Source organism: Corynebacterium sp. HMSC069E04 (assembly GCF_001813175.1).
GTDB classification, from domain to species: Bacteria; Actinomycetota; Actinomycetes; order Mycobacteriales; family Mycobacteriaceae; genus Corynebacterium; species Corynebacterium aurimucosum.
Genome location: NZ_KV811704.1, coordinates 1 through 57,671, shown reverse-complemented (window position 1 = coordinate 57,671; position 57,671 = coordinate 1). Strand labels below are relative to the sequence as shown.

Here is a 57,671-nt window from a genome sequence, read left to right as displayed (position 1 = left end):
CCCAGTGGAAGATGTCCAAGACGTTGCGCATGGTGGTAAAACCAATCGCCAGGAACGAGGTCAACATAGCCGCCAGGGCAAAGATATTGGCCATGTAGTAGGCCACCGGGCCAAGGGCCTCGCCCCACGCGATGGTTACTACTTCGGTGACCTCCATGCCGAGCAGACCAAGGGCAGCAAAAGGAACCAACGCCAGGGTAAAGCCCGTGATGACCATGCCCATAACGATTGCCCGCGCGGTCTGCTGCGGTTTAGCCGGGTCCATGCCTTGCACCAGCTCCGGAACCACGTACTGCGCCAAGAAAGAAAACACCGCCAGGTTCAGAATCGGGACGATGAAGAACGGGTGAAGAACCAAAAGGTTCTCAATCTTGATTCCCGGGCCTAGGATCGTCCATCCGCACAGGACAGCGATGATGATGGCCATGCCTGCGGTGATGGCTCCTTCAGTCTTACCCGTGGTGTGCAGCCCGCGGTACATCACCCAGGAACCGAACCCAAAGAAGATCAGCGTGCCGAGGAGCGGCGACAACCCGAAAATATTGTTGATCAGGTCGCCCGAACCAGCGGCATAAGCAATGAGCGCGCCGATGCCGTTGACGATGATGGCCACGAAAACCAACCACCGGCCCCATTGCCCCAGGTAATGTTCCGCCAATCCGGAAACCTGTAGCGGCGCCTTGGTGCGCATGGCAGACTCCGCCACGTACAGCATGGAAATGGTCGTGAGCGTACCGGCCACGAGCAAGGCGATAACGAGTGCGAGGAATCCTCCGTTGCGAGCGGCATAAGGAATGGAAAGAACTCCAGCACCGATGTTGGTGCCGAAAATAAGGGCGATGCCCTGCACGAAGGACAGCGCGGGTTTGAATTCCGCCGTGGACTCATCCCTCTGCGGCACGGAAATGTTGTTGGACAAAGACTTCTCCGATAACTAAGGACTAATAAAACAGGAGCTCACCCGGAAAGATCCAGGTGAGCAACAAGGAACTACTTGTATTCGTTGAACTGCTTCACGACGACCTGCAGCGCTTCACGCCACAGATCTTCCGGAATAGCCAGGGAAGGTAGGAAGCGGATGACGTTGTGGTCCAGGCCGCAAGTCAGCAGCAGGACGCCCTCGGCCTTGGCGGCATCGGCGATCTTGTGCACCAGCTCGGAGTCCGGCTCGCCCTCAGCGGTAACGAATTCGAGGGCAAGCATGGCGCCGCGGCCGCGGAACTCGGCCACGCGCTCATCGCCCAGAATGGGCTCCAGCTCCTCACGGGCAACCTTCTCTAGGTTCTGGGCGCGCGCACCGAAGTCCTTCTCCTCAAATTCCTTGAAGGTTGCCAGAGCAGCAGCACAGGCCACCGGGTTACCAGTGTAGGTGCCGCCCAGACCACCCGGCTGCGGCGCATCCATAATTTCTGCACGGCCAGTTACCGCAGACAGCGGCATACCGGAGGCAATACCCTTCGCAATGGTCACCATGTCCGGAACAATGCCTTCATGGTCAGAGGCGAACCAGGTACCGGTGCGCATCATGCCTGCCTGAATCTCGTCGACGATGAAGACCACGTCGTTCTCGTTGCACCACTTCTGGATTGCTGCGAGGTATCCCTCGGCCGGGACGACGAAGCCGCCCTCGCCCTGAATCGGCTCAGCAACAACGCAGGCCAGGTTAGCCGCGCCGACTTCCTGCTCGATCATGGTGATGGTCTTCTGGGCGGCCTCGGCACCACTCAGGCCATCGCGCAGCGGGTAGGACATCGGTGCGCGGTAGATTTCCGGTGCGAAGGGGCCGAAGCCGTTCTTGTAGGGAGACTGCTTGGCGGTCATCGCCATGGTCAGGTTGGTGCGGCCGTGGAAGGCGCGGTCCATGACCACGACACCGCGCTTGCCGGTGTAGTTGCGGGCAATCTTCACGGCATTCTCGACGGCCTCAGCGCCGGAGTTAAACAGCGCGGTCTTCTTCGGGTGGTCGCCCGGGGTGACCTCGTTGAGCTTTTCTGCCACGGCCACGTAGGACTCATACGGGGACACGGTAAAGGAGGTGTGGGTGAAGTGCGCGACGGCCTCCTGAACCGCGGCCACGACGGCCGGGTTCGAAGCACCAGCGGAGGTTACGGCGATGCCGGAGGCGAGATCGATGAAACGGTTGCCGTCGGCGTCGGCAAGAATGCCGCCATCGGCATCCACTACGTAGCCCGGAAGTGACGGCGCCATGCCCGCGGGGAGGGCGTTCTTGCGGCGCTCATCCAGGGCGGCGCTCTTCGGGCCCGGGACCTGCTGGCCCAGGTGGCGGGACTGCTCAATGTGGTACTGAAGTTCCTGCATGGTCTTCCTTTTGTGTTCGGATGAATAGGATGCCCCTTAGTGTGGCCCCCAACACGCCCCGAACACTATGGACACTATGTATAAATTTTGCTCCTACTACTGTGTAGTCTGTCCACCATGCGTGAGATTTCCTTCCATTGGTTGCTCAACCAGCGCTCTCTGAGCTTGCGGAGCGTCCTTAGCGCCAAAGCCTCCTTCAACACCATCCACGCCTCCGAGCTCGCGGACCCCAGCGAGTTCACCTCCCCCGGCGCGCTCATGCTCACCCTGGGGCTTGCTTTTCAGGAAGAACCGGAGGGATTTGAGCGCTATGGCGCGGCTCTGGCCACGGCCGGCGTGCAGGGCATTGGCTTCGGTACCGGGCTAGCCTTCGCTGAGGTCCCCACAGAACTTATCCGCGCCTGCTCCCAGCACAATCTCACCCTCTTTGAAGTCCCACGCGCCACCCGCTTCGTTTCCATCACCACGGCCGTGGCTCAAGAACAGGCCCGCTTGGACAACAACGCGCACTTTGCACTCCACCGCCAGCAGGAGCGCCTCAACCAGGCGGCGGCCACGAGCATCGGCGCACTCATCGCACAGGCAGGCAAGGAACTCGGCGCCGCAGTAGCGGTAGCCAGTTCCTCCGGGACGGTGGTCAGCCGCAGCGATCGCGGCCGGATCAGTGCGGCCGGCGCCGCGGTGGAGGCCGCGGAGCAGACGGGGCGGGGAACGGGGACGTCAACAAGCGCAGGCGCCACCATCACCAGCATCTTCGGATCGGCGGGACGACGCTGGGCCATCGCGGTAACGCGTGCAGAGAAGTTCGACTCCTACTCCCGCGCGCTCATCCGACACCTCGCGGGCCTGGCCAGCCTGCTCTTAGATCATCCTGACACCACTGCGCACACGATCCTCGGAGCGTTGGCGCTTGATACCCAACTGGCCGGCGTTGACTCCCCCGCCCTGCAGGCGGCTTTTCATATGGTCGATAGCCATGATCTCATCGATGTCCTGTTTCTCACGGCAGCTTCCCCCTCCCGCCTCGCGCGGGCTTTGAGCGAGATCGGAAAAGCCGAGCCTCTCAACCTCATCCGCCCGGAACACGATTCGGCGCTTATCGCGCTTCCCCCGGGCACCGCACACCCAGGTTTAAGCGGGAAACACACTCGCTACCTCCGCACATCCATCCTGCAGCGCATCCAATGGCAGGCGTTGACACCGGCGCTCTTGACCTCTCTCCAGAGCCACGCGCGCAGCCTGCCGCTCGGCGCTGTGGCCACCTTCGATTCGGCTGCCCCTACCTGGCTGTCAGAGCCCGGAGTACCCGAGGCCCTCACTGCCCGGCGCGCGGCGACGGTCAGCCGCCTAGCCGAACACGATGTTCAGCACAATACGGAGTTGCTCGCCACTTTGCGCGCCTTCCTCGTGGGCAACGCCAACCTAGCCACTGCCGCCGCGGAGCTTGGGGTTCACCGGCACACCGTGCGCGCTCGGTTGGATAAAGTGGAGCAACTTTGTGGCGTGGACTTGGCTAACCCCGTCACCCGCGCAGAACTCCTCTTACTCAGTATTGATTCTTAACTGACCGTTGAGGACTCAGTTCGGAACGCTGACCCCGAGGATGAGCAGCTCCGCCGCCACGAGAGGATCCTTGAGGTCGACTTCGAGGAGAGCCTCCAAGTCCGCGATGCGCTTGCGAACGGTATGCCGATGCGATTGCAGTTCCTCAGCGGTGCGGCTCACGTGGCCACCCGCGCGCAGGTAGACCTCCAGGGTTTCCGCCAATTCGGTGCCGTGCTCCGCGTCGTACGCGCGCACCTTGCCCCAGGTTTCTTCGGCGCGATTGTGCACCGCGCCCTTAACCCTGGGATCCCTGGTCCAGCTCAGCGTCCGCGATTCTGGTCCCGCCAACATTCCTGGCTGCAGCCCAAAGGCGAAGGATTCCAATTCACGGACAACTCCCACTCCCAGCTCGCCCCATGGCATGGGTTGCCCCACGACGATGCGCTTGCTTCCCCGAATATCACGCAACAAGTCCTGCAAGTTCTTCATCGAACGGCTCCCCCTAAAGAGCAGGAGGCTGGAGGAGTTATCCAGCGCGTACTCGAAAAGCAAGCGCCCGTGTTCCTGCAGTCGGGCGTCCAACGCCTGAATGAAGCGCTGGTGGGCGCGCTCCCCCTCAGATTTCACCAGCACAGGACGCACCCGACCCTGCGCATCACCCACCATGTGGAAGATGCGGCGCATGGGATCTTCCGGCTGGTCCATGCCCAACTGAATGGCCATGGCCATGGAGTTGAGTTCGTTTTGGGTGCGCCGCAGCTCCTGCGGGCGCTTCACGGTGAGTTCCGCGAGACCTGCAGCCTGTTTGAGCAGCGCGCGCTCGTTCACACCGAAACTCTCACGCGCCACCGCCAGCAGCCCGAAGGAGCGCGCACCGTGATCGGCCAAGCGCTGGGCCAAGACGTTCCACCCGCCGACGCGGCGCGCGGCGTAGAAGTTCTGCGCGCGGGTATCGGTAATTACCGGGCCCCACTCCACTGGGGGCAGGCCGGGGTGACTCGACTGCGCGAAGACCCGTCCGTCCTTATCCACGAGGCAACAGTGCGCCCCCAACAGGTGTCCGGCCTTATCCACGAGGGCATCGAGACCGGCGATGGCGGCGTCGTTAAGCGCACCCTGCTGCGCAATGAAGAGTTCCAGGCCTTCCTCACGCTGACGCTGAAGCTCGTCGTGGAGACGCGCGAGTACCGAAACGAAGGGAACACGCCGCGCCACCGTGAAGAGCGAAATATCGCATTCCCGGGCGGCCTCCACCATGGCGGGCGGAACCTCGGCAAAGGCAATCCCAACGCCGAAACCCACCCCCGTTACCCCGCCTTCGGCCACCCTGTGGATGTACTCCGCCAGCTCTTCCGACTTCCCTTCAAAGGCCATGCCGGTAAGCAGGATAACCACCCCAGAACCCACAAACTCACGGGGATCGCGCAGCTCACACGGGTGCATTACGGAAAAAGGGCGCCCACAATCGTGCAGAATTTCTATCCCCAAATCAGGCTGATTAGCCAACCATCTCAGGGAAACGCTCCCCTCTTCCAGCCCGACCGCTACCCCCGTATCCATTGTGGACAAATTCTCACCATTCTTTCACCAGATTGTCTATGGCCCTTCTGAAGTTTAGCCATAAGAATGACCCACGTCATAAAAAATTCCGAGTATTAAGGAGCAGACAGCATGCAGGATCTCAAGCACCGCCTCCCCCAGGAGCGGAATGTCTCCACCGCAATCCCTGGCCCCCGCAGCCAGGAGCTGAATGCCGCCCGTGAAGCAGACGTCGCTGCTGGCGTCATCCCGGGCTACCCCTCCTACATCACCGACGGTGACGGTGGCGTGCTTGTCGACGTCGACGGCAACACCATCGTCGACTTCGCATCCGGCATCGCCGTGACCTCCGTCGGCGCCTCCAACCAGCGCGTTGCCAAGGCCGTGGCCGAGGCCGCCAGCCACCTCACCCACACCTGCTTCCTCAATGCTCCGTACCAGGGCTTCGTTGATGTCTGCAAGAAGCTCAATGAGCTGACCCCGGGCACCCACGAGAAGAAGACCTGCCTCTTCTCCACCGGTGCTGAGGCGGTGGAGAACGCCATCAAGATCGCTCGCCGCTACACCGGCAAGAACCGCGTTGTGGTCTTCGACGGCGCCTTCCACGGCCGCACCAACCTCACCATGACCATGACCGCCAAGAACAAGCCCTACAAGCAAGGCTTTGGCACCCTGGCCGCTGATATCTACCGCGCGCCGATGTCCTACCCGCTGCGCGACGGCCTCGACGGCAAGCAGGCTGCAGCGCGCACCCTGCGCTACATCGAGCAGTACGTCGGCACCGAAGAACTGGCTGCCGTCATCATCGAGCCGGTGCAGGGCGAGGGTGGCTTCGTCGAGCCTGCCAAGGGCTTCCTCCCGGCACTGCAGGAATGGTGCACCGACAACGGCGTTGTCTTCATCGCCGATGAAATTCAGGCCGGTATCTGCCGCACTGGATCCTGGTTCGCCTGCGACGATGAGGGCATCATCCCGGACCTCATCACCACCGCCAAGGGCGTGGGCGGCGGCATGCCGCTGTCCGCTGTGACCGGCCGCGCCGAGATCATGGATGCCCCGGACCCGGGCTCCCTGGGTGGCACCTACGCCGGTAACCCGGTGGCCTGTGCTGCTTCCCTGGCAGCTTTCGAGGAGATGGAGGAGCTGGATCTGGCTTCCCGCGCCCGCGAGATCGAGGCCATCACCCGCGAGGAGCTGGAGCCGCTGCTCGAGCTCACCACCGTCGCCGAGGTCCGCGGCCGCGGCGCCATGATCGCCATCGAGCTGGTAGACGACAACAACCAGCCGAACGCTGACCTCACCGCCAAGGTAGCCAAGACCTGCCGCGAGCAGGGCGTGCTCATCCTCACCTGCGGCCTCGACGGCAACGTCATCCGCCTCCTGCCCCCGCTGGTCATCAATGAGTCCACCCTGCGCGACGGCCTCCAGGTCCTGGCCGAAGCCATCCGCGCAAACTAATCCACACCACCACCGTCTAAAAGGAGACACACCACTATGAAGATCTACGATTGCATCATCCTCGGCACCGGCTACGGCGGACTGGGCATGGGCGCCCAGCTGGTCCGCGACGAGCAGAAAGACTTCCTCATCCTCGAGGCTGCCGATGAGGTCGGCGGCGTGTGGCGCGACAACACCTACCCGGGTGCTGCCTGCGATACCCAGGCTCTGATCTACTGCTACTCCTACTTCCTCAACCTTGGCGTCTCCCGCATGTTCGCCGGTCAGGACGAAATGCAGGGCTACCTCAAGGCTCTTGCTGAGGAGTTCAACCTCTACGACCACATCAAGTTCAACCACCGCATCACCAACGCCGAGTGGAAGGAAGACCTCAAGGCCTGGGAGATCGAGGCCAACGGTGAGACCTACTACGGCCGCGTCTTCGTCGGTGCGTGGGGCCAGCTCTCCAAGCCGAAGGTTCCGAACTTCCCGAACCGCGAGGCATTCCAGGGCGTGCAGTTCCACTCCGCCGAGTGGAACCACGACGTTGACCTGGCCGGCAAGAAGGTCGCCGTCATCGGCAACGCTGCTTCTGCAGTTCAGCTGGTTCCGGAGGTAGCAAAGGTGGCGGAGAAGCTCTCCGTGTTCCAGCGCTCCGCTAACTACATCCTGCCGCGCAACCAGGTCATCTTCACCGATGAGGAACTTAAGGAGTTCCAGGAGAACCCGGATTCCTACCGCGCTATCCGCCAGGAGATCCACGAGGTCCGCGAGGAGGGCTTCGACCGCACCCGTAAGGGCACCGATTCCGCTGCTGAGGGTGTCGAGCAGGCCATGGAGCACCTGCGCTCCCAGGTCAACGACCCGGAGCTGGTGGAGAAGCTCACCCCGACCTTCGCCTTCGGCTGCAAGCGTATTCTGCGCTCCGATGACTTCTACCCCACCTTCAACCGTGACAACGTAGAGCTCATCACCGCTGGCATCGAGAAGTTCACCGAGACCGGCATCCGCACCGATGACGGAGCAGAGCACGACTTTGACGTGGTCATCTACGCCACCGGCTTCCACTCCCAGGAGTTCCAGGGTGATTTGCCGATTGCTGGCCGCGATGGCGTCGACCTGCGCGAGCGCTGGGGTAACTCCCCGGAGGCTTACCTGGGCATGACCGTGGACGGCTTCCCGAACTTCTTCATGCTCTATGGCCCGAACACCAACCTCAACCACCACTCCGTGGTGGCCATGCTCGAGGCACAGGACCGCTACATCTCCCAGGCCGTTGCTTACCTGCGCGAGAACCCAGAGGCAGCCCTCGACGTGAAGAAGAACGTCATCGACGAGTTCAACACCAAGATCCAGAAGGAGCTCGAGGCATCTGCGTTCTCCGCTGACTGCTCCTCTTGGTACAAGAACGAAGAAGGCCGCGTCATCAACAACTGGTCCGGCAACGTCGCTGAGTACTACGAGCTGACCGACAAGCTCGAGCTCAACGACTACGAGCTGGTCTAGGAGGTAGTTCACAATGCACACTCTGCACGACGATTTTTCCGGGCGTCCCGTCGCTGAGGATGCGTGGAAAGCGCTGAAACCTTTCCGCGATGGTGGGGCGAAGTCCTTCCATAACTTCCCCATCCCGCAGGTGCGTGAGAACTACGTAGCCTCGGCCCACGCCAACCCGCTCCACGAGGAGAAGGAACCCGCGACCACGGATTTCCAGGTTGACCAGTTCCAAGTTCGCCTCTACGACCCCCGCCCGGAGGCGGAGCGCGGCCAGGAGACCCCAGCGGTGCTCTACATGCACGGCGGCGGCTGGCTCATGGGCAACCTGGAGACCCACCACTCCTCGGTACGCCGTATCGCGGTGCTGACCGGTCTCCCGGTCGTTGCGGTGGACTATCGCCTTGCCCCGGAGCACACCTACCCGGCGGCTATCGACGATTGCCGCGCTGCCTACCGCTGGTTGTCCAACCCTGAGGCCGAGCACGGCCTGACCGTGACCTCCATCGCGGTAGCGGGTGACTCGGCCGGCGGCCAGCTCGCCGCCACCCTGGCGAACGAGTTTGTGAGCGAAGAAGACGTCGCCAAGCTCAGCTCCCAAATCCTGCTCTACCCCATCACGGATTGCTCCCGCGAGCGAACCGAGAACGGTGCCTCCTACAAGCGCTTGGAGGAGGGCTTCCCGCTGGCATCGGACACCATGCGCTGGTTCATCGATACCTTCGTCACGGAGGAGGCACAGCGCACGGCAACGGATCTCTCCCCGCTGTTGCTAGAAGAGCTACCGGAGGGCCTGCCCCCGTCACTCGTGATCACGGTGGATAACGATCCGCTCGCGGACGAGGGCATCGAGTACGCCGGCAAGCTGGCGAAGGCGGGCGTCGACGTCACGCACAAGCACCTTCTGGGCTACCACCACGGGCTGTTCACCTCCGCCGGTGTCATTGACCGCGGCGAGGAAGAGCTCGCAGTCGTCGCCGAGTTCATCAAGGCGGCAGCGAACTAGAAGCTTCCGCTCCATCACGCACGGGGCAGGCACCTTCAAAGGCAGCCTGCCCCGTTTGCATAAGTAGCTATTTCTGTCCACCTAAAGTTAGGTTCACCATGCTTAAACGCTCATTCGGCATCGCGATGGCCTTCATCGGCGTACTCGCGGGTGCCTCCTTCGCTTCCGGCCGCGAGGCCCTTCAATACTTCGTTGCCTTCGGCAACATGGGCATCGTCGGTGCCATCGTTGCTGCACTGGCCATGACCATCTCCGGTATCACTATTCTCCAACTAGGTTCTTATCACCGTGCCAAGGAGCACACCTCCGTCTTCAACGCGGTGTCCACCCCCATTGTGTCGAAGGTCCTCGACTTCGCCACGCTGACCTGTCTCTTTTGCATCGGCTTCGCCATGTTCGCCGGTGCCGGCGCCAACCTTAACCAGCAGTGGGGCTGGCCAGTATGGATCGGCGCGGTCCTCATGCTCGTGCTCACCCTGCTAACTGGCCTGCTTGACGTGGACAAGGTAACCATCGCCATCGGCGCTATCACCCCGTTCATCATCGTCCTGCTCACCATCGGCACGGTCTATACCGTGCTCACGTCCAACCCCGATTGGTCGCACCTCAACGAGCAGGCACAGCAGCTGCCGACGACGCTGCCGAACTGGTGGGTCTCCTCTATCAATAACCTGGGTCTTAACGTCATCGTCGTGGTCTCCATGATGATCGTTATTGGCGGTAACTTCCTCGATGCTAAGGAAGTGGGCTACGGCGGCATCCTCGGCGGCCTGTGCTTCCTGTTCCTGCTGGCGGTCCTCGTCGGTGGCCTCTACGTCTCCGTGGGCCCGATCACCGAGGCTGAGATGCCAACGCTGGCCATGATTGAGCAGATTCACCCGTGGCTTGGTGTCGCCATGTCCGTTGCTATTTACGGCATGATTTATAACACCTCCATCGGCATGTTCTATGCCTTTGCCAAGCGCCTCACCCGCGGCAAGCCGCAGCACTTCTACAAGGTCTATGTCATCTCCGTGCTCATCGGCTTTGTCCTCTCCTTCATTGGCTTCTCCAACCTCATCGGCTGGGTTTACCCGATTCTGGGCTACATGGGCATCGCCATCATGTTCATCATCGGCTTCGCCTGGCTGAAGAACCGCGGGGAGCTGCAGTCCGAAGCGGACCTGCGCCGCCGCGCACGCGAGCTCCTCAAGAAGCGCTTTGAGAATGACAACCACCTCTCCGATGAGGAGATGCGTGAACTCGTGGCCATTGCTCGCAACTCCTCCATCCCGGAGTCTGACTTCATCAAGGAAATCATGACGGAGGTTGATTCCGCGGATCTCCCGGAGGACATGCAGATCGGCGATGGCAAGCTCCACGCGCTCATTACCGGCAAGCCCATCCCACGCAGCAAGAAGAAGGTGTAGTTCTCTCCACTCCCCCTCTCTGCCCTCACACCTTCTCCGTGCCCCCGCATCCAGCCGCCTAGCGCTGCATACGGGGGCGCAGCGCTTTCCACAGCGCCCACAGGACCAGGTCTGCATCGGAGAAGCGAATACGTTCCGCCAGTGCCTCCAACCGGTGCCGGACCGTATTGGCATGTACACCCACGACCTTGGCCGCGCGGGCGACAGAAAACCCTTCGGCCTCATAAGCGTGGAAGATTTCTTCCCCATCTTTAATGGAGCCGATGGCGCGGTCGAGCTGCCCCACTGCATCTTCGAGGCCGCGCTGCCCCAGGTAGGCCGCTGCCTTCTCAATGGCACTGCACTGAGAAAACTCCATGCTTTGCAGGTGCAAGGAATGTTTCCGCTCCACCACCACAGCGGCAAGCAATGCCTGCAGCCACGCCTGCGGGCCTTCCTCGACGGTATCGAAGCCGTCGGAAAGCCCCACTGAGCCGAAGAGCACATCCGCAATCTTGGTCTCCGTACCCGATTGCGTCGTCAGCACGCAGGTACGGCCAGCCACATATCCCAGCACCAGTGGCACGCCCGCATCTTGGGCCACGGCGAAAGCTTTGTCGCGCACATCACTGCGATAGGAATCCTTGACGGAATCGGAAACGATGAGGCGCATTTTCGCGTGTTCCGAAAAGCCCCGCCTGCGCAACGTGGTGGCCACTTCTTCCCTATTCGAATTCTCATCGCACAACGCCACCATCAACGCGCTCGATTCGGCAACGTGGTTGCGCAGGATGTTTCTCTGCGCCATGAGGGAAGCGGTGAGCAGTTCCTCCAGCGCTGCGAAAGCGGGGTCATCGAAGTCTGCATCCTGACTGGTCTGCCGCCCCCGGATCAGCCAGTAGCCATGGTCGAAGGAGGGGCTCTCACCAGCAATGTCAAGCCACCGGGCAAAGACCTTCCAACGCCCCACGTGCATGCTCGTGGTGCTGTGGTTGACCACCACCGACAGGGAACGAGCGATACTACGCGCGGGCAGTTCGCCGGCGGCGGCAATAACCCGACCATCAACGGTCAACAACAGCAAGGAATCTCCACTAAACCTGGCAAATCGCGCGAGGATCTCGGACTCCGGCGCCGGGTTAACCAACCCGGGGCTTAATTGCCCGATGGTGCTGAGCTTGCGCCAGGACGCCAGGTTGGGTTGGCGCCGCAAAAGCTCATCCACCGCGCGCCGGATATCTTGGCGCGTGATCCCATCGGTGCCGTACAGGAGGGCGCCGGTTCCCTCTACCGAGTCCAGGACTTCCTGCTCATCGAACTCGGAGTCGAGGAAGATGACCCCGGCGGCGTCGACCAGCCGGCGCTGGATGGTGCGTGGGCTTCCCGCCGGCTGGGGAAGGACTAGCCAGCCCGCCACGTCCCCATCGCCCTCGGCGCACAGCCCCACAAAATTCTCATCCTCAAGCGGCTTGCTCAGGCGCCGCAGCCGCGGCTCCATCACGACGAGATCGGCGATCCGCAACACCGGACTTTCTTGTGACGCCACTTAATCCTCCAAAAAATAGTGTCCTATCTTACTTTTAATCAGGTAATTCTAGCGCCCTGCAACCTGGCTTTTTGGAGTTTCCTCCACCGTTTTCCATCTTGATTCACTGTTTCTCCATTGCTCCCCTCCTCGTGCCATATCAAGATTCCTCTCAACCGAATTCACCATCTTTTGAAAGAGAGGTCCACACCATGACGGAGACCAAGCCTTTTCGCGTATCCGTTGACGTCGGCGGAACGTTCACCGACGTCGCGATTGTTAACACCGAGACCCACGAGTTGTCGGTAGCCAAGGTTCCCTCCACCCCGGATGACCCGATGAAGGCGGTGATGAACGGCCTCAAGTCGGCCGATGTCCAGCTCAACCAGGTCGAGGTGTTCTCCCACGGCACCACAGTGGCCACGAATGCGTTGATCCAGCGCCGCTTCCCGCCGGCAGCGCTCATCACCACGAAGGGCTTCCGCGATGTGTTGGAGATCCGTGACGGCACCAAGGATGAGCTCTGGGATGCCTACCACGACGTTCCGGAGCCCTATATCCGCCGCCGCGACCGCTACGAGGTCGAAGAGCGCATCGACTTCGACGGCGCAGAGGTCACCCCGCTCGATGAGGCAGAGGCACGCCGCATCGCCGGCATCCTGCGCCGCAAGAAGATTGAGACTGTGGCGATTTGCTTCATCAACTCCCATGCCAACGCCTCCCACGAGGAACGCATGGCCGAGATCCTGCGCGAGGAGCTTCCCGACGCCGCTATCTCCACCTCCTCCGAAATCCTCCCGGAGATCTTCGAGCACGACCGCTTTTCCACGACCGTCGCCAATGCGGTCCTAGCCCCGCTCGTCTCCGGCTACGTCAACCGCCTATCCCGCCAGCTGGAGGAAGGCGGCTACGACGGTGACCTGCTGCTCCTCCACTCCGGCGGCGGTTCCATGACCCCGGAGATGGTCTCCCGCTACCCGGTCCGCCTGGCCGCCTCCGGTATCGCCGCCGGCGCCATCGCGGTGCAGGACATCGCTACGCGCTGCGGCTACTCCAACGCCATCGGCCTGGAGATGGGTGGTACCTCCACCGACATCGCCTTGGTCTACGAAGGTGATATTCGCATTACCAAGCAGTGGCAGGTCGAGTACGGCTTCCCCATCTGCTTCCCGTCCATTGAGGTGGGCACCATCGGTGCCGGTGGCGGTTCGGAGGCCTGGATCGATGAGGCAGGATCCCTGCGCAATGGTCCGCAGTCGGCCGGTGCGGATCCGGGGCCGGTCTGTTACGAGCGCGGCGGCACCGAAGCCACGAATACCGATGCCAATGTCACCCTCGGCCGCCTCGGCACCGAACTCATCGGCGGCGCGCTGAAGCTCAACCCGGATGCCGCGCGTGAAGCCGTCAACAAGACGGTCGCAGATCCGCTCGGCCTCGATACCGAGACTGCCGCGGAAAACATCGTGCAGGTGGCCAACGCCAACATGGCTGACGCCGTTCGTCTACTGTCCATCCGCCGCGGCTACGACCCGCGTGACTTCGTCCTCGTCGTCGGCGGCGGCGCCGGCGCACTGCACGGTGCCGAGGTGGCCCGTGACCTCTCCATCCCCACCGTCGTGGTCCCGCCGCACCCGGGCGTTACCTCCGCACAGGGCTGCCTGCTCGTGGATATCCGCCACGACATCACCAAGATGTACCAAGCACCCGTGGGCGAGGTAGACACCGCGGACCTGCGCAAGGAATTCCAAGCGCTCATCTCCGAGGCCCGCGAGCGCCTCCACAAGGAGCACGTGCCTGAGGAGCGCATGAAGTTCAAGCTGACTGCGTCCATGCGCTACCGCGGCCAGTGGCGCTCCCTGACGGTGGAAATCCCCGAGTCCGATAACCCGCTCGATGATGCCGTCGCCATGTTCCACGATGAGCACGAGCGCGAGTACTCCTTCGCCGACCGCGAAGGCGCTGTGGAGTTCTACCAGATTGGCCTCATCGCTATCGGTGAGCTGGAGAACCCGCCTTTCAAGCACTATGACGTCGAAGAGCACGAGGCAGAGCTCCCGGAGACCACCCGCCCTGTGTACTTCTCCGCGCACGGCGGCTGGGCCGATGTCCCGATTTACCACCGCCCGGATCTGAAGGCCGGCGCAAAGCTCAACGGCCCCGCCATCATCGATCAATTCGACGCCACCACCGTCATTCCGCCTGGTGACCGCGCAGAAATTGATGAGTGGTCCAACATCCGCATCCACATCGGCAAGGCGACCAACGCCTAAGACGCTCGCCTAAGACTCTCCTTTGAAAGGAATCGACATGACTACTACTCAGACACAGCCACAGAAGCCGTCGCCGTCTTCTTCCAGCCGCCGTACGCTCGACCCGGTTACCTTCGAGGTGCTCAAGAACGCCTTTGCCACCTCGGTCAACCTCATGTCCGAGCAGATTCTTCGCACCTGCTATTCCTTCGTTATTTATTCGCGCGACTTCTCCTCCGCGCTCTGCGACGCCGAAGGCAACACCGTCATGCAGGGTGACCAGGACATCGCCGTCCACGTCGGCACGCTGCACTTCCAGTGCCAGGCCGTGCTCGAGGAATTCGGCGATGACATCCACGAAGGCGATGTCTTCGCCATCAACGACCCCTACCAGGGCGGCACGCACATGAATGACGTGTCCTTCCTACGCCCCATCTTCTACGAGGGCACGCTTCTGGCCTTCGCGCAGAACAAGGGCCACTGGGCTGATGCTGGTGGCTCCGTGCCTGGCTCCTTCGATGTGTCCGCCACTAACTACTACACCGAGGGCCTGCGCATCACCCCGGTGCGCGTGTGGTCCAAGGGCGTGTTCCTCAAGGACGTGGCCAAGCTCCTAGCGGGCAACACCCGTAGCCCAGAGATCGTCATGGGTGACCTCAAGGCCCAGGCTGAGGCGACCGCAGTCTGTGAGCGCGAAATCCACCGTCTCGTGGACAAGTACTCGGTCGACATCGTGCGGACCGCACTGCGTGAGGTCCAGGACTACGTGGAAGACATCGTCAGCGCCCGCGTCGCCGACTTGGAGGACGGCGAGTGGTCCACCACCGACTACATCGACCTCGACCCGGCCAAGGAAGAAGGCTTGGTTCCCATCAAGGTGACAATGCGCATCAAGGGCGGGCGCCTCTCTTACTCACTGGATGGTTCCGCACCGGCGGTCGCCAGCTTCCTCAACGCCGGCTATGGCTCCGCGTTCTCTGGAATCGTCGCCGGTACGAAGACTTTCTTCCCCGACGTTCCACTGAACTCCGGTCTTTACCGCGCCATGGACATCGACCTCGGCCCAGAGGGAACCGTGGTCAACGCCGGAATGCCGCACGCGGTGACCGGCTTCTGTTCCGGCCCTTTCGAGAAGATCATGAACGCCGTCTTCGAGCTGTGGTCCCAGCTCATGCAGGAGCGCGCCATGGCTTGCGCCTTCAACCTGGAATACCTGCTCATCGGCGGTTGGGATACGCGTGATGCGAAGAAACCGCAGGATAAGGGCGAGTTCTTCATGTGGTACGACTGGATGGCCGGCGGCTGGGGCGGTCGCGTCGACCGCGATGGTTCTTCTGCTACCGCACCGGTCTTCGGTCCGGGCCTGGCGGTCCAGCCGGTGGAAGGCCAGGAGCGCCTCTCCCCTGTGATCACCAGCCACCACGCGCTGGTCACCGACTCGGCTGGCCCCGGCAAGTTCCGCGGCGGCGTCGGCGTATCCAAGGGCGGCGTGCTCACGGACGCGAACCAGACGGTGATGAGCTACTGCTGTGACCGCTCCCGTTCGGTCACCTGGGGCATTGAGGGTGGTCTGCCCTCTATCCCGCAGGGCGTGTGGCTCAACCGCGGCACCCCGGATGAGAAGTACCTCGGCGCGCTCTTCTCCAACGTGCCAGTCGGCCCGGGCGATACCTTCGAACGCCCCTCTGCCGGTGGTGGCGGATTCGGCGATGCCCTGGAGCGCGACCCGCAGGCCGTGTTGGAGGACGTCATCGACGGTTACGTGTCCGTGGGCCGTGCTGCCAAAGACTACGGCGTTGTCATCCACGCCATCGACCCCGAGATCGATGAGTACGAGCTCGATGAGGAGGAAACCACGAAGCTACGTGAGGAACTTCGCTCCTCCCGCCTAGACAAGCTGGCGGAGGACCCGGAATCCGTGGCAGAGCGTTACAACGCGGGCGAGCTGGACCAGCTCGACCTGGTCCGCCACTACGGCGTCATCCTGGACTGGGCCACCGGTGAGCTCCTGCCCACCACCACCCAGCAGTACCGTGAGCAGATGACCAAGCGTTCCTCTTCCCACTGGAAGTAGGTAGCGCTCTGACTAGCCCCCTCGCTGTTAGCCAACAGTGGTTAACGGCGAGGGGAATTTCGTTTTGAAGTCTTTGGAAAATTCTAGGCTATTGGTTTCCTGTCCAGGTGACATCGTTAAAGACGGTCGGCATACCAGACTCAATGCGCAGTGCTGCGAGTGCTAACTGTACGTCTAGCAACCGCACCCCCTCGTTCCAGCCTTCACCTAATATTTCATCAATTCTCTTCATCCTGTTGCGAACAGTATTGACGTGAACATCAAGTTCTTCGGCTACGATGGATGCTGAAAAGTGGTGCGAGAAAAGGGCTTGCATAGTAGGCACTAGCGCCTTTGAATTTTCCCTATCATAGCGAAGCAAATTACCTATTGATTCGTCAACCAATGCTTTTCGCTGAGCATCAGTCATTCGCGCCAATAGACGCACAGACTGCGGAAGTGCAGCGTCGGTATACCACCCTGTTTCACTAGATAAACCCAGGGAAGCGATATCATCAAGAAACTGTATACAAGAGCGATATACTTCTGCCGCTCTACGAAAACCAGTAAATTTGTCTGACAGATACCCGTGAACTTTCAAGCGTCGCAAATCAGCAAGCTTTGAAAAGGTTTCAAAAAAGGATAAAAGCATGCTCGCCTCCCCTAAAACGCCAACCTGATCAGTAGACACACCAATCAAGAGCTTCCCCTTAGAGACCTCAGAACACCGTTGTGCAATCAGTCGAAGACCTGCTTCATCGCCAGAAAAGAGAAGTAAGCGATTTAAGCCATCCTCTACGATTTCCGCTTCGGTAAGCAAGCCTTGTTGGCGTGCCGTTAGCTGCGTTCTTCCAGAACTCACCAATGAAAAAAAGAGATTTGAGGACTCGACTACTCGCTGCGAATCAGCCTCCAACCCACTGACGTCTCTAATGCTCAAGGCGCGTGCTACCAAGTCAATAATCCGGGCTTCAGGGCTAGGCATGATCAAGTCGGCAACAACCACTCCCCAGGGCTTCCCACCACGAATTACGGGAGAGACATAGACCTCACGCTCACCCAACGATAAGGACTCCCCTCGTCCCGGCGAGGAAGTCCTCCGGACATAACTTTCGATAGGAGCGTAACCATCTACCGGAAGCCAGCCTCCAGCGCTATCGAGCATGAGGTCTTCCAAACTTGAAATGTGGATTTGAATCCCCATGTTTTCTGCAAGAAAAGCGGCTACGCGTGACTCAGTAAGCAAATCACTGACCATTGAAATGACCGTTTCTACAGTTTCTAGCGCTTTTGCAGAGTTCGTCAGCTCTACACGGCATTCTTCCGCAACCATCTTGAGGCTATCCACCTCCTTGTGGTGGCGATTCGACTCTTCCCCACGGACCCCTACCGCTAACACTTGGACTGCTAGCTGCTCAAGAATATAGATGTCGCCCGTGTGATAAATACGCTCATGCCTATCCGCAACGAAAAGAACTTGAAACCCTGACTCAGCTTCGACGGGAATCCCCAATAAGGACCGTATCCCTTCTCGCTTTATTGCAGTATCCAACACAGGATCATGTTCAAAGCCATCGTCTCTCAAGTAGTTTGCCACCTGCAATGGCGCAGCGACCTGATAAATCTCGAAAAAGAACCCCTTCTCGTTGGGCTCAACTTCTTGCAGTTCCGTGGTCCAGATTCCGCTGGAAAGAATAATGCTTGCACTGCCGGAAGTCTCATCAAGCTCCATAATGAACGCCGCATCTGCCCCCAACATCTGACGGGCCAAAGACAGAATTCTACCGAAAGCCACATCTACGTTCTCGTCACCATTGATGTCTAAGGACAGATCAGCAATTTCCGAAACCAGTGAACGGAGTTTGCGCGATGACTCGGCACGGTTACTAATCTCCAGCAGGACCTCTTTGAGTTCTGGAAACCTAGCTGAAACAACAGCATCTTGAAGCTCCTCCCGAAAGCTAACCGGTGTCAACTGCAACGCCTTACGGCATAGCTGTACCACGTCCCCAATCCCCAACTCCGACATTGATTGTCCTTTCCCACAATAACGAGGCCAACACTGTGTAATTAACCACTTTACGGGTGTGAGTTAGGCTGCGATACTCTTCCTCAAGTGATTCGAATCACCCGCATTTTCGCGCTACCTCACACCAAGGAAGGAGTAATCATGTCGAGCCCCAGCGATGCAGTTATTGTCGCCGGCGCACGTCTCCCTATCGGAAGAAAGGGAGGAACCCTGGCCGAATTTGATGGTGTACAGCTTGGTGCACGTGCCATCAAAGCCTTAATCGACAATCCAAGCATTAACGCACTTTTGAATGACGAGGCTATAACCGACGTCATCATGGGAAATACGCTTTCCCATTATGGGAATCCTGCTCGCGTCGCGGCGCTTAGCGCAGGACTGCCTGTAAATACTCCGGGACTTACGATCGACCGGCAATGCGGATCAGGAATCAATGCTGTAACGCTTGCTGGAAAGCTCGTGGCCTCTGACGGCGGAGTTTACATTGCAGGAGGAATGGAAAGTATGACTAACGAACCATTCCAATTATCACGCGCAAAGCGGGCGTACGATGCCACACCCCCGAGTTTCCTTCGCCGAGAGCTCTCTACAGCTGAAATAGGCGATCCCACAATGGGAGTAACAGCTGAGAACCTTGCAGAAAAATACTCCATCTCGCGGGAAGAACAGGATGAATTTGCTTTAAGAAGTCAAGAAAAATATGCAAAAGCAAAATCGCAAGGGAAATACTCGCATTTCCTAATTCCGACTGAGACCTCTAGCCATGGACCGGTGGAACACGATGAACACCCTCGGCCTAAGACCAGCGCAGAAAAATTAGCAGCATTACGCCCTGCTTTTATTTCCTCAGGCACTGTTACTGCCGGGAATGCCTCGGGAATTAACGACGGCGCTGCAGCAGTTTGCATCGTTTCAGCAGATAAGGCAATGCACCACGACCTCGCCCCCTTGGCACGCATCGGAGAAAGTTCTGTCGTTGGCGTTGACCCGAACTATATGGGAATTGGACCGGTACCTGCCATTCAGGCAATACTCAAGCAAACTGGACGGAATATCTCTGACTACGACTTCATCGAAATCAATGAGGCATTCGCGAGTCAAGTGCTTGCCTGCGCAAAAGAGCTTGCCCTCGATGTGGACAACATAAATCCACTGGGCGGCGCAATTGCCCATGGACATCCTATTGCCGCCACAGGCACCGTCCTAATCCAGAAGACAATCACCGAGCTTTCCGAGCGAGGCGGAGGCCGAGCAATCGTCTCAGCCTGCATAGGCGGCGGTCAAGGAATCGCTACTGAAATCATCGTGGAGGAGAAATAGCAATGAATCCAGCTGAATCTAGTGTCGCCATCTGCGGAGCTGGAACTATGGGTGCACAGATTGCCTTTCACTGCGCACTCAAGGGATACACAGTAACGCTTTACGACATCAATACTGACCAACTCGACCGTGCCGATTCCCTTCTACACGAGCTGATGGACAAGAAGCTAGCTAAGGGAAAAATCACACAAGACGAAGTTGACCAGGCTTTCGCTCGGCTAAAGTACGAAACCAGTCTCGAAGAAACTTGCTCCAACGCCAGCCTCATCATTGAAGCAATCATCGAAGACCTGCAAGCAAAGAAGAAGCTCTTCTCAGAGATTTCATCGTACGCCCCCAAAGAAGCGATTCTTGCCACTAACTCATCCAGCATCGTCTCTTCGAAGTTAGCTAGCGAAGTCCACCATCCTTCTCGTCTGTGCAACATTCATTTCTTCAACCCGGCCCTGGTTTTGCCTCTTGTGGAGGTGGTCAAAGGCGACCACACCTCAGAGGATACTGTCGACCGAGCCATCGAATTTGTCGAGAGCATCGACAAAACGCCGGTCCGTTTGGAGAAGGAGATTTTCGGTTTCATCACGAACCGAATCCTTGCGGCGATTTTCGATGAAGCAATCTCCCTATACGAAAACGGGATTGCGGACTTTAAACAGATCGACACCGCTGTCAAGGCAGGGCTTAACCACCCGCTAGGCCCCTTCGAATTGCTTGACCTAACCGGAATCGATGTCAATTACGGCATCAAGGTATTAGAAGCTGAGGACTCCGGTGACCCTTCTAAGGGCCCTTCTCAAACCCTTACGCGTCTCTATCAGGAAGGACGCCTTGGACGTAAGTCTGGCCAAGGGTTCTACGTGTACGAGAAGGAGAAGTGAGTGAGTATGTCTAATAACGAAAACTCAACGAACCCAGCTAACGTAGTCGAGTCCTCACATGAATCCGGGATCGGGATCATCACTATTAACCGGCCCCGGCAGTTCAACGCATTAAACACTGAAGTTCTTAATGCGATTAACTCGGTACTGGATAAGTGGGAATCTTGCGTCGCAGTGCAAGCCGTCATCTTCACCGGCGCTGGCGATAAAGCATTCGCTGCTGGAGCAGATATCAAGGAACTTTCTCAGCTGTCGCCCTGGCAGGTTGTCAATGAGTATCCGATGGCAGAGCTCTACAAGCGAATTGAGAGCTACCCCAAGCCCACTGTTGCAGCGGTTAACGGATTGGCGCTAGGAGGCGGTTTCGAACTAGCTCTATCGTGTGACATTCGTATTGCGGATCCGCAATCTCGCTTCGCATTTCCAGAGCTAGGACTAGGAATCATTCCGGGTGCAGGTGGTACCCAACGGCTTCGTGAGGTCGCCGGTAAAGCTATCGCTTTAGACCTCATTCTGACACGCAAAGAACTCGATGCTGAAGCTGCGCTGCAATGGGGAGTCATCACCCGCATCAGTGATGATCCGGTCGCCACAGCGATGGAGATCTGCCACGTACTTAATGAAAACGGACCGCTAGCTCAACGTGTTGCGCGGGAATCCATCAAAGCAGGTGTGCTAGGCGGGCACCAACAGGAGCAGCTTTCACAAGGAATGGCCTTCAGCCATTCTGACCGTGCTGAAGGGCTGTCGGCATTCCTCGATAAGCGAGCCCCCAATTTCAACAGTTCTGTCTCTATCTCAACCGAAAAGGAAGAATCTCATGCCCCAACAAAATAGTCCGAACACCGACGACCTTGGCTTCTTTAAGCCATCGAAATTCCACCTTGGTTCGACAGTGTTCATCATCGCGCTTTCTGTCTTCGCCTTCCTGCCGATGAGCTTTAACACCATGATCAGCGGCACGACCCTAGTCAACTACGTTCTCGTAGCCATTATGGTCTTGAGCCTTATCATTCTGCTCGTCGATCTTGTCGTCAACAAGAATGACGATGGAGATGTTCACAATGCCTAAAGAGAATATTCTGCCCTTGGCCATACTGATCGTTTACATGGCCCTGACTGTCGGCATTGGTATTTATGCGCACCGTCAGAATGAAGACTCTTCTGCCAAGTCATTCCTGACCGGAGGCGGCGGTGTCGGCCTTTGGATCAATGGTTTCGCAATCTTCGCTGCTTTCGCGACCGGCGGAACTATGCTCGGAAACATCGGCCTATCCTATTCAGCTGGCTGGGGATACATCACTGCCTACAACGGTGGCGTCGCGCTGGGTTATCTCATTACGACGTTCTTCCTCGCAAAAGTCCTTCGTAATATGAATGTGGCTACTGTTCCTGAACTCATCAAGGCTCGATACAACCACCGCGCGATGAACCTAGTCGTACCAATCGTTCTCATCGGTACGCTAACTGCATACATCGTCGCACAGATGAAGATCGGCGGCTTGATCGGAGAACAAATTTTCGGCATCCCGTATAACTGGTCCGTTGTCCTTATCGGCGCTGTCTACGTGTTCTACACATTTGCCGGAGGTATGAAGGCTGTTACGCTGACTGATTTCCTTCAGGGGGTCATGATGATCGGCGTAGTTGTTGCAACTGGGTTCATCGCAGTTAACTCAAACGGCGGATTTTCAGTCTATGAGGTAGCCCAAGGCCTTCGCCCGGAATGGACAGGCGCTGAAACCTATCCTCCGATTGCATATATCGGTGCCTTCTTGATTTGGGCAACTTGTAATGCGGTTCTCCCTCACACGGTGATGCGTATCTTCGCTGCAAAGAACGAGCAAACAGGGCGTGCATCGTTGGCACTAGGACTGGGGCTGTACGTCATTACGTCTATTGCTACGTGTGTATTCGTCATCGCAGGAACCATTATCCTCACTGGTGGACAGGACATTGAGCAAAGCGATGGAGCTTTCCTCCTCTTCTTGGACCAGGCGGTACCTAATTGGCTTCGAGGTCTAGCATTCGCAGGAATTTTTGCTGCTGTTATGTCTTCTGTCTCGGCAATGCTCCTTGCATTGGCCGCAGCTCTTTCCTACGACCTGATCGGTCAGCTTAAGCCGAGCACGTCCGATGCGACAAAGCGTAAGATTACCAAGCTCGGAATTCTAGGATTTGGCGTACTCACGCTAGTTCTTTCTCTAAATCCGCCGCAATTCCTTACCCTTCTGTACTCAGCAGCAATGGGCCTCCTCGCTTCCTCCCTTTTCTTCCCGACGCTACTCGGAATTTGGTGGCGCAGAATTAGCGGTAGTGCCGCTTTCGTCGGTGCCAGCTTCGGTGGTATCGCATACCTTGTACTTCTCTTTGGATTCGATCTTCCACCGCTATCCGAGATTGCCTTCGCTCTGCCTTTGTCCGCTGTTGCTTGCATCATTAGCGCCTACATCTTCAAGCCTGCGACTCCAGAGCAAATTCGACGCATCACAATCGCTCACAGCCGTGAGGTAACTGACGCTGAAGCGGAGGAGTTTAATCGCATCGCCATGGCGGAGCTGAATGGAACACAGCCCTACGCTGATGCCAACGAGAGCTCCTTCGAAACGTCGAATTCTGGATCAGTCTCCAAAGAGGGAAACAATGTATAAGACGACTATCACGCCGCGCTTCAACGAAACTGACGCGGTTGGGCACATAAACAATACGAAGTTTCCTGCCTGGTTCGAAGCTGCGCGCAGAGATTTCTTCGCCGAGTTTGACCCTGATCTTGTGACAGATCCCTGGACGCTTCTCGTTGTTCGCTACGAATTGAACTTCTTAAAAGAAGTGAATTGGGTACCGGAAGTCGCAATCCACACGTCGATTTCGCGTCTTGGCAGAACTTCAGTGACCCTTCATGAGGAGCTCTACCAAGAAGGTGAACTGTGCGTTGAATCTGAGGTGACCTATGTAAACGTTGACCCGCGCACCAGAAGACCAGAGGAAGTACCCGAGCCGGTTCGAGTAAAACTGTCCGCGCACCTTAGCGCGCAGCCAAACGAATCTAATCAACAAGGAGCCAGTGATGCTTAAGTCTTTCACCGATAGCGTGGTGGTTGAAACTGAGGGTTCTATTGCTTCAATAACGCTCAACCGACCCGAATCCCTCAACGCTCTAACGTTCGAAATGCTGCGTGGCCTTGAAATTACGCTCGCGGAACTGGGCGATAATCCCGATGTTCGAGCGATTATTCTGCGCGGAGAAGGCAAAGCTTTCTGCGCAGGTGATGACCTCATCGATATGGGCACAGACAACTGTCCCGTGCCGGAGGACAAGATTCGAGAATTCTTGGACGGTTACCCAAAAGTCTGCACTGCGATTCGTGAATGCCCGAAACCTGTTGTTGCGGTATTGCACAAATTTGCTATGGGAGCCGGGCTAGAGCTTGCGCTTGCCTCTGACTTCATCGTCGCGTCTTCGAACACCAAGATCGGCCTTCCCTTCGTACTCCGTGGCTTCTCATCGGGAACAACCTTGCTCCCACGCCTAACAAACCGTCTTTTCGCAAACAGACTGTTACTAACGGGGGAATTTGTTCCTGTGTCCGAACTTTCAAACTTCGGACTCGTATCGACAATCTGTGAGCCCGAAGACTTGGATGCTGAAGCAGAGTCTCTTGCTAAGCAGCTAGCGTCACTGCCCACAAAGTCCATTTCGCTCATGAAGAAAACCATGGGCGCAACTCAGCATCTCGATGAAAGTGCAGCGTGGCTCATGCAGGCCCACTCCACGGTCTCGTCAACGCTTACCGAAGACCACATCGAGGCCCGTACTGCGTTCCGCGAAAAAAGGGACCCCTATTTCACCGGCCGCTAAACAAGAAAGGACTATCATGACCAAGCCATTGACCACATACGTTCCGGATGAAGGTCTGACCTTCTTCAAGCCGCAAACTTTGGCTCAGTATTTCTCGGAGCACGCCGAAAATACCCCAGAGAAAACCGCAATCTATTTTTACGGGTCTGAATTCACTTATGGATGGCTTGAGCAAAAAGCATTGGCGCTAGCAACGACCTTGGCCCACGAGGGGATCAGGACTGGAGACGTAGTCGCGCTTTACATGCAAAACTGTCCGCAATTTGTGATTTCTTATCTTGCTGTTCAGAAGCTAGGCGCGGTCGTCAGCCCTTGCAACCCCATGCTCAAAGCAAAAGAACTGTCATATCAGCTCAACGACCTGGAAGCAGTTGCACTCATCGCTAGCGAAGAATTGCTCGTCGAATATGAAAAGGCAGACGAAACCTCAGTTCATACTTTGATCGTCACTTCTTTCGACGATGCTCTAGATCGCGAAGAGCACTCACAGGAGTTCAACTTCCGTATGCCGGACCGGCGTACGACTGCGCTCGACCATATTTCTTGGGAGAAGGCAACGGCACAGAGCGATCCTGTGGACGAAGTTGAGTCTCTCCTTAAGCCAGAAATCAACCTTGATGAAGACTGCGCTCTAATCATCTACACCTCCGGTACTAGCGGGTTGCCCAAAGGCGCAATGCTGTCTTACACAAACTGCACTTTTAAAGCTAACTGCGTCGCAGCTAACTTTGGATATACACCGTCTGACAAGGTTTCCGCCTCGATGCCGATTTTCCATGTGGCTGGAAAAATTGTTGGAATGTCTGCTGTCTTCGTTGCGGGTGCTTCGATGATTCTTCAAGCGCGCTTCGATGGTGAGGACTTCGTAACTATGGCATCTCGGTACGGGATGACGGTCTCATACACAACGCCGCCGATGAATACTGAAATCCTAGCTACGGATCGTGCTTCTCAAATGGACAGGCTTCGTGTCTGCATGGGTACGAGCTTTGGCTCACAAATCACGGAATCACTGTCCGACCAGTGGAAAGAACAAACCGGTCAGGACTTCTTTGAGTTTGCCTACGGAATGAGCGAGACTCATACTGCGGATACGATGACTCCTCCTGACCAGATCGTTTGGGGAAGCACTGGGCGGCCTACTTTCCAGACCGACATCAAGATTACTGATCCGGAAGACCGCAACCGTGAGCTTAGCCCTGGCGAACTAGGAGAAATCAGTGTAGAAAGCCCAGCAGTCTTTCTCGGCTATAAGGGCAAGCCAGAAGCCACTGCAGCTGCGAAAATCGGTGGACGGTACTTCTCAGGCGACATGGGATATTTGGACGAGAATGGCTACCTCTTCTTCGAAGGTCGCTTCAAAGAGATGATCAAATCCAATGGTTATTCGGTCTTCCCAGAAGAAGTGGAGAAGTATCTCCAAGACCACCCTGCAGTCCAGCAGGCCGTGGCCGTTGGTTACCAGGACGACCGACGAGGAGAATCCGTCAGAGCTTTCATCGTGCTGCGTCCCGAATACAAGGGAGTGACCTCTGAAGAGGAGATCATTTCTTGGGCTAAGGAGAATATGGCTGCCTACAAGTATCCAAGGTCAGTGCGATTCATCGACGAGGTCCCCAAAACTGCGACTGGCAAGATGTTGCGGGCTAAGCTGCGCGAATAGATAAGCATAGTGGTGCCAATCCCGGCTACACTGCATGTAATCATGAGCGAGTTTGGCGAGATTCTAAACCACCTAAGCACTGGCACCCGTGTCCCCGACGAGCTGCGCGAGCAATTGGCGGCCGAGGAGCTTGGCGCGCTTCGGGCCATCGAAGAGACCATGCGCGCCAACCACACATGGCGGGTGATGTCGACCAAACTGCTCGACGTCTCCCACATGCTCAACTCCGGCCGCGAATCGACTGATATCTTCCAGGCCATCGTGCGCCACGCGCGCTCCACCATCGGCACCGACGTGGGCTATCTCAGCCTCAACGATGAGGACACCGGCTTTACCAAGGTGCTGGCCACCAGCGGTGTCGTCACGGAGGAATTCCGCACCATCAACATGCCGATGGGCTCCGGAGTCCTCGGCATCGTGGCCGCCACCAACCGCCCAGCGTGGACCTATGACCATTCCGCAGATCCCAACGTTACGCACGTAGATTACGTGGACCGCGCGGTAGAAGCCGAAGGAATCCGCGGAATCCTCGGCGCCCCGATCCGCATCGCCGGGCGCACCATCGGCGCGCTGCTCGTGGGCGACCGCCACCCCCGCCACTACACGCACGAAGAAATCGCGGCCCTCGAGGTGCTTGGCTCTATTACCTCCGTGGCGCTGGAGAATGCGCAAGTCATCGAGAGCCAAGGCGAGTCCGTGGCCGAATTGACCCGCTCCCAGATTGCGCTCAGCCGCCATGTCGAAGAACTGCAGTGGCTCAATGAGGTCAACACGCAGCTGCTCCACGTGCTGATGAATAACGCGAGTTTTGAGGAACTCGAACGCGTGTTGGCTGATAGCCTCGATGCACCGGTGTCCCTATGGACCACGGAAGGTGCCCCGAACACTCCCCCAACCAGTACCTTCCCCGTGGAGTTCAACGGGCGGGCCTTAGGCACGATTGGCGTGGACAAAGAGCTCAGCGATGCCGAACTGCGCGTCATCAGCCACGCCTCCGCTGCCTTTACTGCGATTGCTCTTTTTGCCGAAGCGCTTGTCGACGCCACCGCGCGCAAAGTCGATGACCTCGTCTACGCCGTCGCTCTGGGTAATGCTGGGCGCGAGGAGATCGCTCGTCTGCGCCACCTAACGGGAATCAGCCTGAATTCTTCGGTACAGCTCTATTTCGTCGGCTTACACTCGGCAAAGAGTTTGCCAACTCGCCCGCAACTAGAGCACTTTCTGCCGGGAAATGCCGCTATCACACACCACGACCAGCACGTATGTGTGCTGTACCAGCCGGATCGAGCAATTGATAAGGCACTGGCCCCGCTGCTGTCTGAGTTTTCTGACCTGACGGTTTCTGCCATCGGCTTCGACGGGCTGGATTCGGCACGCAGCGCCCACGATTCCGCTATGGCCTACTTGGAGTCAGCTTTAGCACTCGGCGTACAAGGCCGCTTAGTCACCGAAGATACCTTGGGCACCGTCGGCCTCATCTTGGGCGCGGACCCGCAGGCGTTGAGCGCGCTGTCCACGCGCACGATCGGCCCGTTGGTGCGTTATGACGCGGAGCATTCCACGGAGCTGACCGATACCGCGCACCACTACTTGCTCTCCGGCCACAGCATCCCGCAAACAGCTCGCGCCATGTTTATCCACCCCAATACGGTGCGCCAGCGACTCGACCGGATCGCTGAGCTCATGGGTGATGAGTGGGCCGTGGGTCAGCGCGGGCTCGATGTTTTCGTAGCGCTGCGTGCTCACGCGCTCAGCGGGTAGAAAATTCTCCATCCGCACATATATTGGGTGTAGTTTTTCCCATACCGTTCTCACCCTCCCCCACGTGACGTGGCGTACATTGCGATGCATTAACCCCATCCGATGTCTGGAGGTATCAATGTCTGACACGATTACCATTCGCGGCGCCGTTCTGGAGCGCTCCGGCGATGAGCGCCCCTACGCCGACTCTCAGCCCATCACCGTGAGCGAGCTCGAGCTCTCCGCTCCCGGCGAGGGCGAGATTCTGGTCAAGATCACCGCCGCCGGCCTCTGCCACTCCGACCTCTCCGTGGTCAACAACAACCGCCCCCGTCCGCTGCCGATGCTGCTAGGCCACGAGTCCGCCGGCATCGTCGAGGAAATCGGCCCGGGTGTTACCAACGTCAAGGTTGGCGACCACGTGGTCATGACCTTCCTCCCGCGCTGCGGCGAGTGTGCCGGCTGCAAGACCGACGGCAAGATGCCGTGTGAGGTTGGCTCCAAGACCAACAACGAGGGCACCCTCATCCGCGGCACCCGCCACCTCACCCGCAACGGTGAGACGGTTCAGCACCACCTCGGTGTCTCCGGCTTCGCCACCCACGCCGTGGTCTCCGAGCTCTCCGTCGTACCGGTGGGCTCCGATGTCCCGGCGGACATCGCCGCTATCCTCGGCTGCGCCATCCTCACCGGTGGCGGCGCCGTCCTCAACGAGATTGATCCGAAGCCGGAGGACAGCATCGCTGTCGTTGGCCTCGGTGGAGTAGGCATGGCCGCGATCATTACCGCCGCTGCACTCGGCGTGAAGGAGATCGTGGGCATCGACATGCAAAAGGACAAGTGCGAGAAGGCCCTCGAAATCGGCGCCACCTCCGCCATGACCCCGCAGGAAGCCGAAGAGTCTGGCAAGAAGTTCACCGCCGTCGTGGAGGCTGCCGGCCACCCGAAGGCACTGGAGACCGCTTACAAGGTCACCGCACCGGGCGGCCTGACCGTCACCGTTGGCCTGCCGGCACCGGGCTCCACCATCACCATCGACCCGCTCGTAATGACCGGTGAAGCACGCCGCGTGCACGGCTGCTACCTGGGTTCCTCCGTTCCGTCGAAGGATATCCCGAAGTACGAACAGCTATGGCGTGAGGGCAAGCTCAACGCAGAGGCCCTCATCTCTGATCACATCAAGCTCGAGGACATCAACACCGCCATGGACCGCCTCTCCGACGGTGCAGCCCTGCGCCAGATCATCGAGTTCGACTAAACAGAGCTCGGCTAAACCTCAACAAATCTCTCACCTTTCCTCACCAAGCCCCGCGCGCTTCACGCCCGCTGGGCTTGGTCCCTTTTCTTTGAAAGGAGGCCGTCATGGCCGAAACCACCGAAGCCACCGAACCTGAAGACCAGGGCATCGGTCAAGCTTCGCCCCACTGGAAGATGGGGCCTTTCGATGTCCGCCTCCCCTTCGTGCACTACCGCATGGAATGGCCGGACTTCGCCCAAGGCCTGTTTATGTGCGTGGTCGACCTGGGCGCTATCCCCCTGATGACCGAGGCCCTCGGCATGCCCTACGAAGCGGCGCTGGCCGTCGTCATGCTCAATGGCCTTCTCTACCTCACCCACCACATCCTGGGCGACCCAGTTGTCCCCGGCTGGATTACCCCGGCCATTCCACTGTTGACGGTCTACATCCAGACCTTCCCGGAGGGTGAGCAGCGCATCTGGGCGCTGATCAGCTTCCAGCTCATGCTGGGCATATTCTCCTTAACGCTAGGCATAACGGGATGGGCATCGAAGGTCGTCCGCCTCATCCCCTCTGGCTTGCGCTCCGGCATCGTCCTTGGCGCTGGTATCGCTGCCATCATCTCGGTGTTCCAGGAAGGCGGACGTTTCCACTCCTTCCCCATTACCATCACCATCGCGGTGGCCGTGGCCTTCTTCCTCATGTACTCCCGTGGCTTCCAAGCCCTGCGACAGAAAGCCGCCGGCTGGCGCTTCCTGGCTTCGCTAGGCATCCTGCCTGCTATCTTCGTCGCGGTCTTTGTCGCGCCGCTGGCGGGCGAGGCCCCCTGGCCGGACGTGGAGTGGGGTTTCTCCAAGCCGGACTTCATCACTCTGTGGTCTGAGTACACCGTCTTCGGCGTTGGTTTGCCGCCGGCGCACATGTTCCTTACCGCCATCCCCACGGTGCTGGCTGCCTACATCGTCGTCTTCGGTGACGTCCTGCAGGCCAACGCAGTGCTCAAAGAAGCCGACCACGTCCGCACGGACGAAGCCGTGGTCTACAGCCCGTCGCGCGCACACCTGCTTTTTGGTGGCCGCAACATGCTGATGTCCATTATCGGACCGGACGTCGCCATGTGTGGCCCGCTGTGGGCGGCAATGCACGTGGTCATCGTCGAGCGCTACAAGCAGGGCAAGCGCGCCATGCGCACCATCTTCGGCGGCGCGGGCTCCTTCCGTTGGGGCACCAACGTAGGTCTTCTGCTGCTGCCGATCACCTCCTTCGTTGAGCCCATCCTGCCGGTGGGCTTGGCTCTGACTCTCATCATCCAGGGCTTCGTGTCCGTGCGCGTCGGCATCATGGAATCCAAGAACCAAAAGGATCTTGGCATCGCAGGTGTCACCGCCGGCGTTCTCGCTACACAGGGAGCCGCCTGGGGCTTCGCTGCCGGCATCATCATGGTGCTCGTCGTCTACGGCAAGGACATGTTCAAGGACGAGCGCGACGGCACCATCCGCAACTTCGATGAAATTGATCCGGAGGAAGGCTTCGCCGACGCGCAGGCCGACTTCACTGAACTGGCCGAGCTCAATGATCTGGATGCTGACGGCCGCCCAATCGATCCGAACGCCCCGAAGCCGAAGGACACCAGAAGCTAACTAAACGCCTGCTCCCCCGTCAGCACGCGCCCCAGAATCAACGTGTGGATCTCATCGGTGCCCTCGTAGGTGCGCACTGATTCCAGGTTGGCGGCGTGGCGCAGCGGCGAGTAGTCCGCGGTGATACCGTTGCCGCCCAGGATGGTGCGGGCTTGGCGGCAAATGTCGATGGCGGTGCGACAATTAGCCAGCTTGCCCACCGAAATCTGGTAGGGCTCCAGCGTGCCTGCATCCTTGGCGCGGCCCAGGTTCAGTGCCAGCAACTGCCCCTTGTTCAGCTCCACCGCCATGTCCACCAGCTTCTGCTGGGTGAGCTGGAAGGACGCCAGCGAGCGGTCGAATTGCTTGCGCTCCTTGGCATAGGCCAGAGCCGCCTCCAAAGAATCACGAGCAGCGCCCAAAGCGCCAAAGCTGATGCCGAAGCGAGCCTCGTTCAAGCACATAAACGGACCCTTGAGCCCTGGATGCTTGGGCAGCAGTGCATCAGCAGGCAGAGTAACGCTGCCCAATTCAATATCGCACTGAATGGAAGCGCGCATGGACAGCTTGCGGGTAATTGGGGTGGCGTTAAAGCCTGGCGTAGACGTCGGCACGATGAACCCGCGCACGCCCGCTTCCACCCCGGCAGCCGCCGCGTCCTCCTCAGAAACCTTCGCCCAGATGATGGCTACCCCAGCAACGCTCGCCAAACCGATCCAACGCTTCGCACCATCAATGACCCATTCACCAGAGCGGTAGCGCGCCACCGTCGCCATGCTTGCCGGGTCCGAACCGGCAGTCGGCTCCGTCAACCCGAAGCAACCGATGACTTCACCGGCGGCCATCTTGGGAAGCCACTGTTGCTTTTGATCCTCCGAGCCGTGCTTATAAATCGCCGACATTGCCAGCGATCCTTGCACCGATACCACCGTGCGGATACCGGAGTCCCCTGCTTCCAGCTCCTGCATGGCTAGTCCGTATTCAACCGCGGAGCGCCCGGCGCAGCCATAGCCTTCCAGATGCATTCCGAACAGACCGGCCTCCGCGAGCACCGGGAGGATCGACTCCGGCAGCATCGCTTCCTCGTACCACTGCCCCGCATGCGGCCGAATGTGTTCATCCACCAGTGCGGCAACGCGGTCGCGGGTAGCTTTTTCTTTTTCGCTCAGCAGAGCATCGATTCCCAGAAGATCTGTCATGGCATTCTCCTCACGATTCGAGCGACGAACCACAATTCGTATGTATAGTAATGTGCATCACTCTACCCGCTTGCCCCAGGAGGAACAATGCGCGCGCCCGCCAACGCCATCCCCATAACCCTCGCCTTGCGGTGGTCCGACCAAGACGCCAACGCCCACGTCAACAACGCCACAGTGGTCACCCTCCTGGAGGAAGCGCGCGTCCGCGCAGCCGCCACTCTCACCGGCCCCGTCGCCACCGATTCCTATGCTCACGTGGTGCGTTCTCTCGAAGTCCAGTATGACGCCGAGCTCACCTACACCGATTCCATCGAGGCTCGCGTGTGGATTTCTCGCATCGGAAACACCTCCTATCAAGTCGCCCACGAACTCATTCAGGATGGCACCCCGTGCGTGTTTGCCACGGCGACGCTGGTGCTTATCGACGTCTCCGCCCGCCGCTCCATCGCCCTATCCGATGACCTTATCGAGCGACTACGTTCCCATTTTTCCGAATAGCCATTCACTGACGTTTAGTTCAGGAACTCAGTCATCACTCCCCCACGCTTTCCCACCACGAAGGAGCACAACGCTCATGATTTCCACCCGTGTTACCGAGATGCTTGGTATCAAGCATCCCATCATCCAAGGCGGCATGCAGTGGGTCGGCCGTGCCGAACTCGCCGCAGCCGTATCTAACGCCGGCGGGCTCGGTGTCATCACCGCGCTCACTCAGCCCACCCCGGAGGATCTGCGCCACGAAATTCGCCGCACCCGCGAGCTCACCGACAAGCCCTTCGGCGTCAACCTCACCATGCTCCCTGCAATTACCCCACCGCCCTATGCGGAATACCGCGACGTCATCATTGAGGAAGGCGTGAAGATCGCAGAAACCGCCGGTAACAACCCCAAGGACCACATGCCGGCTTTCAAGGATGCTGGCATCACTGTCATCCACAAATGCACCTCCGTGCGGCACGCGCTCAGCGCCCAGAAAATCGGCGTGGACATCGTCAGCATCGACGGCTTCGAATGTGCCGGCCACCCTGGCGAGGATGATATCCCGGGCCTCGTCCTCATCCCCGCCGCCGCCGACCAACTGGACATTCCCATCGTGGCCTCGGGTGGCTTCGCGGACGGCCGCGGGCTAGCCGCCGCACTGGCATTAGGCGCCGAAGGCATCAACATGGGAACCCGCTTCATGGCCTCCACCGAGGCTCCAGTACACGAGAACGTCAAGCAAGCCATCGTGGAGCGCAGCGAGCTGGATACCCAGCTCATCCTCCGAGAATTGCGCAATTCCACCCGCGTGGCCAGAAACGCCATAAGCGACGAGGTGGCTGAGCGCCTTGCCCAAGGCGCTGAGTTCGAGGATATCCGCCACCTCGTCGCCGGTAAGCGCGGCCGTGCCGTCTACGAAACGGGTGACCTGGATGCCGGCGTGTGGACCTGCGGTACCTCGCAGGGACTCATCCACGACGTGGCCCCCTGCTCCGAGATCGTCTCCCGCATCTCCGCCGATGCCGCACGCATCATTTCCTCCCTCACCGAGCTTGTTAAGGATTAAACCATGACCGACGCCATCCTCACCCACCGCGAAGGCTCCGCACTTATTGCCCAGATCAACAACTCCGCGCGGCGCAATGCCATTGCCAAGGAGCATTGTCTCGCACTCTCTGCAGCGCTTGCCACCGCCTCCTCTGCCCCCTCCGTACGCGCCCTCATCATCACTGGCGATGAGACCGCCTTCTGTGCCGGCGCGGACCTCGTGGCCGCAGCGCAGGCAGCTGCCGACGCGCAGGCTGCGGGCGAAGCGCCGAACCCCGCCGAGTCAACCATGCTGCCCCAGCTCAATGCGCTCGTCACCGAAATCCAGGCCGCGGAGATTCCCGTCATCGCTGCGGTCGAAGGTGCTGCCGCTGGCGCAGGTGCCTCGCTAGCCTTCGCCTGTGATCTCATCGTCGCTGGTGAAGAATCCTATTTCACGCTGCCTTTCGGCAAGATTGGCCTCACCCCCGACGGCGGCGTGAGCCTCACCGCGCTCGCCTCCGTCGGGCGCCACCGCGCACTTGCACTGGCACTTCTCCAGGACAAGCTCGGCGTCGCCGAAGCGGAGGCAGCTGGGATCGTCGCCCAACGCACGCACCAGGGCCACGCCCTCGAGGCCGCGCTGCAGCTAGCGCAGCGCCTGCACATCGCGCCGCGCGATGCCCTCGCAAAAGCCAAAGAGGCCATCAACCGCACGGCCCTGGGCCAGCTAGACGAACAACTTGCCTGGGAAGAGCCCACGCAGTATGCGCAGATGGACTCTGCTGGACACAAGGAAGGCGTCATGGCCTTTCTAGAAAAGCGCCCCGCGCACTTTGACTAGAAGATTTTTGACTAGCAGAAAACTGCCAGGAAGAGTTCATGGCGGTGCCAGCGTTGGCCTCCATACTCCATGTTGTGCGTTTGAGAGAGCGCATGCGAGAGAGAGAACCCCTCACCCTCCAGAGGGCGGCCAATGGCTGATAGTTGGAGGGACTTGATAGAGACGCCGTTGGGCCCCTCCCCGAGGAATCGGAGGACGGGGCCCAACGGTGTTTTCACCTAGTCTGGTTCACATGAACTCCTGCTCAAGCGGCTCCAGCGCCCTGGACCTTCACTCCAGTGCCACCGCCCACGCCATGGAACTCCCCGGCGCCACGCTGACGCATCCTTTTGGACCAGACTGGGACGTGTTTAAGGTGCGCGGCAAGGTCTTCCTCCTTCTCACTGCGGTCACTGGCCGCCAGCAGGCCATCCTCAAGGCCGATCCCCTGGATGCAGAAGCGTTGCGTAGCGAGCACTCCTTCATCACGCCCGGTTATCACATGAATAAGCGGCATTGGGTGTCGGTGCACCCAGATCCCCAGCTGACCCCGGAACTTCTGGCCGAACTCGTGACGGACTCCTACCGCCTCGTAGTAGAAAAGCTCCCCCATTCGCAACGCCCCATCGATCCCTCCACCTTTGGATAGAGTTGCCGCTATAAACATTTGCGGCCACCAACCCCGAGCTCTTAGGCTTGATCACGTGACGGATTTTGACCTCATCGATGAGACCATCGCGGAATACCGCCGCTTCGAACGCGCCCGCGCGCGCTTCGATACCGAAGCACGCCGCGAGTACGGCATCACCGGTTCGCACCTTTCGCTCCTCCGGCTGATCGATAAAAAGAGCCCCATTCCCATCTTGCAACTGCGCAAGGAGCTGGGTTGGCAGCCCGCCACCATCGGGCAGGCGGTCAAGCGCTTGGTGCGTGACGATCTCATTGCCATCGACGATGATCCAGAGGACCTGCGCCGCCGCCTGTGCAGCATCACAGAGGAAGGCCGGCGCTTCCTGCTCCACGTCCCCCTCACCGGCCCGGCACGCCTGCGCACCTATGAGTTCAGCGAGGAAGAGTTAACCACCATGAAGCGTGGGTTCGAGACCGCGCTGAAGGCTTTCGGGTATGTGCCGTGGAGTGATGAGGACTAGCGCGGATGACTAGTGCAGGGCCGCGCTAGGGGCCTAATCCTCCCCGCAACCGTTTTCCACGAGGCGCTGCGCCACGTGCGCCAGCACGTCCAGCCCAGCCACGCAGTCTTCCTCCGTGGTGAATTCCTTTTCGTTGTGTGAGATGCCGTCGACGGAGGGGATGAAGAGCATGACCGTCGGCACCACCTCCTTGAGGTTGGTCGAGTCATGGCCGGCCACCGTGTAGATCTCTTGGTGCGAGTAGCCCAGTTCTTCGACGACCTCCCGGGCCAGCGCCACGCCGGCCGCCGGGTAGGGGTTGAGAGCCCACTCGTGCGTTGGCGACAGCTCTACTGAGGTGCGCGATTCCTCCTCTGCTTCGGCAATAATCTCTTGCAGGCGTGCTTGGGCTTTGTCCAGCACCTCCGTGGAGGGGGAGCGCACATCCACGTTGAAGCGCACCTCGCGGGCGATGGTCACGGGCGAGTTCGGCTCCAGTGTTAGCTGCGAGACCGAAGCCTGCAGCTGGCCTTCGGCGAATTCGTGGGTGAGGCGCTCTACTGAGGCGATGATGAGGGAGGCGCCGAAGAGCGCATCCTTCCTATCGGCCATCAGAGTGGAACCGGTATGGCCCTGCTCACCGGAGACCACCGCCTGGAATTTCTTCGCGCCCCAGGTAGCGGTAACCAGTCCAATCGTGTTGCCGGCAGCTTCAAGTTCCTTGCCTTGCTCGACGTGAATTTCCGCATAGGCTGCGAGCTTCGGGGCTTCGCCGCGCGGGGCCCAGCCCGCCTCTTCTTGGGCCTGCGCGACGGTGACGCCGCTAAGGTCGGTGGCGGAGTGGGCGCGGTCAAGCGCCAGCGTCCCCACGAACACGGAACTGCCCATCATGGACGGCGCAAAACGCGAGCCCTCCTCGTTGAACCAGTTGATGACCGCCAGGTTATAGCGCGCCTTGGCACCCGACTTCGCCACGCGCCCGGCGGCATGGGCTGCGGCCAGCACGCCATAAGCACCGTCGAAACGGCCTGCCAAGGGCTGCGAATCCAGGTGTGAGCCCAGGCCCACGTACTCGGCGCCGGGGGCGAGCTCAAAGAGCCCGTATTGGTTCCCGATCTCGTCATAGATGACGCGCGCGCCGAGGGACTCTAGAACCTCGTGGAACCAGGCGCGGTTGAGGTTATCGCCAGCACTGGCCGCCTGTCGTTCCACGCCACCGCCTGGCGTGGCACCGTTGGCGGACATGGCTTGGAAATCGGCCAGGAATTGTTCGTTGGTGGTTGCTCGCATGTCTACTCCTTAAAAGCTTCCGTAGCGCAGCTCGCCGCCCACGATGGTGGCGGCCACGTCGATGGGGGATAAATCTTCAGTCTGCAGCGGGTCCTGGGAAAGCAGCACGAAATCCGCCAGCTGCCCAGGCATTACCTGCCCTTTGCGCCCGGCCCAGCCCGTCGCCGCGGCCGAACCTGCGGTATAGGCGTAGAGGGCCTCGGCGGGGGTCAGACGGTCCTTAGGCCCGTAGTCCCGGCCTGAGGCGGTGCGCCGCTCCACGAAGGCCTGCATGACTTCCAGGGGCACGCCTGGTGCCACGGGCTGATCGGAGCTGCCGGGGAGGATGAGGGAGGCGTCGAGAAGCCGCTTGCCCGGGTAGCTCCACGCGGTGCGCTCCGGGCCGAGGGCATCCGCCATCGCATCGCCGAAAGTCGGGATGAACAACGGCTGCGGTACCACCACGATGGGCTTGCCGCGCAGGCGCTCAATCTGATCGGGGCGCACCACGCCGCCGTGCTCGATGCGGTGCGGCATGGCGGGCACGGCATGCTTGTCGACGGCCTCCTCCAGCGTCTCAATCGCAAAATCCACCGCTGCATCCCCAATGGCGTGAATGGCCAGTGACCAGCCCGAATTCGCCGCTCGCAACGCGCGGGTGCGCATCTGTTCTGGGTCACCCTGGAAGTAGCCGTGGTGGGAGCAACAAGCATAGTTTTCACTCAGCGCAGCAGTGGTTCCCAGCAGGGAGCCATCGCTGAAAATCTTCACTGGTCCGATCTGCAGCCACTCATCGCCGAAGCCGGTGCGCAGGCCACCATCCAGTCCCCAGCCGGTCCCGTCGGAGGCGTGTCCGGAAATCTCGTGGAGCACATCCATGGTCACCATCACCTGCATGCGGGTGTGCAGGGTGGCGTTCTGATAGGCCGCAATCTCGCGCGGGCTGTGCCCAATCCAGCCGCCAGCCACACCGGCATCCGTGACAGAGGTCAGTCCACGTTCGAGGTAGCGGCGCGTGGCCAGTTCTAGGGCGCGGGCAATCTCCTCGCCGGATTCCGGCAGTGTCACCTCTTGGATAGCGCGCATAGCGTTTTCGTCGAGCAGCCCAGTGCAGTGGCCATCGGCATCGCAAACGAACTCGCCGCCTTCCACCTCCGGCGGGTTGGCGGGGTCAACGCCTGCCGCGTGCAGGGCCGCGGTGTTCACCGTGTAGGCATGACCCGAGTTGTGTTTGATGAGCAGCGGAGCCCCGCCGGTCACGCGGTCAAGCTGCTCTATCTCCACCGGCGCATCCAGCCCGGAGGGGCGAAACCCTGCGGCCACTACCCAACCGTCGGGGTTGGGCTCGGCCTCGTGCAATGCAGAGTAGACATCCTCTGGCGCTGTGGCCCGGGAGAGGTCGACTTCCAGCAGCGTTTGGCCAGACCACACGGTGTGGGAATGCACGTCATTAAAACCAGGGCTCAGCGTGCGCCCGCCGGCATCGCACACCTGGTCAGCTGGCAGGTCACGGGCGGCCTGCCCCACTGCCAGGATGCGCCCGTTGGCAAAGGCCACCGCATCCGTGACTGGCCGCGCAGGGTCTTGGGTCAGGATGTGGGCGTTGTCGATGCGCGTGATCATGCGTCCTCCTGTGTTCTCCTGTTTCTCCAACGAACTGCACGCGGTACGTGCTGTGTCTGCCCCCACAGGTTAAACGTAGAAGTGATACACCTCCCCGCAGTGAGGGCAATTCACCAGTGACCACCGTGTAGCGTTGTGCACATGCACGAACAACGCTGGCACGATATCGTTGCGGAGGTCCAGGGCACCATCCCCCGGCTGGTGGAGGATTTCCTCACCGCCTTTAGCCGCTCAGGGCGCTATGGCGACTCACTAGTGAGCGAGGACGAGCTACGCCTTACAGCCTTTGAGGTCCTCGCTCGCATCTCCGATGTGCTGGTCGGCGCGATGGATGAGGAGGAGCTGCGCGCCCACGCGCAGAGCCTGGGTCGGCGGCGCGCACACCAGGGTGTGGAATTAGCAACGCTGATCGACGCCATCCAGCTCGACTTCACGGTCCTCTGGGAGCATTTACGCCGGGCCGCCGGCGCGGACCAGGAAGTGCTCATCGACCACGTGACCCAGCTGCATTCCGTTGTGACGATGTACAACCTGGTGGTACGCGACGCCTACCGCCTAGAAGAAGCGCGCGGGCAGCACGACGTGCACCGCGCCCACGCCCGACATTTGGAAAGGCTCTTTGCGGCCGAATCACTGGGCACGCTCGGCATTGCGGAAATCACCCGCGCGCTCAACCTGGATGCCGATTGCCACTTCGATGTCGTGGTGGCCCACCCCACTGCGGCGGTGGAGTTGCGCGCACTTCTCGACGAACCCATCTCCTCCGGCAAGGCCTTCGGCCACGGTGTGCGCGGGATGTTTGTGGCCTTTTGGCCCAGTGAACAGTGCCCCATCAGCCATTCCACAGGACGCAGGACCAAAGAGTTGGCAGATATTTCCGGGGTGCTCTTTCGCAACGTCACCGGACTAGCCGGAGCGCGCGCGGCTGCACATCAGGCACCACACATCTTCGACGCCACCGGGCCGCTGAACCAACTCACCGTAGCGCCCGATGCACTCTGGGCCGTCGCCGGGGATGCCCTCGCAGACTTCACCGCCAGCGGCATGACGGAGCTCACCCAGACAATCGCCGAGTTACGGCTTCACCACGCGCCGCTCTACCTGACCATCACCACCTACCTGGACTGCGGGTCCATCAAGGATTCCGCGGAAGCGCTGCACTGCCACCGCAATACCGTGCTCAACCGCCTACGACACGTCAACGAGCTCACCGGTCTTGACATCACTCGCCCAAAGGATGCCGCGCGAGCTTTGCTAGCACTCCATCGCACTGCCCGATAGCACTTGTGCACAGACACAACCACAGCACTCGGCCAGTGGGGCAATGCATAGAAAACTCTCCGCCCCATTCACCCCAAGGTGACGCGCACCTAATGTTCCATAGAAAGGTAATGCATTTCACATAAGGAGCACCTCGATATGACTACCCATGCAGCGCCGGCCGCCTCGGCCCAATCCGGCGCCGAGGAAATCAAGGTCGACTCAAAGGACGTCTTCCGCATCGCCAGTTCCGCATTCGTCGGCACAGCCCTCGAATGGTATGACTTCTTCCTCTTCGGCACCGCCGCCGCGCTCGTCTTCAACGAACTCTTCTTCTCTGGAATGTCGGGCACCGGCGCCACCCTCGCCTCCTTCGCCACTTTCGGCGTAGGCTTCCTCGCCCGCCCACTCGGCGCGGTTATTTTCGGGCAAATTGGCGATAAGATGGGGCGCCGACCAGCCCTTATCATCTCCATCGTCGTTATCGGAGTAGCCACCGGAGTCATTGGCCTCCTGCCCACCTTTGACAGCATTGGCATCTGGGCACCTATCACTCTGGTCATCCTGCGTCTGCTCCAGGGAGTCGCCGTCGGCGGCGAATGGGGTGGTGCAACAACCATGGCTATCGAACACGCGCCGGCAGAAAAGCGCGGCCGTTACGCAGCCTTCGTGCAAATCGGCTCCCCCGCCGGTACGTTGCTCTCCTCCGGCGCCTTCGCGCTTGTACTCATGCTCGGTGATGACGCGGTGAGCTCATGGGGCTGGCGCATCCCCTTCCTCATCGCCTTCCCCTTCCTGGCAGTAGCACTGTGGATTCGCTCGAAGGCTGAGGAATCCCCGGTCTACAAAGCACTCGAAGAGGAGGCCGAGGCAGACGAAGCCGCGCACCAAGGCTCCCTGAAGGAGCTTTTCACACAACACTTCCCACAACTATGCCTCGCCTCTGCGGCAGCTTTCCTAGGAATCGGCGGCTTCTTCGTCATGAGCACCTACGTCCTCTCCTATGCCACAACCACGCTGGACTTCGAGCGCCAGACCGTCGTGAACGCCACCCTCCTCGGCGCTGTGTGCCAGATCTTTATCAACATCATCTTCGGCCGCCTCGGCGAAAAGATTGGCCCCGGTCGCGTTATCGGATACGGCGCGCTTGCCACCGCCATCATGGCGTGGCCGCTGTGGGCGATGATCGATACCGGCAATGCTGTACTACTCACGCTTGCTGTTTGCATTGGACTGTCCCTAGTTACAATCACCTATTCCGTGTCGGGCGTCCTACTCTCAGAGATCTTCCCGGCTAACGTCCGTTATTCCGGGGTGGCCATTTCTGCCAATATCGCGTCGGCAGTATCGGGACTGCTGCCTTTCCTCGCTACCGCGCTGAACGCCTCCAATGACACGCCTAGCTCTACACCGGGAATTATCATCCTGGCCGCCACCGCGCTCATTACAGCCTTCGGTGGCTTCGCCGGCGAAAGGCACCGCCGCGAGGACGACGTCACCATCGTCGACTAATACACAACCGCTCATAAGAAAAATAAGTTTGGACTCGGCGCCGCAAAGCAAGCTATGGCCTAGCCGGACTCATCCTGATTCCTGCCGTGGCATCCTATGCCATGGCCATATGGAAGATCGTCACTGGCGCCGTGCCCGAGCCGCTCACGCTTTCCGGCACGGCCGTAGCCGCCATGCTCATCAATCTGCTCTGCGCGGTGTTATTGCTGCAACTGCGTCACGGCAGCGCGCTCACGCGCGGTGCTTGGTTGGCCGCGCGCAACGATGTTGCCGCCAACATTCTCATTCTTGGCGCCGGCCTTCTCATGCTGGCATGGGCAAGCCCGTGGCCGGATATCGTAGTCGGCCTCATCATCGGCACCATTAATCTGCGCGCCGCGGCAGAGGTCTTCGAGCAAGCCCGTTCGGAAGACCCGGAGATCGAAGAAGAATGACGCAGCCCCTTTAAGAAATCCCTTAATTCAGAAGCCTACGGCTGCGCCCACATCCCTGCCCCCTCAGGGCCAAACCACCCGCCGCCCATCCCTAACGCACCCCTTAAGCACCCCTCGATGGGGTCATTCTTTAGTTTGTGAACGAACGGTCAAAGAGACGTTTTCCCAGAATACGGTCTACTGTGACAAAACCAAGGTTGGCGCAAATTTCTTAGTGAAATGTTCACTTCAGACCCACCCGATCGAAATGTACTTCCATGGGCAAAAATATTAACAATTCTAAGGGTGCGCGATCCTGAAAAGCGTCTTATCGTTGCAACACGTCACGCACTGGGCACAACAGCGCTCCTACAGCGCCACCGCAGTGCGTCACCACATTGCCCCAAAAATTTTCATCCAGGAGAACAACAATGACCAAGCGTCGTCGCACCGCCGGCCTCATCGCCGGCCTCGCGATTGCAGGCACTGCCCTCATCGCGCCGGCTGCCTCCGCAGCTACCCAGACCGAGTCCTACCCAGAGACCCCGGCTGTGAACGCCAAGCTGCCCATCGTTCACACGTCCCACGGCTCCGACCACATGAAGGCCAACGTGCTCAACCCGCGCCCGGTCTGCAACCCGTGGGAGGACCACCGCACCGTGGTCTACAAGGTGACCGATAACTTCATGCCAGCAGGCACCATCTCCACCACCAACCAGACCAAGAAGGACATCCCGCTGCAGCAGGACCTGTCCAAGTCCCAGTCCATCACCCTGTCCGTCAACGGTGACCGCACTGAGACCACCTCCATGAACGCAGGCGGCAAGGGCTCCGGCAAGAACTCCGAGGGCTCCTTCGGCGTCTCCCACGAGATTGCTACCAAGCTCGGTGCTTCCGCGTCCTACTCCCTGTCCTGGGAGGCTGGCCAGTCCATCGGCCCGTACGATGTTCCGCCGAACCACACCGGTGAAGCTACCTACGGCTTCCGCGTTCTGAACATGACCGGTACCCAGCAGTACTGCAAGCCGAACGGCACCTGGTCCACCCCGACCTTCTGGTCCGCAATGCAGCCGATGAAGAACGAGGTTCGCGTCAAGCTCTACGACGACATCGCTGATTCCTACGCTCCAAACAAGGACGCTCAGAACACCACCGACGTCAACGACCCGAAGGTTGTTGAGGAAGAGAAGTCCCCGGAGGCTGACGCCGAGGTCATCAAGGACAACGAGGTCGCTCCGGAGGAGAAGGCCGTGTCCGAGGCTGAGGGTAAGAAGGAAGAGGAAGCCGACAAGAAGGTCCAGGAGGACCTTGATAACGGCAAGACCGATGAGGCCAAGCAGAAGCTGGACCTGAAGCCGGTTCTGACCACCTCCGGCGCTAAGCACGCAGGCTTTGCCGGCACCGTTGCTCTCCGCCTGGAGAACGTCGGCACCGAGCGCTACTACGGCGACTTCCCAGCTGTCCAGTACCGCGTTGACGTCAAGACCGCTGAGGGCCCGAAGGGCGTTGACCGCCTCATCACCCCGCGCTCCTCCAACGGTGCGCACATCCGCGACTTGGGCTTCGATGAGAAGACCTCCACCCGCTCCTTCGAGGTCACCCTGGCCAACCCGATTAACGCTGGCGAGAGCGCTCGCGTTGCCAACCTGGACTTCGGCGACGGCAACACCAAGGAAGGCCGCCTGAAGAACTACATCGAGGTGACCCAGATTTCCCGCCTGAAGGGTGATAACTCCACCGACAACGACCAGAACGTTGACTCCCGCGAGATCACCGTGAAGGACACCGGCAAGAAGGCTGAGGGCCTGTTCTAAGGAACACCCCACGCCCGCTTCACAGAGAGTGCAGCCCGCCGGCGCTTAGTCCGGCAGTGAGAGAGTGAGAGGAAACCCCCGACCGTGCGGTCGGGGTTTCTTTGTGCCCAGCGGCTCTTTCACGAGGCTCTCATATCGCAGACGGCATTTCGCGGTACACAATTAGTTGGCTATTGTGAACCAATGCATTTCTCTCGCACCGCACTAGCGGGCCTTCTTTCAGTGGGGCTGATCCTTTCCTCCACTCACGCTCACCCGGCGCACGCACAGGCGCCGGATGCGATGAGCAGCGATATCGCGAACATCGATCAACACTCCAGTGCCCTCGATCCCATAGCCCTGGGCCCACTAGCTCCAGTACTCTTTGCCGATAATATCTTCGCTGCTTGGGGGAAGTTACTTCAGCAAGTGAGAATCCCGACGGTCGCACCAGAAGCTACGCGCCCACCCGCGACCACCGCACCGGCACAACTGCGCGAGCTGCGGCATATCCAAGACAACGTGTGGGAGCTTAAGGCCTATTCACCGGCCATGGACCGCGTTATCACTAACGACATCATTCTTCCTCTGGGAGGATTAGAGAATACTCAGCCTCGCCCGACCTATTACCTGCTGGGCGGCGCCGGCGGAGGCGAGGACGCACTGTGGTGGGACGGTGGCGGAGCTTCCAAGTTCTTCCGCGACAAGCACGTGAATGTCGTATCACCCCGCGGCGCTTATGGCTCGATGATGTCCGACTGGGCGCAGCCCCATGACACCCACGGAAAATACAAGTGGGCCACCTATCTCACCAAGGAACTACCGCAGCTTATCGACGCCGAGTTTCACGGCAACGGCCGCGACGGCATCGCGGGCGTGAGCAACTCGGGCGGCCCAGCTCTAGAGCTGGCGACCTTTGATCCGCGGTTCAAGGTTGCTGGTTCCTTCTCCGGCTGCCCTTCGACCACAGGTATCCTCGCGCAGTCCTTCGCATGGGTAAGCGCGGCTTTCTACGGTACGGACCCAGCTCGTTCTTTCGGCGCGCCATGGGATCCGGCATGGGCGCAGCACTCGCCGGTTCTCAACCTCGATCACCAAAAGGGGCGGAAGACCTTTGTCATCGTCTCCCGCGGCGGCCCGGCAGACTTTGATGTCGATATTGAGGACTCACCGCTCCCAGCCTTGGGACTCAACGAACGCTTGGATTACTGGTGCAGTTCCTTTTACGCCAAGCGTGCCACCGCCGCTGGCGTTGATCTTGACTACTACGAGCTTCCGGCCGGGCGCCACACGTGGGGGGCTCTTCCGCCGGGAGCTAGCCATCAGTTGGGCCACGGTGGGCCCGGCACTCGGCGTGGACTAGCACCGTCAATCACGCGCACAACTACAGCGCGTGAGCTCTAGATCACCACGCACCGCGCACGTAAAATCAACATTCATGAATGTCATGGACACTTGGGAGCCCACGCTGGGCACCGGACCTCTGTTAGGAATTGCGGTGGCGGCCATCGCCGTCATCCTCATCCTCGTCATCCACTTCAAGGTGCACGCCTTCGTCACCCTTGTCACGGTTTCCGCGCTCACCGCTTTGGCCGCCGGAATCCCGCTGGATGGCGTGGTTCCCACCATGACGAGCGGCTTCGGTTCGACTCTCGGTTCCGTAGCCTTGTTGGTGGGCTTGGGCGCCATGATCGGGCGCTTGGCAGAGACCTCCGGCGGAGCCAAAACGCTTGCCGACGCCCTCGTGAAACTCTTCGGCGAAAACAAAGCGCCCCTAGCGCTGGGCGTGGCTTCCCTCATCATGGGCTTTCCCATCTTCTTCGACGCAGGCCTCATGGTGATGCTGCCGGTCATCTTTGCCGTCGCCAGGCGCCTGGACGGCCCAGTCCTGGCCTATGGCATTCCCGCCGCCGGTGCTTTCTCCGTCATGCACGTCTTCGTGCCACCGCACCCAGGCCCCGTCGCAGCAGGTGAGTTCTTCAGCGCGAACATCGGTCTGATCCTTATCTTCGGCCTCCTCATCGCGTTGCCTACGTGGTATCTCTCCGGCTACCGCTTCGGGCTCCACTTGGGCAAGAAATACCCCTACCGCCTTGAGAAGGCCATAACCGGCGCGCTGGTCAGCGATGCTGAATTGCCGGATCGCCCGGCCTCCCCGGCTTCAGTAATCAGCATCCTGCTCATCCCCATGGTCCTCATCTTTGGCAATACCGGGTTGACTACCTTGGGCACAGCTGGCGTTGTCGATCCTTCCGCCGCCTGGGTGCGCTTCTTCATCTTCTTAGGCCAGACCCCGATCGCGCTGATCATCACCACGCTTGCGGCGATGGCCGTGCTGGGCCTGCGCCGCGGGGAAGGCAAAAGCGCCATTGAGAAGACCATGGAGTCTGCGCTCGGCCCAATTTGCTCCGTCATCCTCATCACCGGTGCCGGAGGCATGTTCGGCGGGGTGCTGCGTACCAGCGGCATTGGTGATGCCCTCGCGGATTCTATGTCCGGCCTCGGCATCCCCGTTATCTTGGCCTGCTACCTCATCGCGGTCGCCCTGCGCCTGGCGCAAGGCTCAGCCACCGTTGCCCTCACCACGGCCGCCGCGCTCATGACGCCTGCAGTGGAGGCCGGTGGCTTCAACGAAATCCAACTGGTCCTCATTACGCTGGCCACCGCGGCTGGCTCGGTCTTTGGCAGCCACGTCAATGACTCGGGCTTCTGGCTCGTGGGCCGCCTCATGGGCATGGATGTGTCGACCACACTGCGGACGTGGACAGTAAACCAGGCACTCATTTCCTCTATTGGCTTCGGCATTGTCCTTATCTTCTACGGTGCTGCCGCGCTGTTCTAGGCCTGCAGATACTCGGCCGCCGCGGCGACCAGCTCCTCCTTCTTCGCTCCCCTCGCAACGTGCAACATTTACGTGCCTTCATTGACATGCTGGAGGCGTCTGGCAAAAGGCATCAGTCATAAGGCGTTTTCACGGCTGAAAACGCCATTTACTTATCGCAGATGGCGTTTTTAGACCCAAAGATGCCTTTTGCCAGATGCCTTCTGCAGGACGCCCTTCAGACTTAGGCCATTTTAGTGCGGAACAATCCCACCCCACCGCCGAACAACACCAAGTAGCAGTGCAAGAGTGGCGTTGCTCATCCACCCATGACTTAAGTCAGGAAGCACCAGCTAAGCCCGCAAGTACTCGGCCGCCGCGGCGGCAAGCTTCTCCGGGGTGGCGCTGACGTCCAGCACCACTCCTGCTTCTTCTGGGCGCAGTTCCTCCAAGGTCTCGAACTGCGAATCAAGCAGGGATACAGGCATGAAGTGTCCGGAGCGTTGGCTCATGCGCTCTTTGAGCAGCTCATAGGAGCCGTGCAAGTGCACGAAGACCGTATCCGGCGCTGCGGTGCGAATGAGTTCGCGGTAGGAATGCTTGAGCGCGGAGCAGCCGACGATGGCTCCATTTTCTTGGTCTGCGAGGAAGCGCCCGATGGATTCGAGCCAGGGTTTCCGGTCATCGTCGTCAAGCGCCTGTCCCGAGGCCATCTTCTCGATGTTCGCTGCCGGGTGCATGTCATCCCCGTCCTGGAAGGGAAGGCCGGTGTGCTGCGCCAGCAACTCCCCGACCGTGGACTTACCGCAGCTTGAGACTCCCATGATCACAACGTGCTTGTGCATCATCCTCCTTCACACGCCACCCGATTTTATGCGCTACGCACTACGTGACGTAGCGCGGTTCAATACGGCGCGGCTTAGCCCAGCGGCGCGTAGCCAAAGTCACCGCGCTGCACCTGACTGCGGGCATTCCGGTCGAAGGTTGCGCACAAGGCAGCCGCCACGTAGCGCACACCGCCTGCCGGCGAAGAGGAGCCGACGCGCTCGGCGCAGTTCTCCAGGGCTGGCAGGCCGATACTCTCCCCAGGCGAAGTCATGGAGAAGAAGGACGCGGCCATCATGGTGTTGCCATCGGCGCGCACGTACTCTGAGGAGCCCTTAATAGCCTGCCAAGCAATCGCCCCGACGGGATCGGTGCGGAACTGGTCCCGCTCAGTTTGGGTCAGTTCGGCGTTAGCAGCAGGCACGGACAGTGTTGTGATGAGTAGTGCTGCTGTTGCAGCAAGGAGAGGAAACTTTTTCATAGGAACACTCTATCTCCCGCGCCACAGTTTTTCTCGGCATTGCCGGCCCCGGCTTAACTGATGACGCTGCGCAACTGCCGAATCTCGGCAGGCCCCACACGGCAACAGCCGCCCAGCAAGCTAACGCCTGCAGCCTGAAGCTCCACCGCTGCGTCGGTCAGTTTCATAGCGCCGACGGGAGCAGGACGCCAGTCGCAAGCGCCGTGGTCCCAGATCTCCCCGCTGTTGGGGCAGGCCAGAAGCGACTTATCGGTGCCGCTTCGCAGTTGCTTCACCACCGCGCATGCCCGTGATGGGTCGACGCAATTTACGCCCAGGGCTCCCAGTCGCGGCGACTGGTTGGCAAGCTCAATAACCCGCGAGAGCTTCTCGGGGTCCGCCGCGATGGCGCCGGTAATACTCAGTGCGAAGGGCTTAGGCTGCTCCTCAAAGAGCTCGAGCAATGCGGCCGCCTCATCGACGTTGGGAATGGTCTCCGCAAGGAGGAAGTCGGCGTCCGTATCCGCAAGTATCGCTACCCTGCGGGCATGCCAGCGCTGTAGCTCACCGCGACGCAGATCATAAGCGCCGTCATAGTCCGTCCCCTTCCCCGGACCCGCGCCATAGGGGCCGATGGATGCAGCGACCAGCAGATCACCATGGGCAGTGCGCTTGTCGACGGCCACTCGCACCGCCTCACGGGCCACCGCGACGCTGCGGCGTAGAAGCTTCTCCGCTTCTTCACCAAGCACATCGAAGGTGACTTGGTAAGAGGCCGCGGTAGCAACCTGCGCGCCGGCGGCGAAGAAGTCCACGTGCGCAGACTCAATGAGCGCGGGGTTCTCCCGCAACACCCGCGCCGACCACAGCGGGCCAGAGATGTCATGCCCCTGGGCTTCAAGGTGGGTTCCGAGGCCGCCGTCGACAAGCATCGGCGCATCACACAGTGCCATGACGCACGAGCCTAGCAGCGCACCGTGCCCGCAAGGTCCAGCTCGACAACAGGAAGTTGTTATAGCTTCGTTATTTGCTTGAGATTGGTGGACTCCCACCGCGTCAGAACCCTAAGTATCCGCAGCACTCAGGCATGGGACTGCACTCTTCGCAACACGCGCCGCGAGCGCGCAGTTAACTGCAAAACCTGTCCGCAAGCTGATTTTTTGGTTGAAACAGTCTGGATGTCATGACACGGTGGACGAGTTAGCGATTCCCGCAGCAAGGAGGGGAAATGGCAGCGATTACTGCCAAGAATCTGTACAAGGTCTTTGGCAAACATGCCAAGAGAGGGGTGGAATCCCTCAAGAATGGGTCTACTCGTGAAGATCTCCGCGAGCAGGGCCTCACCGCCGCGGTGATTGATGCCAGCTTTGAGGTTGAACCGGGGGAGATCTTCGTTGTTATGGGCCTGTCGGGCTCCGGAAAGTCCACGCTCATCCGAATGATCAACGGTCTGTGGGATGCCACCTCAGGCGAGATTTTCATTGGCGACCAAAACTTAGCAGCCATGTCGGAGGAGGAGCTACGCGCTGTAAGACGCGACCGTATCTCCATGGTTTTCCAGTCCTTCGCTTTGCTACCCCACCGCACTGTCGGTGAGAACGCTGCGTATGGGCTGGAAATCAAGGGCGTCGGAAAGCAAGAGCGCGAGGCCAAGGCAGAGGAAGCCTTGGCCATGGTGGGACTCGAGGGCTGGGGTGATTCCATGCCAGACGAGCTCTCCGGCGGCATGCAACAGCGCGTGGGCCTCGCCCGTGCGCTGGCAGCAGATACAGACATCCTGCTCATGGATGAGGCGTTCTCCGCATTGGACCCGCTCATCCGCAAGGACATGCAGGATCAGCTCATCGACCTGCAGGCTTCCCTCAACAAGACCATCGTCTTTATTACCCACGATCTCAATGAAGCCATGCGCATCGGTGACCACATCGCCATGATGCGCGACGGCCGGGTGGAACAAATTGGTACCGCCGAAGAGATTTTGCAAAACCCCGCCAATAATTACGTGGCCGACTTCGTCAAGGATGTTGACCGCTCCCGCGTACTCAATGCGGAGAATATCGTCGAACGCCCACAGAACACCCTAAACGCGAGCCAGGGCCCGCTCACCGCGCAAAAGCTACTGCGGGAATCTCAAAACTCCTGGCTCGTGGTGCTCAATGCCGACCGCACACCAGCCGGCGTGGTCTGGGAAGAGGACATCGCCAAGGCGGTGCGCAACGGCAACAGCGAGCTGCCGCTGGATTCCAGCACCACGCACATTGTCCATGAGGGCCAGAACATTGCGGAGCTCTTCGGATATGCCGCCGACACCACGACCCCTCTGCTCGTTGTCGACGGCAACGGCAAGTTCACCGGTGTTATTCCGCGCGTGACTCTCTTGTCCGCCGCATCGAGTGACATCGACACCACTGGAGAGGAGAACTAAGCCATGGATCAAAACGCATTGCCCCGCATCCCCGTGGGCGATTGGGTCTCGGACGGCATTGACTGGCTCACCGATAACGCCGCCGTGCTTTTCGACGCCTTCTCCGCCATCATGAGCTTCCTCATTGACGGTTTCTCAGAGGTGCTCCTCTCCGTCCCTGGCATCATCATGCTCGTCATCTTGGCGTTGTTGGGTTGGTTCTTCCGCTCGCCCAAGTTCGCCATCGGCTCCGCCCTGGGCTTTTTGCTGGTGATGTGCATGCGCCAATGGGACACCATGTTGGAGACCATGTCGCTGGTGCTCATTGCTACTTTGTCTGCCACCATCCTGGCGGTTCCACTGGGCATTTGGGCAGCAAAGTCGAACACTGCCAGCGCGATCATCCGCCCCATCATGGACTTCATGCAGACCATGCCGGCCTTTGTCTACCTCATTCCAGCGGTGACATTCTTCTCTATCGGCGTGGTCCCGGGCATTTTCTCCACCATCATCTTCGCGCTGCCTCCGGGTGTGCGCATGACCGAACTGGGTATCCGCCAGGTGGATAGCGAAACCGTAGAGGCCGGCAAGTCCTACGGTGCCACCAATTGGCAGATCCTCAAGGGCATCCAGCTCCCGCTGGCCGTGCCGACCATCATGGCCGGTATTAACCAGGTCATCATGCTCTCTCTGTCCATGGCGGTCATCGCCGGCATGGTCGGCGCCGACGGCCTGGGCAAGGAAGTGGTCTCCGCTATTTCCACCCTGGATATTGCTCAGGGCGTTGAAGCCGGACTCGCTGTGGTTATCTTGGCTGTCTTCCTTGACCGCCTCACCGCGGCTCTGGGTTCGCTCAAGAGTTACCCGGCCTCGATTCTGAACTTGGTGCGCAAGTAATACCGCGCACCGATAATTTCATATCTCTCACTGCTCAACTCCGAAAGGACATTGCATGTTCTCCCGTAAGATTCTGGCCACCGTCTCTGCCCTCGCGCTGAGCGCTTCCCTCGTGGCCTGCTCCTCTGACTCCTCGGACTCCGCGTCTGGCTCCGACAATGACGGTGACAAGGGCACCATCACCATGGGCTACATTCCGTCCTGGACCGATGGCCTGTCCACTGCCCACCTCCTTCAGAACAAGCTGGAGGAGGCCGGCTACACCGTTGAGCACGAGCAGCTTAACGACGCCGCCGTGGTCTACACCGCCCTCGCTTCCGGCGACATCGACATCTACCCGTCTGCCTGGTCCGAATTCACCCACAAGCAGTACATGGACAAGTACTCCGACAAGATTGAGGACTATGGCGCCTACTACGGAAATGCCCGCCTGACCTGGGCAGTGCCGGAGTACATGGATGATGTCAACTCCATCGAAGACCTGAAGGGGCAGGCTGACCGCTTCGGCGGCCAGGTCGTGGGTATCGAGCCGGGCGCAGGCCTGACCAAGGCCTCCCAGGAGACCATCGAAGGCTACGAGCTGGACGGCTACAACCTGTCCACCTCTTCCACCCCGGCTATGCTTTCTGAGCTGAAGTCCGCTACCGACGCTGAGGAAGACATCGTAGTCACCCTATGGCGTCCGTTCTGGGCTAACGCTAAGTTCCCAGTCAAGGACCTCGAGGATCCGAAGGGCACCCTGGGTGATACCGAGGGTCTGCACTGGCTAGCCCGCGACGGCTTCGAGGAGGACAACCCGGAGGTAGCCGAGTGGCTCAAGGGCCTGAAGCTGGATGATGAACAGTACGGCACCCTCGAAGACCTCGTGGTCAACGAGTACGGCGAGGGCAAGGAGCCGGAGGCCGTCCAGGAGTGGCTGGACAAGAACCCGGACGTGGTTGAGGACATCAAGTAAACTTCCTCACCTCCCCCCTATACGCAAAGCAGCCCCGCATAACGCTTCTGAAGAGGCATTATGCGGGGGCTTTGCCAATCCCAACCTCCCCCTCACCAGACAGCCACATAGTTAAATAAGCGCAAATTATGCTTTTTCAGAATTAATCCCCACTTTTGCGCAGAACAACCCTATTTTCTGGCAATAGTTGACAGATCACCAGCGGGTTTTAAAAGCCTTTTCCACAACCCTCAACCCCCTCCCCCAATCCGGCCCTGTCCGTGGAGCGTACCGTTGCGAGCTTCGATAACACGATATCTGACTCGCGCTAGCCGACGCTCACGACTTAAATTCTACGACCGACAGCGTTGGTCAAGCCGCGATCTCAAACGTAAGGCTTTTGTCTACTGGATTGAACTTGTCTACAACCATCTCCTCGGAGAATCACACCGGCTTAACCACTAGGGGAAAACAAATGGATACCTAACCACTAGGCAGATCCACTACGTGCCCCGATTTGGCGGCAACCTCACCCGTCTTGCTCACTTTGAGCAACAGGTGTTTGCACGGCTTTACGGCGCGTGTACTCAAGGTCTTTACCGTAAATGGTCAGACCCGTGATGTCGTGCTGGTCAGATTTACGGAAGATGAAGGATGCCATGTAGCCGATACCGAGAGTTCCTACGAAGGCGACAATCGAGACCAAGAATGGCCCCTGGTCCAGCTTTCCAGCAAAGTATGCAGCAACTGCTCCACAGATGAGCCCAATCAGAACGCCATGGGAATTTGCGGACTTCGTAAAGATACCCAAGACAAATACCGCCGTGAGCGGAACTCCAAAAAGACCGGTAATTGCCAGGAACAAGTCCCACAGATCCGACTGGTTGGTGATGATGAGATACAGCGCGACAGCCAACCCGAAAGTGCCAGCAGCAATAATGACACAGCGAGAGAGAGTAACCGATGCTTCCTTCGCTGAAAAGCGGTTGTAGATATCTACGACAACACACGCGGAAATCGAGTTAAGCGAGGAGGAAATTGTCGATTGCGCAGCTGCCAAGATGGCAGCAATCAATAGCCCGGCAATGCCTGCAGGCAACTCCGAAAGAATGAAATACGGAACCACTGCAGAAGTATTGACTCCCTCCGGCAGACCGCCTTTCGCTTCGTAGAAGTTATACAAAGCCGTACCCATCCCGTAGAACAGCGGAATCGTTACGAGCGCCAGAATTCCGTTGACAATGAGAGACTTCTTCGTCGCTTGGATCGTAGGAGTCGTTTGGTAGCGCTGAACGACATCTTGCGACGAAGTGTACTGATGCAAGCTGTTCAGAACATTTCCAATGAAGATGAACGGAATCGAGGTGAAGACAGCATTCGTGGTGAAGTTATCCGCTGAATAGAATTTCCCCTCTTCCGCAGCATTCACCACAGCACCGCTAAATCCATCGGGAGTCATAGCCATCGCCGTGAGTACTACTACGGCAGCACCAGCCAGCAGCAAGATGCCCTGAATTACATCAGACCAAATCACGCCTTCCATACCTCCTAGGAAGGTGTACACAACACAAAGAACGCCTACAAACACAGCGACGACCAGCGGATTAATATCTGCTACCGATGTAATCGCCAATGTCGGCAAATAGATGACGATGGCGATTCGCCCAACGTGATAAAGAACGAAGAGGAGCGAACCGAGAGCTCGGAGGACTACAGAGAATCGCTCCTCAAGGTAGTCGTATGCCGTTGTGACATCCAGCTTCCTAAAGAACGGGACGTAGTAGCCAATCAAGATTGGAACAATCGCAAAAATTGCAAGGTTGCCCGCCGAGTAGGCCCAGTCAGTCAGATATGCCTTTTCCGGTGTAGACATAAATGTGATAGCAGACAGCGTCGTGGCATAGATAGAAAATCCTGCCGCCCATCCAGGAATCCTGCCACCCGCTTTGAAGAATTCCTCCTGATCACTTCCGGCCCTACGCGCAAAATAAGCGCCGACGAGTAGCATTCCGAGGAGGTAGAGGAGCAGAACTATCCAGTTCAGTGTTCCGAACGATTGCATTTGGTTTTCCCTTCGGGACTTTCAATACAGAGAGCTAAATCACTCTTCCGTTTGCCTGTGCGTTAAAGCATGCTGAAAGCTAGAATACATCAGACGTCTGATGTGTGAAGGGATTTAAGATAATGCACTTACGTCCTCCATGTCAGATAGGAGGCTTCCTCCCCCGGCAGCGTTCATTTTTGGAATCCAGCCGAGGTAGGAGATTTAAGATGGATGGAAAAGAAAGAGGGAAAAGTCAGTGCAAACCAGAACGTGGGGTTTCAGCGAAGCCGAACATCGCCCTGTATCAACCACACAGCAGGCCGTAGAAGGCATCAAAAAATTCATTCGGAATAACGCTCTCAAGCCCGGGGACAGTTTGCCAACCGAATCAGAGCTCTGTGAGGAACTTGGCTCCTCTCGCTCCTCCGTCCGGGAGGCCATCAGAATCCTAACGACGCTAGATATCGTCGATGTCAGGCACGGGACAGGCACATTTGTATCCGGAACATCACTCAACGCCTTAGTTCAGGGCCTCATCTTTCGAGCGACTCTTGACGCTGACGACAACCTCGAAACTCTTCGTAATGTGGTGGAAATCCGGCAGGCAATTGATCTTGCTATCGGGCAAGAAATCATAGCGAAACTAGAATCCTCAAAGCTAGAACAGCTAAGTTCCATTGTTGACAAGATGTCAGCCAAACGAAAACAAGGCCTGAACTTTGCCGAGGAGGATCGGGAGTTCCACCAGGTCTTGCTGTCCGAAATCGATAACCCGATTATCCGTGAGCTCAATGATACCTTTTGGCAAGTGCACATGAACGTCATTCCGCTTCGCAAATTGGAAGAACCACAGGACTTCAGCAGAACGGTACGCGCGCACCAAGACATCGTCGATGCTCTACAGAATAATGACCTGAAGAAGTACCAAGAGTCGGTACTCAGGCATTACGAGCCTCTGCTGACTTCGCTGTGATGGTCATTATCAGCTATTGAAGCTCCGAGTAATCCACGCAGGATCTGTGATGGCAGTGCCAATGATGATTGCATCGGCACCAGCACGTTTTCCTGCAGCAACATCATCACGCGAGGCAAACCTGCCTTCGCCGATCACAAAGGCATCCTTACCGCAGAGCCGTCGCCCCTCTGCCAAGCATTCAAGATCCGGACCTTCAGTCTTATTTCGGGACTCTGTGTAGCCGGCCAATGTCGTTGAAATGATATCCGCCCCCGCTTGGTGCGCACGCTGCATTTCTTCCGGGGTAGAGCAGTCGGCCATAGACAAAACATTCAGCCGGTGGCACTCTTCGACAAGATCGCAAAAACTCGATCCATCAGGCCTCGAGCGATCCGTGGCATCCGCACAAATAACAGCAGCCCCAGCATCAGCTAACTGGCGCACGGACTTTACGGTTGGAGTGATATAAACCCCCTCACTCCCCTCTTTCGTAAGGCCGAAAACTGGCACATCTACTGCGGCTGCAATCGCCTCGACATCCTTGATACCCCCATACCCGCCACACCGGATTGCGCGGCTTCCGCCCTCAACACATGCACGAGCAACATGCGTCAACGTGTGTGTATCTCGCATTGGGTGACCATCTGGCGCTTGCACCGAGACAATCACCGAATTTCGAATCATGTCGCGAACTTCTTCTCGGCGCCCCGCCAGTTCACTACTCTTAAACCTAAACATATACCTGAGCCTTCTTCTGGATCTATCGCAGATAAACGGTGCTAAAAAGCGTTATCTCGAGCAAAAGCCGCTGCCCCCACTAACGGTGCTGTCGCCGGCGATTCAGTTATCCGAACTGCGACGGAGCGGTTCGGCTTCAACGCGAAATCTTCTATGGCCTGACGGAATGGCTCCTCCACGGCGGCCCCAATCTGGCATACACCGCCGCCTAAAACAACGGCATCGAGATCAAGAGCCGAAACAAGACCAGCCACTGCTCGGCCAAGGCCATAAGAATTCCCTCTAATAATCCGGGAAGCAAGTTCGTCTCCCTGGTTCATTCTTTCTACGACCTTCTCGAGGGGCAGTGCTAACTGGTCTCGCTCCTTCCACTGCACCCGTTCGCTCGCTGAGTTCGTAGAGAATTCTTCATAATACGCAGCCAAGCTATTGCCGCTCATAATGTTCTCGGCGCGGTCCGCAAAGCCCCGGAAATCAGCGCACAAGAGTTCCGAGAACTCTCCGGCCGATCCGGTAGGTCCGGTCAGCAGCCTTCCACTATCACTTACCGCACCACCGACACCAGTCCCCAACGAAAGGTACAGGACTCTACCAGACTGAAAATCTCTCGCTGCTCCGAGTGTCAGCTCTCCGTACGCCCAGACTCTTACGTCGTTATGAACAGCGCACGGTAGGTCAACGATCTCTTTCGCGACCGCACGAAGATTAGTGCCAGCCCAATTCTTAATGGTGTCCCCGTTGTAGGTGACGAGTCCTTCAGGCGCCTTAATGATTCCTGGCGAACCAATGCCGATTCGCGTCGGGGTAATGCTCGATTCCTCCAACGCCAGCTGAATGGCTTTTTTGATCTGCTCCTGCGGTGTTACTCCGGCTGACTGGGTAGGAATCTTTCCCAGCGCTACAGCCTGCGTTGGGTCTTCGTCAGTTACAAAGCCCCAACCAATCTTTGTTGCACCGACATCAAGCGCAAGGGTACTAGTCACTCTTCACTCGTTTCGTCGTAGTTCAGCGAATCTAGGGCTCGATCACCTGAGCGGCATCGACGATCTCATGAATCTTTGCCTGCTCCTCATCGTTTAGAGCGACATGTGGACGGGACATAAGCCCCGACGGGAAGACACCCAAGTGGTGAAGCGCTGCCTTGAAACTGCCGAGGCCTTGTGAGCTTCCGCCCATGCGTGTGCCGTCACCTACACCAACGATGGTGAAGAGGTCACAAATCTTAGACTGCAATTCCGCAGCCGTTGCATACTCTCCATCAACCAAGAGCTCATGCAACTTCACGTAAGAAACCGGGTCCACATTGCCCAGACCAGGTACCACACCATCAGCGCCTGCCAGGTAAGCAAAATCGACCGTAGTTTCCGAGCCAGTCAAAACCACAAAGTCTTTCACCCCAGCTTTGTTGCGGGCGCTAATCAGAGCACGCGTGTATCCATCATTGCCGCCAGAATCCTTGACGCCGGCAAGTACGCCTTCCTTGGCGAGAGAAATAAGAGTAGCAATATCCAGCACCGAGTGAACGCTGACCGGAATGTTGTACGCGTAGATGGGAGTCTCTGGCGCGGCTTCATGAAGAAGTCGGAAGTGCTCAGCAATCTCTACGTCGTGAGTGCGAACATAAAAAGGCGCAGTGGCCACTAGCCCCTGAACCCCGAGCGAGACGGCATCTTCAATGTGCTCAATCACTCGCGGAGTCGTCATATCAATCACGCCTGCGATTACTGGAACTCGCCCTTGAGCCTGTTCCACCACGGTTGCGATGACTTCCTTGCGCTGCTCTCGAGTGAGGAAAGCTACCTCTCCTGAAGAACCGAGAACGAACAAGCCATGAACGCCAGCCTTAATAAGCCGTTCAGCCTGGCGCTTGAGGGTATCGGTGTCAACAGAATAGTCCTCATTAAACGGAGTCAGCAGTGGTGGCACCACACCGCGCAAATGCTGCGTGTTTGAAGTCATGTTTGGGAACCTTCCTATTCGCTTTCACATTAGAGTCATAAGACATCATACGTCTCTTGCTGTTGTGACGCAGTTGCCCCTAATGAAAAGAAGCGTAATAAGACGGCCGACTGGACCCCTACTCCGGCAACAACTCTGATGCCTCCCCGACCACACTCACCAGAAGCACATTGCCGGGAGCTGAAGTGTCCCAGGTTTTGTTCCGTTTG

48 protein-coding genes (1 of these 48 running past the window's edge) are annotated in these 57,671 nt (G+C 59.0%); 33 read left to right on the top strand and 15 right to left on the bottom strand.

What is annotated here, in order from left to right; translation table 11 throughout:
- Window positions 1-919 carry the 5' portion of an aromatic amino acid transport family protein gene (locus tag HMPREF2896_RS11680; protein WP_070719600.1) on the bottom strand. 311 nt of this gene lie to the left of the window's left edge, so only the first 919 of its 1,230 coding nucleotides appear in the window; the start codon lies at window positions 917-919; its stop codon lies off the left edge, out of view.
- A gap of 71 nt (window positions 920-990) precedes the next feature.
- The gene (gene gabT, locus HMPREF2896_RS11675; protein ID WP_070526308.1) at window positions 991-2,319 is read right to left on the bottom strand and encodes a 4-aminobutyrate--2-oxoglutarate transaminase; all 1,329 of its coding nucleotides are present in this window, start codon (window positions 2,317-2,319) and stop codon (window positions 991-993) included.
- A gap of 117 nt (window positions 2,320-2,436) precedes the next feature.
- Here gabT (HMPREF2896_RS11675) and HMPREF2896_RS11670 point away from each other — a divergent pair, with 117 nt between their 5' ends.
- A complete protein-coding gene (locus tag HMPREF2896_RS11670; RefSeq protein ID WP_070719599.1) occupies window positions 2,437-3,882 on the top strand; it encodes a PucR family transcriptional regulator in 1,446 nt (481 codons plus the stop codon).
- A 15-nt stretch (window positions 3,883-3,897) separates the two neighbouring features.
- Here HMPREF2896_RS11670 and HMPREF2896_RS11665 read toward each other — a convergent pair whose 3' ends face one another.
- A complete protein-coding gene (locus tag HMPREF2896_RS11665; RefSeq protein ID WP_371325892.1) occupies window positions 3,898-5,424 on the bottom strand; it encodes a helix-turn-helix domain-containing protein in 1,527 nt (508 codons plus the stop codon).
- A 111-nt stretch (window positions 5,425-5,535) separates the two neighbouring features.
- On the opposite strand from HMPREF2896_RS11665, the gene gabT (HMPREF2896_RS11660) reads away from it, so the two are divergent.
- From gabT (HMPREF2896_RS11660) to HMPREF2896_RS11645, 4 genes are all read left to right on the top strand, one after another.
- Window positions 5,536-6,861: a 4-aminobutyrate--2-oxoglutarate transaminase gene (gabT, locus tag HMPREF2896_RS11660; protein ID WP_070644200.1), complete on the top strand. Its 1,326-nt coding sequence runs from the start codon at window positions 5,536-5,538 to the stop codon at window positions 6,859-6,861.
- Between the two features lie 36 nt (window positions 6,862-6,897).
- Window positions 6,898-8,346, top strand: a complete 1,449-nt coding sequence (locus HMPREF2896_RS11655; protein ID WP_070446241.1) for a flavin-containing monooxygenase — start codon at window positions 6,898-6,900, stop codon at window positions 8,344-8,346.
- A gap of 13 nt (window positions 8,347-8,359) precedes the next feature.
- On the top strand, window positions 8,360-9,340 hold the full coding sequence (locus tag HMPREF2896_RS11650; protein ID WP_070719597.1) for an alpha/beta hydrolase: 981 nt from the start codon (window positions 8,360-8,362) through the stop codon (window positions 9,338-9,340).
- A 98-nt stretch (window positions 9,341-9,438) separates the two neighbouring features.
- On the top strand, window positions 9,439-10,749 hold the full coding sequence (locus HMPREF2896_RS11645) for a YkvI family membrane protein (RefSeq protein ID WP_070446244.1): 1,311 nt from the start codon (window positions 9,439-9,441) through the stop codon (window positions 10,747-10,749).
- Between the two features lie 58 nt (window positions 10,750-10,807).
- Here HMPREF2896_RS11645 and HMPREF2896_RS11640 read toward each other — a convergent pair whose 3' ends face one another.
- The gene (locus tag HMPREF2896_RS11640) at window positions 10,808-12,274 is read right to left on the bottom strand and encodes a helix-turn-helix domain-containing protein (RefSeq protein ID WP_070719596.1); all 1,467 of its coding nucleotides are present in this window, start codon (window positions 12,272-12,274) and stop codon (window positions 10,808-10,810) included.
- Window positions 12,275-12,465: 191 nt separating this feature from the next.
- On the opposite strand from HMPREF2896_RS11640, the gene HMPREF2896_RS11635 reads away from it, so the two are divergent.
- Together HMPREF2896_RS11635 and HMPREF2896_RS11630 are read left to right on the top strand one after the other, a co-directional pair.
- Window positions 12,466-14,523, top strand: coding sequence for a hydantoinase/oxoprolinase family protein (locus HMPREF2896_RS11635; RefSeq protein WP_070719595.1), 2,058 nt, complete (start codon window positions 12,466-12,468; stop codon window positions 14,521-14,523).
- Between the two features lie 37 nt (window positions 14,524-14,560).
- The gene (locus tag HMPREF2896_RS11630) at window positions 14,561-16,576 is read left to right on the top strand and encodes a hydantoinase B/oxoprolinase family protein (RefSeq protein ID WP_070644210.1); all 2,016 of its coding nucleotides are present in this window, start codon (window positions 14,561-14,563) and stop codon (window positions 16,574-16,576) included.
- Between the two features lie 88 nt (window positions 16,577-16,664).
- Here the strand turns inward: HMPREF2896_RS11630 and HMPREF2896_RS11625 are convergent, their stop codons facing one another.
- Entirely contained in the window at window positions 16,665-18,584 is a 1,920-nt protein-coding gene (locus HMPREF2896_RS11625; protein ID WP_070719594.1) for a helix-turn-helix domain-containing protein, read from the bottom strand.
- A gap of 87 nt (window positions 18,585-18,671) precedes the next feature.
- Between HMPREF2896_RS11625 and HMPREF2896_RS11620 the strand changes: the two genes are divergently transcribed.
- The 11 genes from HMPREF2896_RS11620 (at window position 18,672) to HMPREF2896_RS11570 (ending at window position 30,918) form a co-directional block, all read left to right on the top strand.
- A complete protein-coding gene (locus HMPREF2896_RS11620; protein WP_210388775.1) occupies window positions 18,672-19,904 on the top strand; it encodes a thiolase family protein in 1,233 nt (410 codons plus the stop codon).
- A 2-nt stretch (window positions 19,905-19,906) separates the two neighbouring features.
- Complete coding sequence (locus tag HMPREF2896_RS11615; protein ID WP_070719593.1) at window positions 19,907-20,779, top strand: 3-hydroxyacyl-CoA dehydrogenase family protein; 873 nt, start codon at window positions 19,907-19,909, stop codon at window positions 20,777-20,779.
- Window positions 20,780-20,785: 6 nt separating this feature from the next.
- Window positions 20,786-21,616: an enoyl-CoA hydratase/isomerase family protein gene (locus tag HMPREF2896_RS11610; protein ID WP_070719592.1), complete on the top strand. Its 831-nt coding sequence runs from the start codon at window positions 20,786-20,788 to the stop codon at window positions 21,614-21,616.
- Window positions 21,600-21,851: a hypothetical protein gene (locus HMPREF2896_RS11605; protein ID WP_070644224.1), complete on the top strand. Its 252-nt coding sequence runs from the start codon at window positions 21,600-21,602 to the stop codon at window positions 21,849-21,851. The genes HMPREF2896_RS11610 and HMPREF2896_RS11605 overlap by 17 nt, the downstream gene beginning before the upstream one ends.
- Entirely contained in the window at window positions 21,844-23,430 is a 1,587-nt protein-coding gene (locus tag HMPREF2896_RS11600) for a sodium:solute symporter family protein (protein WP_070719591.1), read from the top strand. The genes HMPREF2896_RS11605 and HMPREF2896_RS11600 overlap by 8 nt, the downstream gene beginning before the upstream one ends.
- Window positions 23,423-23,854, top strand: a complete 432-nt coding sequence (locus HMPREF2896_RS11595; RefSeq protein WP_070719590.1) for an acyl-CoA thioesterase — start codon at window positions 23,423-23,425, stop codon at window positions 23,852-23,854. Before HMPREF2896_RS11600 ends, HMPREF2896_RS11595 begins: the two co-directional genes overlap by 8 nt.
- Entirely contained in the window at window positions 23,847-24,638 is a 792-nt protein-coding gene (locus HMPREF2896_RS11590) for an enoyl-CoA hydratase/isomerase family protein (protein ID WP_070719589.1), read from the top strand. The genes HMPREF2896_RS11595 and HMPREF2896_RS11590 overlap by 8 nt, the downstream gene beginning before the upstream one ends.
- A gap of 16 nt (window positions 24,639-24,654) precedes the next feature.
- Complete coding sequence (locus tag HMPREF2896_RS11585; protein WP_070644242.1) at window positions 24,655-26,301, top strand: AMP-binding protein; 1,647 nt, start codon at window positions 24,655-24,657, stop codon at window positions 26,299-26,301.
- 42 nt (window positions 26,302-26,343) lie between these two features.
- Window positions 26,344-28,062, top strand: coding sequence for a helix-turn-helix domain-containing protein (locus tag HMPREF2896_RS11580; RefSeq protein ID WP_070719588.1), 1,719 nt, complete (start codon window positions 26,344-26,346; stop codon window positions 28,060-28,062).
- 118 nt (window positions 28,063-28,180) lie between these two features.
- Complete coding sequence (locus HMPREF2896_RS11575; RefSeq protein WP_070446252.1) at window positions 28,181-29,299, top strand: alcohol dehydrogenase catalytic domain-containing protein; 1,119 nt, start codon at window positions 28,181-28,183, stop codon at window positions 29,297-29,299.
- Between the two features lie 104 nt (window positions 29,300-29,403).
- The gene (locus HMPREF2896_RS11570) at window positions 29,404-30,918 is read left to right on the top strand and encodes a permease family protein (protein ID WP_070446254.1); all 1,515 of its coding nucleotides are present in this window, start codon (window positions 29,404-29,406) and stop codon (window positions 30,916-30,918) included.
- On the opposite strand, the gene HMPREF2896_RS11565 is transcribed toward HMPREF2896_RS11570, so the two are convergent.
- Window positions 30,915-32,096, bottom strand: coding sequence for an acyl-CoA dehydrogenase family protein (locus HMPREF2896_RS11565; RefSeq protein ID WP_070710920.1), 1,182 nt, complete (start codon window positions 32,094-32,096; stop codon window positions 30,915-30,917). The two genes, HMPREF2896_RS11570 and HMPREF2896_RS11565, sit on opposite strands and share 4 nt — an antisense overlap.
- Before the next feature lie 87 nt (window positions 32,097-32,183).
- Between HMPREF2896_RS11565 and HMPREF2896_RS11560 the strand changes: the two genes are divergently transcribed.
- The 5 genes from HMPREF2896_RS11560 to HMPREF2896_RS11535 all read left to right on the top strand — a co-directional run bounded on the left by HMPREF2896_RS11560 (window position 32,184) and on the right by HMPREF2896_RS11535 (window position 35,576).
- Window positions 32,184-32,594 carry an acyl-CoA thioesterase gene (locus tag HMPREF2896_RS11560; protein WP_070710919.1) on the top strand — a complete coding sequence of 137 codons (411 nt, stop codon included), beginning with the start codon at window positions 32,184-32,186 and terminating at the stop codon, window positions 32,592-32,594.
- Between the two features lie 76 nt (window positions 32,595-32,670).
- Window positions 32,671-33,642, top strand: a complete 972-nt coding sequence (locus HMPREF2896_RS11555) for an NAD(P)H-dependent flavin oxidoreductase (RefSeq protein WP_070719587.1) — start codon at window positions 32,671-32,673, stop codon at window positions 33,640-33,642.
- 3 nt (window positions 33,643-33,645) lie between these two features.
- The gene (locus tag HMPREF2896_RS11550) at window positions 33,646-34,446 is read left to right on the top strand and encodes an enoyl-CoA hydratase-related protein (protein WP_070719586.1); all 801 of its coding nucleotides are present in this window, start codon (window positions 33,646-33,648) and stop codon (window positions 34,444-34,446) included.
- A 232-nt stretch (window positions 34,447-34,678) separates the two neighbouring features.
- Window positions 34,679-35,074, top strand: coding sequence for an MmcQ/YjbR family DNA-binding protein (locus HMPREF2896_RS11540; RefSeq protein ID WP_246824028.1), 396 nt, complete (start codon window positions 34,679-34,681; stop codon window positions 35,072-35,074).
- 55 nt (window positions 35,075-35,129) lie between these two features.
- Window positions 35,130-35,576: a MarR family winged helix-turn-helix transcriptional regulator gene (locus tag HMPREF2896_RS11535; RefSeq protein WP_070446267.1), complete on the top strand. Its 447-nt coding sequence runs from the start codon at window positions 35,130-35,132 to the stop codon at window positions 35,574-35,576.
- Between the two features lie 33 nt (window positions 35,577-35,609).
- Here the strand turns inward: HMPREF2896_RS11535 and HMPREF2896_RS11530 are convergent, their stop codons facing one another.
- Together HMPREF2896_RS11530 and HMPREF2896_RS11525 are read right to left on the bottom strand one after the other, a co-directional pair.
- Complete coding sequence (locus HMPREF2896_RS11530) at window positions 35,610-36,845, bottom strand: M20 family metallo-hydrolase (protein WP_070719583.1); 1,236 nt, start codon at window positions 36,843-36,845, stop codon at window positions 35,610-35,612.
- A 9-nt stretch (window positions 36,846-36,854) separates the two neighbouring features.
- Window positions 36,855-38,447, bottom strand: coding sequence for an amidohydrolase (locus HMPREF2896_RS11525; RefSeq protein ID WP_070719582.1), 1,593 nt, complete (start codon window positions 38,445-38,447; stop codon window positions 36,855-36,857).
- Window positions 38,448-38,588: 141 nt separating this feature from the next.
- Between HMPREF2896_RS11525 and HMPREF2896_RS11520 the strand changes: the two genes are divergently transcribed.
- The 6 genes from HMPREF2896_RS11520 to HMPREF2896_RS11495 all read left to right on the top strand — a co-directional run bounded on the left by HMPREF2896_RS11520 (window position 38,589) and on the right by HMPREF2896_RS11495 (window position 46,267).
- Window positions 38,589-39,728 (top strand): helix-turn-helix domain-containing protein, encoded by a 1,140-nt coding sequence (locus HMPREF2896_RS11520; RefSeq protein WP_070446273.1) that lies wholly within the window; start codon window positions 38,589-38,591, stop codon window positions 39,726-39,728.
- A gap of 138 nt (window positions 39,729-39,866) precedes the next feature.
- The gene (locus HMPREF2896_RS11515; protein ID WP_070446275.1) at window positions 39,867-41,219 is read left to right on the top strand and encodes an MFS transporter; all 1,353 of its coding nucleotides are present in this window, start codon (window positions 39,867-39,869) and stop codon (window positions 41,217-41,219) included.
- A gap of 71 nt (window positions 41,220-41,290) precedes the next feature.
- Window positions 41,291-41,653, top strand: a complete 363-nt coding sequence (locus tag HMPREF2896_RS11510; protein WP_371325894.1) for a cation efflux transmembrane domain-containing protein — start codon at window positions 41,291-41,293, stop codon at window positions 41,651-41,653.
- 410 nt (window positions 41,654-42,063) lie between these two features.
- On the top strand, window positions 42,064-43,446 hold the full coding sequence (locus HMPREF2896_RS11505; protein WP_070446277.1) for a hypothetical protein: 1,383 nt from the start codon (window positions 42,064-42,066) through the stop codon (window positions 43,444-43,446).
- A 183-nt stretch (window positions 43,447-43,629) separates the two neighbouring features.
- The gene (locus HMPREF2896_RS11500; RefSeq protein WP_246824027.1) at window positions 43,630-44,829 is read left to right on the top strand and encodes an alpha/beta hydrolase; all 1,200 of its coding nucleotides are present in this window, start codon (window positions 43,630-43,632) and stop codon (window positions 44,827-44,829) included.
- A 43-nt stretch (window positions 44,830-44,872) separates the two neighbouring features.
- Entirely contained in the window at window positions 44,873-46,267 is a 1,395-nt protein-coding gene (locus HMPREF2896_RS11495; RefSeq protein WP_070719633.1) for a GntP family permease, read from the top strand.
- 332 nt (window positions 46,268-46,599) lie between these two features.
- Here HMPREF2896_RS11495 and HMPREF2896_RS11490 read toward each other — a convergent pair whose 3' ends face one another.
- The 3 genes from HMPREF2896_RS11490 to mmuM form a co-directional block, all read right to left on the bottom strand.
- Window positions 46,600-47,094, bottom strand: coding sequence for a gluconokinase (locus HMPREF2896_RS11490; protein WP_083308511.1), 495 nt, complete (start codon window positions 47,092-47,094; stop codon window positions 46,600-46,602).
- A 71-nt stretch (window positions 47,095-47,165) separates the two neighbouring features.
- Window positions 47,166-47,552 (bottom strand): hypothetical protein, encoded by a 387-nt coding sequence (locus tag HMPREF2896_RS11485; RefSeq protein WP_070644297.1) that lies wholly within the window; start codon window positions 47,550-47,552, stop codon window positions 47,166-47,168.
- Window positions 47,553-47,605: 53 nt separating this feature from the next.
- On the bottom strand, window positions 47,606-48,484 hold the full coding sequence (gene mmuM, locus HMPREF2896_RS11480; protein WP_070446285.1) for a homocysteine S-methyltransferase: 879 nt from the start codon (window positions 48,482-48,484) through the stop codon (window positions 47,606-47,608).
- Between the two features lie 275 nt (window positions 48,485-48,759).
- On the opposite strand from mmuM, the gene HMPREF2896_RS11475 reads away from it, so the two are divergent.
- The 3 genes from HMPREF2896_RS11475 to HMPREF2896_RS11465 are packed head-to-tail and all read left to right on the top strand — an operon-like array spanning window position 48,760 to window position 51,787.
- Window positions 48,760-49,956: a quaternary amine ABC transporter ATP-binding protein gene (locus HMPREF2896_RS11475; RefSeq protein ID WP_070719581.1), complete on the top strand. Its 1,197-nt coding sequence runs from the start codon at window positions 48,760-48,762 to the stop codon at window positions 49,954-49,956.
- 3 nt (window positions 49,957-49,959) lie between these two features.
- Entirely contained in the window at window positions 49,960-50,832 is an 873-nt protein-coding gene (locus HMPREF2896_RS11470) for an ABC transporter permease (RefSeq protein ID WP_070446289.1), read from the top strand.
- A gap of 55 nt (window positions 50,833-50,887) precedes the next feature.
- Window positions 50,888-51,787 carry a glycine betaine ABC transporter substrate-binding protein gene (locus tag HMPREF2896_RS11465; protein ID WP_070719580.1) on the top strand — a complete coding sequence of 300 codons (900 nt, stop codon included), beginning with the start codon at window positions 50,888-50,890 and terminating at the stop codon, window positions 51,785-51,787.
- Window positions 51,788-52,295: 508 nt separating this feature from the next.
- On the opposite strand, the gene HMPREF2896_RS11460 is transcribed toward HMPREF2896_RS11465, so the two are convergent.
- A complete protein-coding gene (locus HMPREF2896_RS11460; RefSeq protein ID WP_010189286.1) occupies window positions 52,296-53,828 on the bottom strand; it encodes a sodium:solute symporter family protein in 1,533 nt (510 codons plus the stop codon).
- 238 nt (window positions 53,829-54,066) lie between these two features.
- Here HMPREF2896_RS11460 and HMPREF2896_RS11455 point away from each other — a divergent pair, with 238 nt between their 5' ends.
- Window positions 54,067-54,783 (top strand): FadR/GntR family transcriptional regulator, encoded by a 717-nt coding sequence (locus HMPREF2896_RS11455; protein ID WP_010189287.1) that lies wholly within the window; start codon window positions 54,067-54,069, stop codon window positions 54,781-54,783.
- A gap of 9 nt (window positions 54,784-54,792) precedes the next feature.
- Here the strand turns inward: HMPREF2896_RS11455 and HMPREF2896_RS11450 are convergent, their stop codons facing one another.
- From HMPREF2896_RS11450 to HMPREF2896_RS11440, 3 genes are read right to left on the bottom strand one after another with little or no spacing between them, the layout of a single operon-like run.
- Window positions 54,793-55,503, bottom strand: coding sequence for an N-acetylmannosamine-6-phosphate 2-epimerase (locus HMPREF2896_RS11450; RefSeq protein WP_012714887.1), 711 nt, complete (start codon window positions 55,501-55,503; stop codon window positions 54,793-54,795).
- A gap of 41 nt (window positions 55,504-55,544) precedes the next feature.
- Entirely contained in the window at window positions 55,545-56,486 is a 942-nt protein-coding gene (locus HMPREF2896_RS11445) for an ROK family protein (RefSeq protein WP_070719579.1), read from the bottom strand.
- A gap of 31 nt (window positions 56,487-56,517) precedes the next feature.
- A complete protein-coding gene (locus HMPREF2896_RS11440) occupies window positions 56,518-57,462 on the bottom strand; it encodes a dihydrodipicolinate synthase family protein (RefSeq protein WP_010189290.1) in 945 nt (314 codons plus the stop codon).
- Window positions 57,463-57,671: the final 209 nt, after the last annotated feature.

Excerpts from the sequence above, each read along its gene's own strand:
- HMPREF2896_RS11625 (WP_070719594.1), bottom strand. The coding sequence starts at position 18,584 with ATGTCGGAGTTGGGGATTGGGGACGTGGTACAGCTATGCCGTAAGGCG.
- HMPREF2896_RS11575 (WP_070446252.1), top strand. The coding sequence starts at position 28,181 with ATGTCTGACACGATTACCATTCGCGGCGCCGTTCTGGAGCGCTCCGGC.
- HMPREF2896_RS11475 (WP_070719581.1), top strand. The coding sequence starts at position 48,760 with ATGGCAGCGATTACTGCCAAGAATCTGTACAAGGTCTTTGGCAAACAT.
- gabT (WP_070526308.1), bottom strand. The coding sequence starts at position 2,319 with ATGCAGGAACTTCAGTACCACATTGAGCAGTCCCGCCACCTGGGCCAG.
- HMPREF2896_RS11460 (WP_010189286.1), bottom strand. The coding sequence starts at position 53,828 with ATGCAATCGTTCGGAACACTGAACTGGATAGTTCTGCTCCTCTACCTC.
- HMPREF2896_RS11525 (WP_070719582.1), bottom strand. The coding sequence starts at position 38,447 with ATGATCACGCGCATCGACAACGCCCACATCCTGACCCAAGACCCTGCG.
- HMPREF2896_RS11615 (WP_070719593.1), top strand. The coding sequence starts at position 19,907 with ATGAATCCAGCTGAATCTAGTGTCGCCATCTGCGGAGCTGGAACTATG.
- HMPREF2896_RS11595 (WP_070719590.1), top strand. The coding sequence starts at position 23,423 with ATGTATAAGACGACTATCACGCCGCGCTTCAACGAAACTGACGCGGTT.
- HMPREF2896_RS11440 (WP_010189290.1), bottom strand. The coding sequence starts at position 57,462 with ATGACTTCAAACACGCAGCATTTGCGCGGTGTGGTGCCACCACTGCTG.
- HMPREF2896_RS11600 (WP_070719591.1), top strand. The coding sequence starts at position 21,844 with ATGCCTAAAGAGAATATTCTGCCCTTGGCCATACTGATCGTTTACATG.
- HMPREF2896_RS11505 (WP_070446277.1), top strand. The coding sequence starts at position 42,064 with ATGACCAAGCGTCGTCGCACCGCCGGCCTCATCGCCGGCCTCGCGATT.
- HMPREF2896_RS11550 (WP_070719586.1), top strand. The coding sequence starts at position 33,646 with ATGACCGACGCCATCCTCACCCACCGCGAAGGCTCCGCACTTATTGCC.
- HMPREF2896_RS11590 (WP_070719589.1), top strand. The coding sequence starts at position 23,847 with ATGCTTAAGTCTTTCACCGATAGCGTGGTGGTTGAAACTGAGGGTTCT.
- HMPREF2896_RS11465 (WP_070719580.1), top strand. The coding sequence starts at position 50,888 with ATGTTCTCCCGTAAGATTCTGGCCACCGTCTCTGCCCTCGCGCTGAGC.
- HMPREF2896_RS11490 (WP_083308511.1), bottom strand. The coding sequence starts at position 47,094 with ATGATGCACAAGCACGTTGTGATCATGGGAGTCTCAAGCTGCGGTAAG.
- HMPREF2896_RS11570 (WP_070446254.1), top strand. The coding sequence starts at position 29,404 with ATGGCCGAAACCACCGAAGCCACCGAACCTGAAGACCAGGGCATCGGT.
- HMPREF2896_RS11650 (WP_070719597.1), top strand. The coding sequence starts at position 8,360 with ATGCACACTCTGCACGACGATTTTTCCGGGCGTCCCGTCGCTGAGGAT.
- gabT (WP_070644200.1), top strand. The coding sequence starts at position 5,536 with ATGCAGGATCTCAAGCACCGCCTCCCCCAGGAGCGGAATGTCTCCACC.
- HMPREF2896_RS11630 (WP_070644210.1), top strand. The coding sequence starts at position 14,561 with ATGACTACTACTCAGACACAGCCACAGAAGCCGTCGCCGTCTTCTTCC.
- HMPREF2896_RS11500 (WP_246824027.1), top strand. The coding sequence starts at position 43,630 with ATGCATTTCTCTCGCACCGCACTAGCGGGCCTTCTTTCAGTGGGGCTG.
- HMPREF2896_RS11530 (WP_070719583.1), bottom strand. The coding sequence starts at position 36,845 with ATGCGAGCAACCACCAACGAACAATTCCTGGCCGATTTCCAAGCCATG.
- HMPREF2896_RS11565 (WP_070710920.1), bottom strand. The coding sequence starts at position 32,096 with ATGACAGATCTTCTGGGAATCGATGCTCTGCTGAGCGAAAAAGAAAAA.
- HMPREF2896_RS11450 (WP_012714887.1), bottom strand. The coding sequence starts at position 55,503 with ATGTTTAGGTTTAAGAGTAGTGAACTGGCGGGGCGCCGAGAAGAAGTT.
- HMPREF2896_RS11605 (WP_070644224.1), top strand. The coding sequence starts at position 21,600 with ATGCCCCAACAAAATAGTCCGAACACCGACGACCTTGGCTTCTTTAAG.
- HMPREF2896_RS11585 (WP_070644242.1), top strand. The coding sequence starts at position 24,655 with ATGACCAAGCCATTGACCACATACGTTCCGGATGAAGGTCTGACCTTC.
- HMPREF2896_RS11540 (WP_246824028.1), top strand. The coding sequence starts at position 34,679 with ATGAACTCCTGCTCAAGCGGCTCCAGCGCCCTGGACCTTCACTCCAGT.
- HMPREF2896_RS11670 (WP_070719599.1), top strand. The coding sequence starts at position 2,437 with ATGCGTGAGATTTCCTTCCATTGGTTGCTCAACCAGCGCTCTCTGAGC.
- mmuM (WP_070446285.1), bottom strand. The coding sequence starts at position 48,484 with ATGGCACTGTGTGATGCGCCGATGCTTGTCGACGGCGGCCTCGGAACC.
- HMPREF2896_RS11495 (WP_070719633.1), top strand. The coding sequence starts at position 44,873 with ATGGACACTTGGGAGCCCACGCTGGGCACCGGACCTCTGTTAGGAATT.
- HMPREF2896_RS11665 (WP_371325892.1), bottom strand. The coding sequence starts at position 5,424 with ATGGATACGGGGGTAGCGGTCGGGCTGGAAGAGGGGAGCGTTTCCCTG.
- HMPREF2896_RS11515 (WP_070446275.1), top strand. The coding sequence starts at position 39,867 with ATGACTACCCATGCAGCGCCGGCCGCCTCGGCCCAATCCGGCGCCGAG.
- HMPREF2896_RS11580 (WP_070719588.1), top strand. The coding sequence starts at position 26,344 with ATGAGCGAGTTTGGCGAGATTCTAAACCACCTAAGCACTGGCACCCGT.
- HMPREF2896_RS11520 (WP_070446273.1), top strand. The coding sequence starts at position 38,589 with ATGCACGAACAACGCTGGCACGATATCGTTGCGGAGGTCCAGGGCACC.
- HMPREF2896_RS11470 (WP_070446289.1), top strand. The coding sequence starts at position 49,960 with ATGGATCAAAACGCATTGCCCCGCATCCCCGTGGGCGATTGGGTCTCG.
- HMPREF2896_RS11560 (WP_070710919.1), top strand. The coding sequence starts at position 32,184 with ATGCGCGCGCCCGCCAACGCCATCCCCATAACCCTCGCCTTGCGGTGG.
- HMPREF2896_RS11610 (WP_070719592.1), top strand. The coding sequence starts at position 20,786 with ATGTCTAATAACGAAAACTCAACGAACCCAGCTAACGTAGTCGAGTCC.
- HMPREF2896_RS11485 (WP_070644297.1), bottom strand. The coding sequence starts at position 47,552 with ATGAAAAAGTTTCCTCTCCTTGCTGCAACAGCAGCACTACTCATCACA.
- HMPREF2896_RS11655 (WP_070446241.1), top strand. The coding sequence starts at position 6,898 with ATGAAGATCTACGATTGCATCATCCTCGGCACCGGCTACGGCGGACTG.
- HMPREF2896_RS11645 (WP_070446244.1), top strand. The coding sequence starts at position 9,439 with ATGCTTAAACGCTCATTCGGCATCGCGATGGCCTTCATCGGCGTACTC.
- HMPREF2896_RS11635 (WP_070719595.1), top strand. The coding sequence starts at position 12,466 with ATGACGGAGACCAAGCCTTTTCGCGTATCCGTTGACGTCGGCGGAACG.
- HMPREF2896_RS11555 (WP_070719587.1), top strand. The coding sequence starts at position 32,671 with ATGATTTCCACCCGTGTTACCGAGATGCTTGGTATCAAGCATCCCATC.